41 protein-coding genes, 1 tRNA gene and 1 other RNA gene are annotated in these 47,352 nt (G+C 58.6%); 15 read left to right on the top strand and 28 right to left on the bottom strand.

Annotation, left to right across the window (positions count from 1 at the left end; translation table 11 throughout):
- Window positions 1–108: 108 nt before the first annotated feature.
- The 3 genes from yidD to rpmH all read right to left on the bottom strand — a co-directional run bounded on the left by yidD (window position 109) and on the right by rpmH (window position 886).
- Window positions 109–333 carry a membrane protein insertion efficiency factor YidD gene (gene yidD / locus RCH93_RS06505; protein ID WP_306547517.1) on the bottom strand — a complete coding sequence of 75 codons (225 nt, stop codon included), beginning with the start codon at window positions 331–333 and terminating at the stop codon, window positions 109–111.
- Window positions 334–406: 73 nt separating this feature from the next.
- The gene (gene rnpA / locus RCH93_RS06500; RefSeq protein ID WP_306547516.1) at window positions 407–682 is read right to left on the bottom strand and encodes a ribonuclease P protein component; all 276 of its coding nucleotides are present in this window, start codon (window positions 680–682) and stop codon (window positions 407–409) included.
- Window positions 683–748: 66 nt separating this feature from the next.
- A complete protein-coding gene (gene rpmH / locus RCH93_RS06495) occupies window positions 749–886 on the bottom strand; it encodes a 50S ribosomal protein L34 (RefSeq protein WP_306547515.1) in 138 nt (45 codons plus the stop codon).
- A 474-nt stretch (window positions 887–1,360) separates the two neighbouring features.
- Between rpmH and mnmG the strand changes: the two genes are divergently transcribed.
- Both mnmG and lgt read left to right on the top strand, forming a co-directional pair.
- Entirely contained in the window at window positions 1,361–3,244 is a 1,884-nt protein-coding gene (gene mnmG, locus RCH93_RS06490; protein ID WP_373693265.1) for a tRNA uridine-5-carboxymethylaminomethyl(34) synthesis enzyme MnmG, read from the top strand.
- Window positions 3,245–3,257: 13 nt separating this feature from the next.
- The gene (lgt, locus tag RCH93_RS06485; RefSeq protein ID WP_306547513.1) at window positions 3,258–4,085 is read left to right on the top strand and encodes a prolipoprotein diacylglyceryl transferase; all 828 of its coding nucleotides are present in this window, start codon (window positions 3,258–3,260) and stop codon (window positions 4,083–4,085) included.
- A 45-nt stretch (window positions 4,086–4,130) separates the two neighbouring features.
- Here lgt and RCH93_RS06480 read toward each other — a convergent pair whose 3' ends face one another.
- From RCH93_RS06480 to RCH93_RS06450, 7 genes are all read right to left on the bottom strand, one after another.
- Complete coding sequence (locus RCH93_RS06480; RefSeq protein ID WP_306547512.1) at window positions 4,131–4,403, bottom strand: HU family DNA-binding protein; 273 nt, start codon at window positions 4,401–4,403, stop codon at window positions 4,131–4,133.
- Between the two features lie 228 nt (window positions 4,404–4,631).
- The gene (locus RCH93_RS06475) at window positions 4,632–5,288 is read right to left on the bottom strand and encodes a response regulator transcription factor (protein WP_306547511.1); all 657 of its coding nucleotides are present in this window, start codon (window positions 5,286–5,288) and stop codon (window positions 4,632–4,634) included.
- 26 nt (window positions 5,289–5,314) lie between these two features.
- The gene (locus tag RCH93_RS06470; protein ID WP_306547510.1) at window positions 5,315–6,766 is read right to left on the bottom strand and encodes an exodeoxyribonuclease III; all 1,452 of its coding nucleotides are present in this window, start codon (window positions 6,764–6,766) and stop codon (window positions 5,315–5,317) included.
- Window positions 6,767–6,993: 227 nt separating this feature from the next.
- Window positions 6,994–7,602, bottom strand: a complete 609-nt coding sequence (locus tag RCH93_RS06465) for a carbonic anhydrase (RefSeq protein WP_306547509.1) — start codon at window positions 7,600–7,602, stop codon at window positions 6,994–6,996.
- Between the two features lie 221 nt (window positions 7,603–7,823).
- Window positions 7,824–8,693, bottom strand: coding sequence for a polysaccharide biosynthesis tyrosine autokinase (locus RCH93_RS06460; RefSeq protein ID WP_306547508.1), 870 nt, complete (start codon window positions 8,691–8,693; stop codon window positions 7,824–7,826).
- A 71-nt stretch (window positions 8,694–8,764) separates the two neighbouring features.
- The gene (locus RCH93_RS06455; protein ID WP_306547507.1) at window positions 8,765–9,751 is read right to left on the bottom strand and encodes an ExeA family protein; all 987 of its coding nucleotides are present in this window, start codon (window positions 9,749–9,751) and stop codon (window positions 8,765–8,767) included.
- Window positions 9,724–11,298, bottom strand: coding sequence for a Wzz/FepE/Etk N-terminal domain-containing protein (locus RCH93_RS06450; protein WP_306547506.1), 1,575 nt, complete (start codon window positions 11,296–11,298; stop codon window positions 9,724–9,726). Before RCH93_RS06450 ends, RCH93_RS06455 begins: the two co-directional genes overlap by 28 nt.
- Window positions 11,299–11,367: 69 nt before the next feature.
- On the opposite strand from RCH93_RS06450, the gene RCH93_RS06445 reads away from it, so the two are divergent.
- Entirely contained in the window at window positions 11,368–12,012 is a 645-nt protein-coding gene (locus tag RCH93_RS06445; RefSeq protein ID WP_306547505.1) for a metallophosphoesterase family protein, read from the top strand.
- Between the two features lie 46 nt (window positions 12,013–12,058).
- Here RCH93_RS06445 and epmA read toward each other — a convergent pair whose 3' ends face one another.
- Together epmA and efp are read right to left on the bottom strand one after the other, a co-directional pair.
- Window positions 12,059–12,970 carry an EF-P lysine aminoacylase EpmA gene (gene epmA / locus RCH93_RS06440; protein ID WP_306547504.1) on the bottom strand — a complete coding sequence of 304 codons (912 nt, stop codon included), beginning with the start codon at window positions 12,968–12,970 and terminating at the stop codon, window positions 12,059–12,061.
- Window positions 12,971–12,976: 6 nt separating this feature from the next.
- A complete protein-coding gene (gene efp / locus RCH93_RS06435) occupies window positions 12,977–13,540 on the bottom strand; it encodes an elongation factor P (RefSeq protein WP_306547503.1) in 564 nt (187 codons plus the stop codon).
- Window positions 13,541–13,730: 190 nt separating this feature from the next.
- On the opposite strand from efp, the gene RCH93_RS06430 reads away from it, so the two are divergent.
- The 5 genes from RCH93_RS06430 to RCH93_RS06410 all read left to right on the top strand — a co-directional run bounded on the left by RCH93_RS06430 (window position 13,731) and on the right by RCH93_RS06410 (window position 20,300).
- A complete protein-coding gene (locus RCH93_RS06430) occupies window positions 13,731–14,228 on the top strand; it encodes a YfcE family phosphodiesterase (RefSeq protein ID WP_306547502.1) in 498 nt (165 codons plus the stop codon).
- Window positions 14,225–14,728 carry an HIT domain-containing protein gene (locus tag RCH93_RS06425; protein WP_306547501.1) on the top strand — a complete coding sequence of 168 codons (504 nt, stop codon included), beginning with the start codon at window positions 14,225–14,227 and terminating at the stop codon, window positions 14,726–14,728. Before RCH93_RS06430 ends, RCH93_RS06425 begins: the two co-directional genes overlap by 4 nt.
- Window positions 14,725–17,397: a DNA mismatch repair protein MutS gene (gene mutS, locus RCH93_RS06420; RefSeq protein ID WP_306547500.1), complete on the top strand. Its 2,673-nt coding sequence runs from the start codon at window positions 14,725–14,727 to the stop codon at window positions 17,395–17,397. Before RCH93_RS06425 ends, mutS begins: the two co-directional genes overlap by 4 nt.
- 373 nt (window positions 17,398–17,770) lie before the next feature.
- Window positions 17,771–19,618, top strand: coding sequence for an N-acetylmuramoyl-L-alanine amidase (locus RCH93_RS06415; RefSeq protein ID WP_306547499.1), 1,848 nt, complete (start codon window positions 17,771–17,773; stop codon window positions 19,616–19,618).
- A 34-nt stretch (window positions 19,619–19,652) separates the two neighbouring features.
- Window positions 19,653–20,300, top strand: a complete 648-nt coding sequence (locus RCH93_RS06410; protein WP_306547498.1) for a hypothetical protein — start codon at window positions 19,653–19,655, stop codon at window positions 20,298–20,300.
- Between the two features lie 6 nt (window positions 20,301–20,306).
- Here the strand turns inward: RCH93_RS06410 and RCH93_RS06405 are convergent, their stop codons facing one another.
- From RCH93_RS06405 to purF, 5 genes are all read right to left on the bottom strand, one after another.
- Window positions 20,307–20,903, bottom strand: a complete 597-nt coding sequence (locus RCH93_RS06405) for an isoprenylcysteine carboxylmethyltransferase family protein (RefSeq protein ID WP_306547497.1) — start codon at window positions 20,901–20,903, stop codon at window positions 20,307–20,309.
- A 64-nt stretch (window positions 20,904–20,967) separates the two neighbouring features.
- Window positions 20,968–23,520 (bottom strand): cytochrome ubiquinol oxidase subunit I, encoded by a 2,553-nt coding sequence (locus RCH93_RS06400; RefSeq protein ID WP_306547496.1) that lies wholly within the window; start codon window positions 23,518–23,520, stop codon window positions 20,968–20,970.
- Window positions 23,517–24,593, bottom strand: coding sequence for a hypothetical protein (locus RCH93_RS06395; RefSeq protein WP_306547495.1), 1,077 nt, complete (start codon window positions 24,591–24,593; stop codon window positions 23,517–23,519). The genes RCH93_RS06400 and RCH93_RS06395 overlap by 4 nt, the downstream gene beginning before the upstream one ends.
- Window positions 24,594–24,759: 166 nt before the next feature.
- Complete coding sequence (locus tag RCH93_RS06390; protein ID WP_306547494.1) at window positions 24,760–24,990, bottom strand: ferredoxin; 231 nt, start codon at window positions 24,988–24,990, stop codon at window positions 24,760–24,762.
- A 4-nt stretch (window positions 24,991–24,994) separates the two neighbouring features.
- Window positions 24,995–26,425, bottom strand: coding sequence for an amidophosphoribosyltransferase (purF, locus tag RCH93_RS06385; protein ID WP_306547493.1), 1,431 nt, complete (start codon window positions 26,423–26,425; stop codon window positions 24,995–24,997).
- A 203-nt stretch (window positions 26,426–26,628) separates the two neighbouring features.
- Here purF and selD point away from each other — a divergent pair, with 203 nt between their 5' ends.
- On the top strand, window positions 26,629–27,693 hold the full coding sequence (gene selD / locus RCH93_RS06380) for a selenide, water dikinase SelD (protein ID WP_306547492.1): 1,065 nt from the start codon (window positions 26,629–26,631) through the stop codon (window positions 27,691–27,693).
- Window positions 27,694–27,715: 22 nt separating this feature from the next.
- Here the strand turns inward: selD and RCH93_RS06375 are convergent, their stop codons facing one another.
- The 7 genes from RCH93_RS06375 to RCH93_RS06345 form a co-directional block, all read right to left on the bottom strand.
- Window positions 27,716–28,861, bottom strand: a complete 1,146-nt coding sequence (locus RCH93_RS06375; RefSeq protein ID WP_306547491.1) for a M20/M25/M40 family metallo-hydrolase — start codon at window positions 28,859–28,861, stop codon at window positions 27,716–27,718.
- A complete protein-coding gene (gene ispD, locus RCH93_RS06370) occupies window positions 28,848–30,053 on the bottom strand; it encodes a 2-C-methyl-D-erythritol 4-phosphate cytidylyltransferase (RefSeq protein WP_306547490.1) in 1,206 nt (401 codons plus the stop codon). The genes RCH93_RS06375 and ispD overlap by 14 nt, the downstream gene beginning before the upstream one ends.
- Window positions 30,054–30,067: 14 nt before the next feature.
- An RNA gene (gene rnpB, locus RCH93_RS06365) (RNase P RNA component class A) lies at window positions 30,068–30,437 on the bottom strand.
- A gap of 36 nt (window positions 30,438–30,473) precedes the next feature.
- Complete coding sequence (locus RCH93_RS06360) at window positions 30,474–31,085, bottom strand: ribonuclease HI family protein (RefSeq protein WP_306547489.1); 612 nt, start codon at window positions 31,083–31,085, stop codon at window positions 30,474–30,476.
- The gene (locus RCH93_RS06355) at window positions 31,075–31,803 is read right to left on the bottom strand and encodes a zinc ribbon domain-containing protein (protein ID WP_306547488.1); all 729 of its coding nucleotides are present in this window, start codon (window positions 31,801–31,803) and stop codon (window positions 31,075–31,077) included. The genes RCH93_RS06360 and RCH93_RS06355 overlap by 11 nt, the downstream gene beginning before the upstream one ends.
- A gap of 130 nt (window positions 31,804–31,933) precedes the next feature.
- Complete coding sequence (locus RCH93_RS06350; protein WP_306547487.1) at window positions 31,934–32,737, bottom strand: Nif3-like dinuclear metal center hexameric protein; 804 nt, start codon at window positions 32,735–32,737, stop codon at window positions 31,934–31,936.
- Window positions 32,738–32,923: 186 nt separating this feature from the next.
- Window positions 32,924–33,000, bottom strand: a tRNA-Ile gene (locus RCH93_RS06345).
- Window positions 33,001–33,223: 223 nt separating this feature from the next.
- On the opposite strand from RCH93_RS06345, the gene RCH93_RS06340 reads away from it, so the two are divergent.
- Complete coding sequence (locus RCH93_RS06340) at window positions 33,224–35,032, top strand: M48 family metallopeptidase (protein ID WP_306547486.1); 1,809 nt, start codon at window positions 33,224–33,226, stop codon at window positions 35,030–35,032.
- A 36-nt stretch (window positions 35,033–35,068) separates the two neighbouring features.
- On the opposite strand, the gene RCH93_RS06335 is transcribed toward RCH93_RS06340, so the two are convergent.
- Window positions 35,069–36,346, bottom strand: coding sequence for an HD-GYP domain-containing protein (locus RCH93_RS06335; protein WP_306547485.1), 1,278 nt, complete (start codon window positions 36,344–36,346; stop codon window positions 35,069–35,071).
- Window positions 36,347–36,476: 130 nt separating this feature from the next.
- Here RCH93_RS06335 and RCH93_RS06330 point away from each other — a divergent pair, with 130 nt between their 5' ends.
- From RCH93_RS06330 to aqpZ, 4 genes are all read left to right on the top strand, one after another.
- A complete protein-coding gene (locus RCH93_RS06330; RefSeq protein WP_306547484.1) occupies window positions 36,477–37,208 on the top strand; it encodes a DUF1499 domain-containing protein in 732 nt (243 codons plus the stop codon).
- 2 nt (window positions 37,209–37,210) lie between these two features.
- Window positions 37,211–37,963, top strand: coding sequence for a 5'/3'-nucleotidase SurE (gene surE, locus RCH93_RS06325; RefSeq protein ID WP_306547483.1), 753 nt, complete (start codon window positions 37,211–37,213; stop codon window positions 37,961–37,963).
- Between the two features lie 31 nt (window positions 37,964–37,994).
- Complete coding sequence (locus RCH93_RS06320) at window positions 37,995–38,849, top strand: deoxyribonuclease IV (protein WP_306547482.1); 855 nt, start codon at window positions 37,995–37,997, stop codon at window positions 38,847–38,849.
- 143 nt (window positions 38,850–38,992) lie between these two features.
- The gene (gene aqpZ / locus RCH93_RS06315) at window positions 38,993–39,682 is read left to right on the top strand and encodes an aquaporin Z (RefSeq protein ID WP_306547481.1); all 690 of its coding nucleotides are present in this window, start codon (window positions 38,993–38,995) and stop codon (window positions 39,680–39,682) included.
- 283 nt (window positions 39,683–39,965) lie between these two features.
- On the opposite strand, the gene RCH93_RS06310 is transcribed toward aqpZ, so the two are convergent.
- Entirely contained in the window at window positions 39,966–42,137 is a 2,172-nt protein-coding gene (locus RCH93_RS06310) for a methyl-accepting chemotaxis protein (protein WP_306547480.1), read from the bottom strand.
- Between the two features lie 727 nt (window positions 42,138–42,864).
- Between RCH93_RS06310 and RCH93_RS06305 the strand changes: the two genes are divergently transcribed.
- On the top strand, window positions 42,865–44,088 hold the full coding sequence (locus RCH93_RS06305) for a hypothetical protein (protein ID WP_306547479.1): 1,224 nt from the start codon (window positions 42,865–42,867) through the stop codon (window positions 44,086–44,088).
- A gap of 185 nt (window positions 44,089–44,273) precedes the next feature.
- Here RCH93_RS06305 and RCH93_RS06300 read toward each other — a convergent pair whose 3' ends face one another.
- Window positions 44,274–45,503, bottom strand: a complete 1,230-nt coding sequence (locus RCH93_RS06300; RefSeq protein WP_306547478.1) for a tetratricopeptide repeat protein — start codon at window positions 45,501–45,503, stop codon at window positions 44,274–44,276.
- A 521-nt stretch (window positions 45,504–46,024) separates the two neighbouring features.
- Window positions 46,025–47,352, bottom strand: a 1,328-nt coding sequence (locus tag RCH93_RS06295; protein ID WP_306547477.1) for an ABC-F family ATP-binding cassette domain-containing protein, incomplete at its 5' end; no start/stop codon positions are given.

The raw sequence follows: 47,352 nt of genomic DNA, 5'->3' as shown, positions 1-47,352 counted from the left end.
CGAGAGAACAATGGCCAGAAAGGCTCTATAGAGATCCATGATGCATACCTTTAGAAACCCCTGCGTTGCAGAGGTGTTGACAGGAGAAAGACGGCCTGCGAGTGGGGATCATTTTACCGGATCATAGCCGCCGCGGGAAAAAGGGTGGCAACGCAATATTCGCCAGAGCGCCATCGCGGCGCCGCGAAGAGCGCCGTATTTGCGGACAGCGTCGATGGCGTATTGGGAGCACGAAGGCACAAAACGGCAGGCGGGAGGGAAGAGGGGCGAGATGTAGCACTGGTAGCCCTTGAACAGCGCGACTAAAATCACCGCCGGCCATTGTCGCCACATCCCCCGACTGGACGCTTCTTCCGCCGGGGGATCGGTTGGATGACGCTCTTCTGCGTGCATGCCGGCGCCCTTGCTATCCGCCAATAATCCGGGCAATTCCGGCCCGCATCTCGGCAAGGCTGTCGCCGGAAAACTCAGGCCGGATGGTGACTACAACATCAGCGGACGCCGGGAACAGTTCACGATGACGTCGAAAGACCTCGCGCACCAGCCGTTTGACCCGGTTTCGCCGCACCGCGTTCCCGGTCTTTCTATGCACGCTGATTCCCAAGCGGTTCCACGGCAGCGCGTTTGGCGAGACGACAACAGCAAACCCGTCGCCCCGAAACCGCTGCCCAGACCGATACACGCGCTGAAATTCAGCGGTTGTTTTGAGCAGGTGGGCCTTGGGGAGCGTACAACGATGATCCAATCGTTAGGCCGCCAACTGCTTGCGCCCTTTTGCGCGCCGTCTTTTAATAACCGCCTGACCGTTGCGGGTCTTCATGCGGACAAGAAATCCATGGGTGCGGGCGCGTTTGATGGTGCTGGGTTGGTAGGTTCTTTTGCTCATAATGCAATTCCTTTCTTGGAGATAATCTGTTTATTGGCGACAGGGGAGGAAGCGGACTTCTCTGCTCAACGGCTCCTTTTCCCCTTCTTCGGCCCGCCCGCGCCCGTGCAAATGAAGCACCGAGCCGCCGACGGAACAAGAACGACGACCCAAGGCCGTCAATTCACTTTTCAAAAGAGGTCTATTTTAATCATAGAGGACCGTTTCTGTCAAATTATTTCCCTGTGAAAAGGCAAGCAACCGCACTCTCGACAAAAGCCGCCATCTCGCCCATTGCGCAATTTCCCGGTCATCGCCGCGCAGCAGGGTCGGCCGGGCCGTCGCCAGGGCAAAGGGCTCCATCTTGGTTGCAAATATAAGCTGATACCGTATAATGGCTCTTTTTTGACCGCACCCATGCAGCGCTGTTTACAGACGCTGGATGAAACCGATGATCAATCCGCCCGCATGGATTTTTGCCCTCACGCCACAACAATGAATGATTTCGACATCGCCGTCATAGGAGCAGGCCACGCCGGCTGCGAAGCCGCTCTGGCCGCCGCCCGCATGGGTTGCCGCACCCTGGTGTGCGTCATTAACGCCGACACCATCGGCACCATGTCCTGCAACCCCGCCATCGGCGGCTTGGCCAAGGGCCACCTGGTCAAGGAGATCGACGCCCTTGGCGGCGAAATGGCAAAAAACATCGACGCCACCGGCATTCAATTCCGCAGGCTCAACACCAGCAAGGGACCGGCGGTGCGCTCTTCCCGCGCGCAGGCTGATCGGCTCCTGTACCGCCTGCGGATGAAACATGTCCTGGAAAATCAGCCCAATCTGGCCATCCGGCAGGCGGTGGTCGACGAAATCCTGGTGGAAGACGGCCGAGTGGTCGGTCTGCGCACCTCGCTGGACGAACACATCCGGGTGCAGGCCGTTGTCGTCGCCACCGGCACCTTTCTCAACGGCCTTGTCCATGTGGGACTCAAACATTTCCCGTCAGGCCGCATGGGCGACGCCCCCTCGACCAAGCTCGCGCAATGGTTCGCAGCCGCCGGATTCGAGGTGGGCCGGATGAAAACCGGCACCGTGCCTCGCCTCGACGGCAACACCATCGATTATTCCCAACTCGAAGCGCAATACACCGACGAAAGCCCGTCGCTGTTCTCCTTTTCCTCGGAAGGCGCCCCGCCGCTGCCCCAAAGACCCTGTTACATCACCTACACCAACGAGCGCACCCACGACGTCATCCGCAGGTCCATCCACCAGTCGCCAATGTACGCCGGTATTATTGAAGGAGTAGGCGCCCGGTATTGTCCGTCGATTGAGGACAAGGTGATGCGGTTTCCCGACAAAATCCGTCACCAGATTTTCCTCGAACCCGAGGGGCTTGAAACCATTGAAGTGTACCCCAACGGCATCCCCACCAGCCTGCCGCTGGCCACCCAGATCGAAATGGTCCACACCATCCCCGGACTGGAGCAGGCTCGCATTATTCGCCCCGGATACGCCATCGAGTACGATTACGTTAACCCTCTGGAGCTTAAGCCGTCGCTGGAGACCAAAAAAATCGCTGGCCTTTTTCTGGCCGGCCAGATCAACGGCACCTCAGGATACGAAGAGGCCGCCGGTCAGGGCTTGATGGCGGCGATCAACAGCGTGCAGTATGTGCGCCGCGCTGAGCCGGTTATCCTGGACCGCTCCCAGGCCTATCTCGGCGTCCTGATTGACGACCTCGTCACCCTTGGCGCCAAGGAGCCGTATCGCCTCTTCACCTCCCGGGCCGAATATCGCCTGCTTCTGCGCGAAGACAACGCCGACCTGCGGCTGCGCGAGATCGGCCGCCGCATTGGCCTAGTGGATGAAGCCGCTTGGCGCGGTTTTCAGCGCAAGCAACGCTGCATTAAAGAGATTATCCAACATTTACACGAAACCAGGATCAAACCGACGCTCGTTGTGAACGCATTCCTGGCCCGACACGCCTCCACCCCCTTGACCCAGGCCGTCACCCTGGCCGAGCTGCTCCGTCGGCCCGAGCTGCAACTGCGCCTGCTCCAGGAACTCTCCTGCGAAGTTGACGAGATCCCGCTTTTTCCCGAGGGCGCACTGACCTTCCACGACGAGATCGAACTGCAGATCAAATACGAGGGCTACATCAGGCGGCAGGAAGAGCAAATTGTCCGGTTCAAAAAGCTGGAAAGCGTCGAATTGCCGCGCGACATGGTGTACAAGGGGCTGCCGGGCCTTTCCAACGAGGTGGTGGAAAAAATGACCAAAATCCAACCCCGCTCCCTGGGGCAGGCCTCACGCATATCGGGGGTGACGCCGGCTGCGCTCTCGGTGCTTCAGGTGCACCTGAAACGTCTCGGCATTCTCTGATCACCACGCGAACATGCTAGAATTTCCCGCCATCAATCCGGTACTCCTTTCCCTTGGCCCCTTGCAGATCCGCTGGTACGGTCTGATGTACGTCATCGGCTTCAGCGCCGCCTACATCCTGGTCAGCCATCAGGCCAAGAAATTCGGGTGGAAGCAACTGCTGCTCCACCTCGACAACCTCAACCTGGCTCTGATCGTGGGGGTGGTCGTTGGCGGCCGGCTGGGCTACGTGCTGCTGTACAATCCGGCGCATTACCTGAGCCATCCCCTTGAAATACCAGCCACCTGGTCGGGCGGAATGTCCTTTCACGGCGGCTTGCTGGGCGCACTGACAGGAGGCTTCCTGTATTGTCGCCGCCATGGACTGGCGCCCTGGAAGGTTGCGGATATGTTTATTGTCACCGTGCCCGTCGGTCTTTTTTTCGGACGCTTGGGCAATTTCATCAACGGCGAACTGTACGGCAGAACCACCTCCGTGCCTTGGGCCATGCGGTTTCCCGACGGCGGCCCTCTACCCCGGCATCCGTCGCAACTCTACGAGGCGGGCCTTGAAGGATTGCTGCTCTTTTTGATTTTGTGGAGCTTGAAAGCAAAACCTTGGCAACCGGCAACGCCGCCCGCAAAGCCATGGCCGCACGGATCCATGCTGGCCCTGTTTCTTGCGCTCTATGGCGGTTGCAGATTTTTGGTGGAGTTCGTCCGTGAACCGGACGCGCAGATCGGCTTTATTGTGATGCGTTTCTCAATGGGACAACTCCTGTGCGCTCTGATGATCGCAGCGGGAGCCATACTGTGGATCGGGCGGAAAAAGGCGCAGGCGAGGGAGCCCTCTGCCGGCTAACACTGTTTCCACCCGATGCGCTGAGGGGCAAAAAATCATTGCCTTTCAATGAATTTTGCCGGAAAGCTCTTTGCCCGGCCGAAACTTCACGACCCGCCGCTGGGGAATGGGCACGGATTCGCCGGTCTTGGGATTCCTGCCAATCCGCGGGGCACGATCCACCACCGAAAAACTGCCAAACCCGATCAAGGTGACGCGCTTGCCGTCTTTCATGGCCGCCGACAGGGTGGACAACAACCCATTCAGTCCCCGTTCTGCCGCGATTTTACTGATTTGCGCCGAAAGCGCTATGGATTCAATAAGATCGTTTTTATTCATAGCTTCCCCTCTCTTCTGTTAATAATCACAAGCAGGTCCGCGCAGTGTGTAGGCCTGCCGATCAAAGAAGCTGCAGTTAAGCGTAGGAAAGAGGAAAATACAATTGTGGGAATTACTCATCCCCGGCTAGGCAATCTTACCCAGAAATGAAAAATAGCTGAGTGAAATAAGATTATTGAAACAGTGGGCTGCGCTGAGAGCGCGATAGATTTTTTCGCAAAAAAAAATCTATTCGTCGGAGAGAAGCACCGCATTGCGCACCACATGATTAACGAGGTCCACGGTGTTTTTCATTTTGAATTTCTTGAGCAAACTTGCCCGGTGGTGATCAATGGTCCGGGGACTGAGGTCCAGTGCTGTGCCGATTTTTTTACTGGAACAGCCTTGCACCACCAGCTTGAGCACCTGTTTTTCTCGTTTGCTGAGCACCACAAACGGAATCTTGCCCTGATCTCGAAAGGCTGTCATCATCTCATCGGTCACGCCTGAAGACAACTGCGGCGATATATACGATCTGCCTTCTCGAATTGTATTCACCGCCATCAACAGTTCGGCGTCGGAATCGTCTTTCATCAAGTACCCATGGGCGCCGGCGGCAATGGCCTGATAAAAATACTGACTGTTGGTGTGCATGGTCAGAATCAGAATATCGATTTCCGGATGCCGTTTTCGCACCTCCGCCACCGCCTCGATGCCGTTCAATTGCGGCATGGTGATGTCCAAGATGACCATGTCCGCATGGCGCAGCCCTAATTGCTCAAGCAATTCAAGACCGTTGCCGGCTTCCGCCACAATCTGCAACGACGGATCCTGGCGAATGATGCTCTTGAGCCCCTGCCGGATCAAGCTGTGGTCGTCGGCAATGATAATGCGGTACGGTTGCATACGTTCCTGATCCTCGACTATTGTACTCAGCGGAAGACGACGCTTACCGGACAGTGATCGGATCCGGTGATGTCGGTATGGATGGCGGCCTCGAGCACCCGTTCGCCGCTGGCTCCGTCCACGATAAAGTAATCGATTCTCCACCCGATGTTCTTCGCGCGGGCGCTGAAACGGTAACTCCACCAGGTGTACTGGTTCGGCTCCTGATTGAATTTGCGGAAGGCGTCAATGTAGCCGGCGTCGACAAGGGCGTCCATCCAGGCGCGCTCCTGTGGGGAAAACCCTGGATTTTTGACGTTTGCCTTGGGGTTGGCAAGATCGATTTCCTTATGGGCGACGTTCAAATCGCCGCACAGCACCACGGATTTATCGGCGCGCAGGCGGTTCATATGGGCGAGCAGGGCGTGATTGAACTCCAGCTTGAAGTCCAAACGTTTCAGTTCCGGCTGGGCGTTGGGGGCATACACGTTGATGAAATAGAAATCCGGGTATTCAAGGGTCAACACCCGCCCTTCATCGTCAAATTGTTGGCAATCCAGCCCGTACACCACCTGAAGAGGGGCGGTTTTACTAAACACCGCCGTCCCGGAATAGCCTTTTTTTTGGGCCGGATGCCAGAACACCTGATACCCGGCTATATTGCGCAATTCGTCAGGCAGTTGATCCGGCTGCGCCTTTATTTCCTGCACCGCAAGGACATCCGCATCAAGACCTTGCAACACGTCAAGAAAACCATTTTTAAGCGCGGCCCTCAGGCCGTTGACGTTCCATGAAGCCAGTTTTTTGACGGACGCATCGCCACGATCCACAGCAGCCTCCTTCTTTGCTTTCCGGGGGGTTACGCCAATCTTCGGGCACAAAGCGGCTATTACGCAACGATCACAGTGGGGCCAAAGCGGCTTGCAGGTTCCCTGGCCAAAGGCCACCAGAAGCGCATTGATCCGGGTCCAGTAACGCTGCGGCAGTTGTTGCCGCAGGGCCGTCTCGGTCTGCAGGGGGGTCGTGGTCTGCACATATCCCCAGATGTTCATGATTCGATGAACATGGGTGTCCACACAGATCGCCGGTTCGTTGAAGGCCACCGCGACCACGAGATTGGCGGTTTTCCGCCCCACTCCTGGCAGGTGCAGCAACGAATCGATGTCGCGGGGCACGACGCCGCCGAACCGCTGCTTGAGAACGACCGGCAATTGCCTGAGGAATTTTGCCTTATTGCGAAAAAATCCAACGGGAAAGATAATCTTTTCCAACTCAGCCACCGTCAATTGCGCAAGTTCTGCCGGGGTTCCCGCACGTTCAAACAACCGACGGGAAGCCGCCGCCGTCACTTCATCCTTGGTGCGGGCCGACAGTATGGTGGCGACCAGCACCTTAAACGGATCTTTGGTCTGGGCGGCTATGAGGTCGACGATCGGAACCTGGTACCCGCTGACTTCGGGCTCCAGGATGGAAATAATTTCGTCGATGGGGAAGGTCATTTCACGTGACGGGGAATCAAAACCACAGTTGACGGGACAGCAAAGAACTACAACCAATCAGTTTTGCAGAATGAGCACAAGACAACAACAAAAGGCAACCGCCACCGAAGCGGGGAAAAATACTCGCTTAGATCCGGAAAACTCACGCAAGAGAGAGGGCGCACGAACCACAAAAAAACCGTTCCTCCCAGTTTCAAGGAACGGGCGGAACTTTGCCGTAGCGCAGCCTACAGGGCGTCGCCGTTGAGCATGGACACCTCGCCGGTTTCGAGATCATAGTAGGTCGCCACAACCAGCACGCGCCCCTCTTTGACGAGATCAGCCACGATGGGCTCTGATTCTTCAATCTTTTTGGCGGTGGTAATGGCCAGTTCTTTGGCCGCGTTATTGGTCCAGTGTCCCTCCATCCCCTTGGTTTTCTTCAAGGCTGCGTCGATCGAAGGCGTCAGGCTGGCAATGTGGCCATGCAGTTTCACGCCTTGGGCAACGGCGCTCACCGCGCCGCAGGACGAATGCCCCATAACCATAACCAGCGGGGTGTGCAGGTGGGAAACCGCATACTCTATACTGCCGAGGATGTGGTCGTTGATGATGTTGCCGGCCACCCGGACAACAAAAATGTCGCCAAGCCCCTGGTCAAAAACATCAACCGGCGGCACGCGCGAATCAGCGCAGGTCAACACGGCGGCAAGGGGTTCCTGTCCTAAGATCAGTCCTTTTCTTGATTCTTCGCAATGATTGGGATGTTCAAGTTTTCCGGAAAGGAACCGCTTGTTTCCGGCGAGCAACCGTTGCAAGGCTTCCGGCCCTGTTATCCGATTATTTACTGACAGCATTGTTCAAGTCCTCTTCGTGGTCAGGGGATTTGTTGCGTGAAGCACAAAACATAGGCCATTGGGGCTTTTCACACTTGATTCGGATCGAAAAAAGTGCGGAAACATATCAGTAAAAATGAATTTTAGCCACAGGGAAAATGAAAGGAAGAGAAAATTGTGCTCGGCAATATTGCTCCCTTCAAAAAGGGACTTACGGTTGCGCGAGAGCGACCTGGGCCGTGCTATTTTTCACCGTAATAATAGTTTTGCTGATACTCGTAATAGCCAAACACCTTATAATCGAGCATGGTGGCCCTGTAGGCGTTGAACACCACACCTAAAATTTTTTCCCGCCCAATGGCGTCAGCCAGGGCTTTGACATACTCCCGTCGCGAAGCGCCATAGCGCACCACCAGCACCACGCCATCCACATGCTGGGCAAGAACGGCCGTTTCGCTGGCCGCGTGGAGAGGCGGGCTGTCGAGCACGACAAGACGGTCATCGTAGCGTTTGACCAGTTCATCAACCAAACTGATCATCGACGCGGAACCGAGCAGCTCGGCGGGATTGATGGAGCGGGGACCTGCCGGGAGAATGGACAGCTTGTCAACTCCAGAGGAAACGAGCAATTCCGAAAGTTTCTTCTTGTGCTGCAGAAAGTCGGCAAGGCCGGCTTTGTTGTGCAAGCCAAAAAGGCTGTGCTGGGTCGGTCGGCGCAGATCGCAATCCACCAGCAAACAGTAATTGTCAACCCCTTGAGCCAGAGAAATGGCGAGATTCGCACAGATAAAACTTTTGCCTTCACCCGGAGCCGCGCTGGTAACCAATATACTGCGTGGAACTTTCCCCGAATTAGGGTAGAGGATGCGTGTGCGCAGGGCGCGAATGCTTTCCGCCACCGGCCCGGTGGTCGCTGTTGCCAAAACAAGACGGTCATCCCATTGCCCGGGTCGGGTCAAGGTGTCGCCGACAATCTCATCGCGAGAAGGCATGGGGGCCACTGGCGCAGACTCCTGAGCGTGGTGATGTTCCACCTCCACAGGCCCCGCCTCGGCTCTCTCCACGTCCTTTGCTTCATCTGCCCGTTTCAAGGCGTTAAAAACTTTTCCCACACTCACCCTCCACCAACCATTTAAAGACGCTGAACAACTCAAAAAACGACATCAACAAACAGGACGCAAAATTACCTGAAATATTTCCACGCAACAAAGGCCACGAGCAGGCCGATCAAAGCAGCCCCACCCCACAGAGCCAAGCGTAGGCCGCCGGATTTGGCTGACGCTGCAACGGGGAGCGGATTTTCCTCGCCGGGAAAATGGAGGTCATCCACACTCTCTTCAATCAATTCGGCGCCGATAACAGGCTTGCTTTCTGCAAACCCCGTTAACAAGGCGTGATCACAGATAATATTGATCAAACGAGGAGTGCCCTGGCTCATTTTATGAATCATAGCCATAGCCTCTTCGGAAAAGATGTTGAGGTGTCGGGCGCCGGCGCTGCGCAGACGAAAAAGGATGTATTGCCGGGTCTCATCCTGTGTAAATCGATGGAGATGAAACCGGATGCCGATTCGCTGGCGCAGGGGCAACAGGCGGTCGTCGCTCATCCGTTCATTGAGTTCGGGCTGCCCAACAAGAAAGATCGACAGCACATCCTGCCCCTTCTCCTCAAGATTGGACAGCAGACGAATCTCTTCCAATAAATCAACGGGGAGCACATGGGCTTCATCGAAAATCAACAACACTCGCTCGTCGTTTTCATAGCACTTTTTAAGCAAATTGCCGAATTCGATCAAGAACATCGCCTTGTTGCCATCCCACTGAAGCCCAAGTTTTTTGGCAATGTAGGAGAAAAATTCGTCGCGATGCAGGATTGGATTATTGAGCAAACAGAGGTGAACGTCCTGCTCCAATGCATTAACCAAGGCTTGCAGGAGGGTCGTCTTGCCTGAACCCACGTCGGCGGTGAGTACTAGAAAGCATTTTTTACTGAGAATCCCATATTTAAGGATAGCCAGCCCCTCCTGGTGCGTTTCGCTCAAAAACACCACGGAGGGATCAGGCGTGAGGGCAAATGGTTTTCTGGCGAGCCCGTAATACTTTGTATACATTCTTTTTCTCGAACGACAGGAAGGAGGAAATCTCAGACGATAATCAAACCCTTGCTCCACAAATAGCCGATGGCCGCCAACAAGCCGACCCCATAGAGTGATATGACAGCCACGCTTACGCGGAAAACGAGCGCATCTCTTCTTGTCTCCTTCGCTTTCTCGATAAAAGGAATGGCACAGATGACCGGCACGCCGATAAATTCTTCCAGTTCTCCAACATCCTTAAACGAGGTGTCGATTAAATCACCGGCCAGAACCGACCCAACGCTCAAAGCCAGACTCGCAGCAACCGCAACAAGCAAGATTTTCAGGAAATTGGGTTTGAACGGCTTTTCAGGGAGCCGGGCGGAGTCGACAATTTTAAATTTACTCCCCTTTTGGTTGCGCTCCAGATTCTCAGCAGACTGGGCCTGCAGATTCTGGGCGACCAGTTGATCATAATGACGCCGCAATTCACTGTAATCTCGAGTCAACCCATTCCACTCCGCTTCGCGGACTGGAGCCGCCTCAATCCAACGCTGGTATTTGGCGATTTGAGCGGGAATGGCAGCCTGCGCTTCCCGCAGTTGACTAATATTAACGTCGATCTGTTTAAGTTGCGCCTGGAGGCGTTGATTTTCAAGACTTGCGGCAAGCGCGGCCCTGTTGGTGGGCGCTGCTGCTCCCTGCGGCGCCTTCGCCTGCCCCTTGCCAACCTTTCCTTCCAACTGGGCAATCACCTGTTTGGTGCGGCGAATTTCCGGATGTTTGTCCGTGTATTTGCTTTGCAGTTCTTCAAGGTAGGCCTGCATTCGCGCCAACCGATCAGTATAGGATTCGGGCTGACGCCCCGCCATATTTTGCGAGGGTTCGCCGACACGCAACGACGCCAAACGCTGCTGCATGCCCATCTGCTCCTGCGCCATAACCTTGGTGCGTTCAAGCTCCTGAATGGAGTTCTGCACCCCCTGATTTTGTTGAATAAGCGCCTGAAGCTGGGCAAGATTACTTTGCCGCTGCTCTGGCATCTCATTAAAATTCTTTAATTTATAATCTCGCATCTGCTGTTCTTTCTCGTCAAGCACCTTTTTGGACGTGGCCAGTTCACTCTCCGTATACTTAGAGGTTTCTGTCGCCCGCTCTTCCCGGTACTTGAGATTTTCCTCGATAAACAACGAGGACAAACCATTGGCGACCTTCATGACTTTTTGCGGATCAGTGCCCTGATAGGAAACGCTGAATATGTCGCCTTTGGGAGCTGGAACAATCGATATATCTTTACGCATGGACTCAATAACGTCCTCTATTGGCAGGCGACTCCTCGCTTCCTGATACAGAGAAAATTGAGTAATGACCTTTTCAAGATTATCGCGGCTCGTTACCAATTGTTTTAATGTTGCCAAGGTTTCATCCAACTTCACTTTTCCTTCCTCAGGATCCATTTTGGCTGGATTAATCTGTCGCGATTCATAGCTTAACAAAGTCGAGCTCTGGTAAATTTTTGGAACATGGAAATAGTAACCCAGCCCAAGGGTGACCCCCAGCAGCAAACTGACGCTGATAAGACGCCATCGGTTGATAACAAGATCGACATATTTTTTAATTAACTGCCGCTGCTTAATGTCCATAATTCTTTGGATTCAAATTAAATTAAACAACCAACAAACACCATGCAAACCACAGACGCGACCACCTGTGTGATCGGCGACATCCACGGCTGTCACGCCGCCCTCACCTTATTATTGCCCCAGGTCCTGCATCGGGCGGACACCCTTGTATTCCTCGGCGATTACGTTGACCGTGGACCACAATCGAAAGAAGTTGTAACCACCATCCTCGATCTGCAAAAAAAACACCCCCGTGTGATTCCGCTTATGGGCAATCACGACTTCCTGTTTCTCCACTATTTGACAGGCAGGGACAGTACCGTCTTTGCACAGGTTGGCGGACGACAAACACTCGCCAGCTACGGTATTGATCCGGCGGCAGGGCACGAAGAGGCCATCCGCCGCGTCCCCCCTGAGCATCTCGCCTTTTTTAGAAGCCTGCCCCTGCTGTGGCACGACCAGCACGCCATTTACGTCCATGCCGGTTTGCAGCCGGGACGGCATCTCAGCCAGCAGTCGTCGCAATGGTGTCTATGGGCGCGAGAGCAATTTTTGCAAAGCACCTATGATTTTGGCAAGCCGGTTGTCTTTGGCCACACCATTTTTGACGAGCCGTATTTGACGGCAGACAAAATCGGCATTGACACCGGCGCCGTGTACGGCGGCCAGCTCACGGCCTTATTGCTGCCAACGCGGGAAACGATCAGCGTGCCCGGGCGCCCCGATACGCCGTGACGTTTCACCATGGTATAGGAAAGAAACAAAAAAACAAAGAAGTTAGCTACAATTCTTCAAAAATAATTGCCGGCGTTAGGGTGTCGCGTCTCAACAGCAACATACACAACCTGTCCACGCCAAGGGCAATGCCTGCGGTTTCTCCCAACAGCGGTAGATCCGCCAAAAATTTTTCCGGCATTGCGGCGTCCCTGCCTTGGGCGCGAATAACGTCGACCTCCTGGTTGAACCGCTGACGTTGCTCCTCGGGGTCGACCAGTTCGGAAAAACCATTGGCCAGCTCCACCCCGGCCACATACAACTCAAAGCGTTCCGCCACCCCAGGGTTGGTGGGGCTGCGCCGGGCCAGCGAGCCCAGAACAACAGGGTAGTCGTGGAGGAAAACAGGCCGGTCCTTTCCTAAATGAGGTTCAACCGCCGTCACCAACACCTCGTCAAAAGTCCCTTGCTCAAGGGTCTCATGCACGTCGACGCCGGCATAGCGTTCAAATGCCGCCGCCACCGTCAAACGATCCCAGGGCAAAGCCATCGAGACCCGGCTCTCCCGCCAGCAGAGGTGTTCACCCTCCATAGCTGTGGCCACATCGGCGGCGCGGCTGGTCAGAAAGGCAACCAATTGCTCGCACTCTTCCATTAAATCGAAATAATTCCAGCCCTTGTGGTACCATTCGAGCATGGTGAATTCCGACTGATGCAGCCGTCCGTGCTCCTCTTTGCGGAAGCAATGGCAGATTTGAAAAATTTGCGTGCAGCCCCTCGCAAGCAGCCGCTTCATGCACAACTCAGGCGAGGTCTGCAGAAAACACTCTTCGCTGGCAAAGGGGATCAGATTGGCTTCGGGGATGAGAACGGGAAGCCGCAACGGGGTGTCGACTTCGATATAGGCGCGCTGCAGGAAAAACGAACGAATGGCCTGCAGCAGGTTGGAACGCTGCTGCAGGCCTTGAGGCGTCAGCATGCCTTTTTATTCTTTGACCCGCGTGATGTAGGCGCCCGTCCGGGTGTCGATCTGAATTCTGTCGCCCTGCTCGACAAACGGCGGCACCTGCAGTTGAAATCCGGTCTGCACGGTCACCGGTTTGGTGTCGGACCCCGAGGTGTCGCCCTTGGCCCAAGGGTCGGCAACCGTGACTTCGAGGTTGACAAAGGTCGGCAGGGTGATGTCAATGGGCCGGTCGCCAAAAAACAGCACCTGCACTTCCATGTTGTCGATCAGGAAGCTGAGGTTGTCGCCTAATTGCTCCTTGGTCAAAAAAATCTGCTCAAACGAGACCGTATCCATGAAATGATACTCCTCGTCCTGGGCGTAGAGAAACTGCATGTTCCGCTCTTCCAGATTCGGTCGATCAAATTTGTCGTTGGAGCGATAGGTCTGGGTAAACTGGACCCCGGTGATCATATTGCGCATCTTGGTCCGGTAGAGCGCCTGGCCTTTGCCCGGTTTCGAGAAATCGAACTCGGTGACGATGTAGGGTTCGCCATCAATTTGAATTTTCAGGCCTTTGCGCAAATCAGAAGCTGTAAACATAGGTTTATCCTTAACTCTTTATTTATTGGTAAATTTAAGGGCGAATATGTTACGTTAAGTCCTTGATTTTTGCAACAGCTTCCTGCATTCCCCGTGAAATTATAGCCCAAACTCGCTCTCTGCTCTTGTTTTCGCCCAACATTTTCTATATTGTGGGCGCAGTTTTCAACATCAACCCTGCGTGTGCGCCATGACAATCAGAGCGGGGGTGCTCTCCGACACGCACCTGAGCCGGCCGGACAAACATTTCCAGCAACAAATCAAGGCATGTTTCCAGGCCTGCGACGTCATTGTCCACGCCGGCGACCTCACCGACCCCTCGGTGCTCGAGCCGTTTCACGACAAGACCGTCTATGCGGTGCACGGCAACATGTGCAACCTGGCGGCGCAAACCCGCCATCCCGCACGCCTCCTGTTCACCCTCGGCCGCTTCACCATCGCCCTTGCCCACGGCGCTGGCCTAGGGCCTGACATCGAAACCGCGCTCTGGGGTCTCTTCCCCGAGGCGGACTGCCTGATTTACGGCCACACCCACCGCCCTGTTTGCCGCCGTTACGGCCCCGCGCTGATGCTCAATCCGGGCAGCTTTCAATCCACCGGCCCCTACGGCGCACCCGGTTCCTACGCGATTCTGGAAGCCGGCGACGAACTCCGCGGCCAACTCTTTTCCGTGCCCGATCTGCCATGAAAACACTCTGGACGCCCTGGCGCATGGAGCATGTTCTGGGCAAGGCGCCCAAAATTTCCGGCTGTCTGTTTGAGCCGCCCGGCGACGAGACGCAGGACAAGGCCCATCTGCTTCTTTTTCGCGACGAATTGACCGTTGTCCTGCTCAACCGCTTCCCCTACGCCAACGGCCATCTGCTGGTGGCGCCCCGACGGCATCTCGCCGAGCTGACCGACCTGAGCCGCGATGAAAACACTCGCCTGATGGAGACGCTCGCCGCCAGCTGCGCCATTGTGCGTAGCCGCCTGCGCCCCGACGGCATCAACATCGGCCTTAACCTGGGCAAAGCAGCCGGGGCCGGCATTGCCGACCATCTCCACTTCCACCTCGTGCCCCGGTGGGAAGGCGACCACAATTTCATGACCGTGTGCGCCGAAATCCGAACCATTCCCCAGCATATTGACCAGACCTTTGACCTGCTCCTTCCCGATTTCCAAAACCTGCTCCCGCCCGCCCCATGAGCACGCCGCCTAAAATCACCCCCATGCTCCAGCAATATCTGGAGATCAAGGAACAGCACCCCGGCGCCATTCTCTTTTACCGCATGGGCGATTTTTACGAGATGTTCTTTGACGACGCCGTGGTCGCCGCCAAGGTGCTGGGCATCACCCTCACCTCGCGCAGCCACAAGGACGAGGCCAACAAGATCCCGATGTGCGGCGTGCCCTTCCACGCCGTCACCGGGTATCTCGGCAAGATGGTCAAGGCCGGCTACCGCGTCGCCATCTGCGAGCAGACCGAAGATCCCAAGGAGGCCAAGGGGATTGTCAAACGCGAGGTGATCCGGGTGGTGTCTCCTGGAGTCACCACCGACGACCAATTGCTCGACGAAAAAGCCGACTGTTACGTCTGCGCCCTCCTGATCCAGCGCAAATCGGCCAAGGAGCACCTTGCCGGCCTAGCGGTGATCGACGTTTCCACCGGCCATTTCCAGATCAGCGAGGTCAGCTTTGCGCCCAACGATCCCTCGCCCCTGACGGACGCCTTCACCCGCCTGCGCCCCGCCGAACTCCTGCTGCCGCAGGGGGAAGCCGAGGCCCTTGAGCCGTTGACCGAACTGCTCACCGCCCAGCTGGGGCAACTCTGCCTGACCACCCGTCCCGACTTCCATTTTGAGTCCGCGGCGGCAAAGGCCGCGTTGACCGAACATTTCCGCACCACCAGCCTGGCCGGATTCGGCTGCGACGCCTACACCGCGGCAATCAACGCCGCCGGCGCGCTGATGCTCTATCTGCGCGAAACCCAAAAATCCGACCTGTCACACATCAAACGGATCAGCCCGCTGCACCAAACCGGTTTTTTGATCATCGACGACGCCTCCCGCCGCAACCTGGAACTCACCGAAACCCTGGTGGGCGGCCAACGCCAAGGCTCTCTCCTGGACGCCCTGGATCACACCGCCACCCCCATGGGCGCCCGGCTGCTGCGGCGATGGCTGCTTTTCCCCCTGCAGGCGCGGGAGGAAATTCTTGCCCGGCTGGCCAGCGTCGAGGAGTTGATCACCCTGGCGGAAGTCCGCGCCGCCATGCGCACCCTGCTCGACTCGATTTACGATCTTGAACGGTTGTGCAGCCGCCTTGCGCTTGGCCACGGCAACGCCCGCGACATGAGCGCCGTCAAAATTTCGCTGGCGCAACTGCCGGCGCTGCACCAGATGCTGGGCGGCTGCGCCTCGTCGCTGCTGCAGACCATGGCCGACAATTTTGACGTGCTGGCCGATCTGCATACGCTCATCGACAACGCCATCCGCGAGGACGCGCCGATCAGCCTGCGCGAGGGCGGTTTGATCAAGGAGGGATTCAACTCCGAACTCGACCACCTGCTGCTGCTGCTCCGCGACGGCAAAAAAATGATGCTGGACCTGGAGACCGCAGAGCGCGAACGCTCCGGCATCGGCAAACTCAAAGTGGGCTACAACCGGGTCTTCGGCTACTATTTCGAGATCAGCCGCAGCCAGTCCTCCCTTGAATTGCCCGACTATTTCATTCGCAAACAGACCCTGGTCAACGCCGAACGGTTCATCACCCCGGAACTCAAAGAACTGGAGAATTCGATTGTCACCGCCCAGGACCGGCGGCTGGAGTTGGAATACGCCCTGTTTGCCGACATCCGGGAACAGCTGGTGGCCCAGGATCAACGGCTGCTGCACGCAGCCCACCTGCTCGCGCAAATTGACGTGCTCGCCTGTTTTGCCGAGATCGCCAGCCGCCGCCGCTACTGCCGGCCGCAGATCAACACCGACCGGACCATCACCATTGGGGAAGGGCGGCATCCGGTCATCGAACAGGCCCTGGAGCCCGGCAGATTCGTGCCCAACGACGTCCACCTGGACCAGGAAACCAACGAACTGCTGATCATCACCGGTCCCAACATGGCGGGCAAATCCACGGTGTTGCGTCAGACCGCGCTCATTGTCCTCATGGCGCACATCGGCAGCTTCGTGCCCGCCGAAAGCGCCGACCTGTGCATTGTCGACCGCATCTTCACCCGGGTCGGGGCCATGGACGACCTGCGGCGCGGCCAATCCACCTTTATGGTGGAAATGAATGAAACCGCCAACATCCTTAACAACGCCACTGAAAACAGCCTGGTCATCCTTGACGAAATAGGCCGCGGCACCTCCACCTACGACGGTTTGGCCATTGCCTGGGCCGTGGCCGAGGAACTGGCGCAAAAAAACGGGCTCGGCATCAAGACCCTGTTTGCCACCCACTATCACGAACTCACCGACCTGGCCGCCACCAGCAAAAAAATCCAGAACTATTCCATTGCCGTCAAGGAGTGGAACGATTCCATCATTTTCCTCCACAAACTGGTCAAAGGCGCCACCAACCGCAGCTACGGCATTCAGGTCGCCTCCCTGGCCGGCGTTCCCGACCACGTCATTGCCCGCGCCTACGAAATCCTGAAAAATATTGAACAAGGCGAATTCAACCTCCAGGGGCAGCCAACCATTGCCGCCGGTAAAAAAGGCAAAAAAGCGTCGCCCCGCCAACTCGCCCTGTTTTCACCGCCCACCTCGCCGCTGATCGACCTGCTGACGCAGGTCAGCCCCGACGACCTCACACCCAAACAAGCCCTGGAAATTTTGTACAAAGCCATTGCCCTGATCACGCCTCCGGAACGGTAACCCTGCAACTCCCCCTGCTTTTATTCGCCTGGACACGCACCGGCATGTTGCCCTGCATGCGGTCTAAGGTCTCGCCCCAGTAAAATTTTTTGAATCGGCAAACCCCTTTTGTCCACAGGATTTTTAATCTCCAAACCTGATTACGCCCACAAAAGTACAATTTCTTTTACCTCTGTCGCCAAATACGGTATAGTGCCTATCATGCTCCCGGCTTCGCGTCACCGTTCTCCGGACACGAGGCACCTCGACAATTGATCCTATTGGCCCAGCCCCTGTGTTCATGCGTGCATTCCACCCCTTGGCGTCAACAATCGCGCAACGGTTTCTGCCTGGAAATCTGACCTTGTTGCTCGCTTTTTTGTGCAGCCTCCTTGTGGCGGCCGCGCCCTCATGGGCCGCGACACCCCCGGCCGGCACTTCAGCCCAAAAAGCCGTCGCCGCCCCGCAGGAAAATGCGGAGCGGCAATATCAGGCCGCCAAAAACTTTCTTTCCCGGCTGGAACAGGAAAAGGATCTGGCCAAGGAACGAAACAACTGGCTGAAAGCCGCGCACAGTTTTCGCCAACTGCATCTCGCCCAGAAAAAAGAGGCGCTCGGCCCACCCAGCCTGTACATGACGGCCAAGGTCTATCGCCTCATGCAGGCGCGTTTCAATCTGGCCGAAGATTTCAACAAGGCCAGGTTGTATTATTTTGAAATGGCGGATCTGTATCCCGGACACGCCCTGGCGGACGACGCCCTGTACGAGGCGGCGGAGATGCTCCGCGCCAAGCCGGAGAACGCGCAGGAAGCCGAGTCGCTCTATCAAAAGATCGTCGCGCTCCACCCGCAAAGCGATCACGCTGAACAAGCCCGCCAACGGCTGCAATTAGCACCACAAGAAAAGCCGCCGAAACCAGCTGAACCGGCGGTTGCGCAACCCGCAACAGCGCCGTCTGCGCCGCCAACCGCCCCCCCGCCGACTCCTGCTCCTACGCCCAAAACGCTGGCAACGGTGTCTCCCGCCAAATTCTGGTCGTCCGAAGAGTACAGCCGCATCGTCATCCAGACGACCGCTCCCGTTGCCTTCAGCTCAGGGGTGGACGACGCCTCCGCCCCCCCGGCAAAACGCCTTCACGTTGACTTCAAACAGAGCGCCATGGCGGCCCAACACCGGACGCCGGCGCGCGTCGAGGCCGGCCTGCTGCAACAGGTTCGCGCAAGTCAAACCAGCGACGACACGGTGCGGATGGAGTTTGATCTTGCCTCCTTTTCCGAATACAAAATTTTCAGCCTCAACGATCCCTTTCGGGTCATTGTCGACATCCACGGCAGCCCGACAACCGGAGCCGTTCCGCCTGACAACGACACAGCGCCGAGCCAACCCGCAGCCCCCCTGCCGCCGGTTGCGACCAAACCAGCCTCCCCTGCCGCCGACGAGGCCGCAGTCGTCGTCCTCGCCGAGCAAAAAAAATACAAACCGACGCCCTCGCAACCCGCCGCAACCGGTAAAACAAGCAAGCGCGAGCAGCTTTCCCTGGCGCAGCAACTGGGGTTGGGCGTGCGTAAAATTGTCGTCGACCCCGGCCATGGCGGCAAAGACCCAGGGGCCATGGCCTTTGGTCTCAAAGAGAAAGACATTGTGTTGGCGGTGTCCAAAAAATTGGCCAAGGAACTCAAGACCGCCTACCGCTACGAGGTGGTTTTAACTCGCACCAAGGACGTCTACCTGCCCCTGGAAGAACGGACCGCCGTGGCCAACACCCAAAAAAGCGACCTGTTCCTTTCCATCCACGTCAATGCCAGCGCCGACAAGGCCAGCAACGGCATTGAAACCTATTTTCTCAACCTGGCCACCGACGCCAACGCCATGCGCGTGGCCGCGCTGGAGAACGCCACCTCAACGCACAGCATTGGCGAGATGCAGGACATCCTGGCCAGCCTGATGAAAAATTCCAAAATCGACGAGTCGTCCCGGCTCGCCCGATTTGTGCAAACCAATCTCATCTCCGGCCTAAATAAAACGTTCAAACCCCGCGATCTAGGCGTCAAGCAGGCCCCGTTCTACGTTTTGATCGGCGCTGAAATGCCGGCGATCCTTGCCGAGATATCGTTCATCACCAACCCCGAAGAAGCCAAACTCCTGCAAACCGACGAATATCTCGACAAGATCGCGAAACAGATCGCGGCCGGGGTTGTCGCCTACATTGAACACCAACGCTCCGCCGCCCTCCGTCTGTAACAACAACCCGTTTACTGAAACACGGAACATCCGCATGCAACGCCTTCCCGATGAAGAGATAGAAGCCCTCGCGGCCGAACACCGGCGGCTGTGGCCGCTGATGCCGATCCTCCACGCCCGCATCGCCAAACTCGCCGGCAAGGAGGCCGTCAGGGCCTGCGCCAAGCGGTTGCACATGTTCAGCAAGCAGGGCAACAAGCTCGGCATCCATTTCGAGCACGAACTGGAGATGGACGTTTTTCAGGATTACCTGCTTTACATGTACCGTCCGCGCGGGTTCAGCCTGGTGCGGCAGATGTTCAACCGCAACCGCTATCCGCAGGGCAGCGACGAACAGATGCTGCTTGCGGGCATGGCCCAGGCTCGTTTTTCGGTGTTCTGGATCAGGGAAACGCATCCTGCCGGAGGGTTGGTCGCACTTGACGTCATCACCGGCGAGGATTTTTTCATTCTCAATCAGTTGCTGCCGCAGCAGCAGGACGTGACCGGCGTGCTTACGACATTCCGCATTTTTCCGTTTCGCGGAGTCTGGATGCACACCGGCGCCAACATGGCCTTTGGCCAGATAGAGGATGCCGGCGATCTGCGGCCGATGGGCAGGCGTCTGAATGAGAAGGAAGAGCGGGATCTGAACGAGAGCAACATCCGCCGTTGGCGGGCGCTCCTCAAGGAAACGGCGTAATCGCCGTCAGCGGGGGAACTTCCAGGCGACGAGCATGGGCGTTTCCCGGCAGTAGCTGTTGTACGGCTCGCCAAGGATTTCCCGTAGCTTGTGCTCTTCAAGCACGGCGCCGAGGACCAGATAAACGGAAAGAAGCGTCCGGACCACCAGAGTGACGTCGGTGAGACCGGGCAGCGCCCAGAGCAAGGCAATGCCGCCGCTGTACCAGGGGTGGCGCACCAAACGAAGAACGCCTGTTTTCCTGAAGGCCGGCGGACTGATTGACCGTCCGGCCCGGTAGTCGCGCCATTGGCGAAGGCCGAGAAACGCCTGCAGATCATAAACCCGCAGGCCGCCAATAAACATCGCCAGGGCGTAGAGCAAGAGTGCTCCTTGCACAACCCGCAGCCAACCGGGAGGCGCGCCGCCCAAAGGGTGTTGCGGCGCGGCGCTGGTGCACCAGAGCAGAGGCGCCAGGGAGCAGAGGGCAAAACAGACATACCCGATCCGGTATAGCCCAAGCCACGCGCCGCCCCGGCGTTCAAACCACCGCCTGACCCCACCGGCGATCAGCAGGCTGTGCAGCGCGCACCAGGCCACCCACAAGACAATCAACAACCGCATCGTTTTCCTCCGTCAGAACTGATCACAACTCGCCGCAAGTTCCCGCATCTTTTCCCCCTCCCCCTCACTCGTTGCGAAACGCCCGCAGGCTGTTGGCGTGGTGCATCTCGTCGGCCATGGCCACGGTGTGGCAGACCGCGCAGTTGCGGTTGGCCCCCAAAGGCAGCCGGTTGCCCTGGTATTGCAAGGGCTGCAACACATCCAGCTGTGCGCCGGACGGGTTGTCCGCCGGATAGACCGCATGCGCCCCCGAATGGCAGGCGGCGCAGAACAGCCGGCCGGAGTCGTCGGTGCGGTTGCGGTACAACCCCTGTTCGTCGTTGGTCCGGGCGTTGACGACCGTATCGGTCTCCGGGGCCTGAAAATCGACATGACAGTGGAGGCAGTCCGGCTGATTGATCCAGGGCTGGCGCGGCGCAACCTCTTCCAGACCGCCAGCCGATCTGGGCCGCAGATGGGCCATGAGCGCTGCGGCCTGGCCTTTGCCCGCCCGGCGCTCCTGTTGCAACAACCCCAGAGCGTGATCCTCGACCGCGCCGTGACAGTTGACGCAGTCCATGCCGACGGCGGCGTGGATGTCGCGCAGGCAGCGGGCAACGACGGTGTTGGACGAGGGATGACAGAACCCGCAGGCCTCGGCGCCCTTGCCTCTGAGGTAGTTGGCGTGGAATCCGTGGATGGCGGCGGAAAGATTGAGCCGGGCCGGATCGCCCTGGGCCTTGACCAGCGCGTCGGCGTGGCAGGATTGGCAGCGAACCGTTGCGCCGCCCTGGGCTTCGGCCAGCAGGGATGTGCCGCTGAGCCGGTCGTGAACCCGGAGGATGTGGAGCGCCGTCTCGCGGTACAAACCGGGCCGGTCGCCCTGCCCCGCGCCGCCGTGGCAAGCACTGCAGCCGATCTCGGCCGAGACCGGCGCAACCACGGTGGTTTCCGCCAGCAGCGCGTCGCTCTCGTCCCGGGCCTCAATGATCGCGGTCGGGTAGGGATCTGCGGACGGGCCGACTCCTGGCCGCAAGGGAATATTGTCGACAACAAACACATCTTCTTCCGCCGTCAGCTCGCCGGAAATCGCAGGTTTTCCGGCGCCGCCATCCCCCGCAAACCGATAGCTGAGCGCAACCCCCTGGTTAACAAGCTCCGGAGTCTCGCCGCGCTTGATCAATTGGGCCCGCAGGCTGTTGCCCGGCGGCAGGAGCGACAACACCCCCTTGACCTCGGCGACGCTGCGCATGGACTGGGGGCTCCAGGCCAGCAATACAAAAGGGGACGCCGCCGGGTCAAAGGCAGGAATCTCAACCTTTTTCTCAACCAACGCCACAGGGGCGGGGTCGCTGCGGCCATTCAACCCCTGGGCCACATACAGGGCCAAGGCCGCCCGCTCCTCAGGCGTGCCGGCAAAGGGCGGCATCGCAGGATAGAACACCTCCATGCCGCTAATCATGGCGTCCAGGCCGCTGGGCGTGAAGGGCGCGGTCAGTTGTTTGATGTCGCGCATCGGCCCGCCGACGGCGTGACAGGCGAGGCAGAGCAGATTGTACAGCTCACGGCCGGCGGCAAGCCTGTTGGCGTCGGTGATCTCCCGATGGCGAACCCATTTGGCCGAGGAGAGAACGCCCTCCTGGCGGACGCGGTCCGCGTCCTTTTTCAGAATCGAGGTGGAATACATCACCTCGCGGATGATGTAGGGCCTTCGCCCGCCCTCGCGAATAAACTCAAAGCAGCCGATGTAGAGCTGGCCAATCAGCAGCAGCGCGAGCGCCAGGGCCCTGGCCAGACCGACCGGCAGACGAAAGATCAGCAGCAATCCGGCCACAACCAGGACCGGCGAACAGAGGAAAAAACCGTTGACATAGGGCCGCATCGACGGCATGCGGGCAAAAATCATCTCCTGCAGCTCCGCCGGCAGGGCGGCCCGGTACCAGGCGGCCGAGGCCACGAAAAAGACAAAGGGCAGCAGCAGCCAGCGGGCGCAAAACCGGGTCATGACGGTGCGCAGGCGGGCGTCTTTGAGCCAAGCGGCGGTGGTCAGGCCAAACAGGCCGGCAATGATCAGCGCCAGGAAGGTGCGAAAGAAGAGCGAAGGCCAGAAGCTGGGATTGAAAAATCCGGACCAAAAATTGGCGTCCTTGGGCCATGCGCCGGGGGTGAGCATGAAACCGATGACGCCGTTGATGAGCACAAGCGACATCCAGGCCGCGCCGAAATAGATCCAGCCGAGCGCCTGATGACGACCGGACTCCATCCGGCCGAAGGTGGCGTAATAGAGAAAAAGGGCCACAATCTCAATCAGAAAAAAGACCCACTCCGAGGCCCAGGCAAAAACAAAGGTGTGAACAAGAATCGAGGTGGCCGCCGGGTTGAGCAGGGACATGATGAACCAGATGCCCACCCCGGTGATTGACCCGGCCACCATGGTGAGCAGGAGGAAAAAACGGGCGTGCGCGCGGACATAGTCGAGCATGGCCGGATCGTTCTCCCGCTGGGCCTTGCGCTCGGCCAGCACCAGGAACAGCCCGCCGCCCACGGCGAAATGGGAGATGTAGACGTGGAAGACCGCGATCAGGACGATCCACAGTCCGCCGCCAAAGGCATCAAGCTGCCAGACCGGATAATTCATGGCCGGGCCTCCCGTGCCGCGCAGGAACGCAGGGTGAACCGCACCATCCAGACGATCAGCGCCAAGCCCGCCACGAGAAAGAACAGAAAAAAGGTGAAGGACGAATACGAGGCGCGAACCGGCAATTGCGACAGGGAAAACCAAGGCGCCAGCAGGGCCGCGCGCAGTAGACCGCGGGCCAGGATCATCAGGGCTATCGCCCCCAGTCCGCACCAGGTTGCGGGCATAACCCGGCCGGCCAGCGCGAAGGCAACGGCCGGCGCCGCCAGCAGGACGCCGCAGGCCAGGCTTGCGGTCAGCAGCAGACCGGCGGTGGTCGAAACCGTGAGCACGCCCTTGGGCAACGCGACCAGAAACCACAAGCCGACGGCAACATTGAGTAGGGTGGCGTGCGCAAACCAGCGGCAGCCCTGCTTCACCCATGGGGAGGCGGACGGGTCGCCCTTGCGATGTTTCCGGTCAAAAAAGAGGGCCATGGTCAGACCGCCGACGGCGACCGAGGAGACCATGAAGTGGAGATAGCGCGGCAGGAGCATGGGGTCGGCAAGGTTGAGCAGCATCCCCTGGGGCCGGTCGAAATAGCGGCTCCAACGCGCCGGATCCTGCATCAGACTGAGGTTGCTTGCAAACAAAAAGGCAACAATCAGCAACAGCAGGGTGATCAGTCCGGCAACCGGCAACCGGCCGTTTCCCAGCCGCGCATACTGATATTTATAAACATAGGCCAGTGCATAGGCGCTGATCAGCAGGGCAATGATCGACAGCCAGAACACGGCCATGAGGATGGAGCTGACATAGATAAAGTGTCCGTACAGCACCTGGGCAAAGAGCAGCGGCGCCACCCCGAAATTGACCGTAAAGGCGACTGCAAACGGCAGGTTGCCGGCGACCGCCGCAGTATAGGGCGACGCATGCCCGCCGCGCAGGTGGGTGACCAAAGCGATAAAGGCCGCGCCGAGCATCGCGTTCATCAGCACGATGTGGAGGAAGAAGGTCAGCAGCAGGAAAAACTGCAGCCATCCCCAGGCAACGGGAATGGCGTCCGGGATGGGAATAAGCGCGGCCGGATCCATCAAGGCCTCCTTGGTTGGGTTGAGACCGATGCAGGGATCGGGCAGAGGCGTTGTCCCTGCCCTGGCGGGAGACTGTCGAATGACGACGGCACGTTGCCTGCAAACCGGGAACGTACCGTCCTGCCCCTGAGGGCATAAGGCAATTGCCTACGAGGAAAGCCTGCCCTTACGGATCGGCGGGCGATTCATCCGCAAGGACAATGCATTTTTCCGGGCAAAAGGCTGCGGCCTGACGCACAGCCTCGGTGACTGCCTGATCAGGGTTGATCAGTTCGGCCTTGCCGGTCAGCGGATTGAGGAGAAAGACGTCGGGGCAGAGCTCGCAACAAGTCGCACAGCCGTTGCAGCGGTAACTGTCAATTGAGACTCCGCTCGTCAGCGGGTCGGCGCCGGGCAAACGATCAGCACCCGCAGCCGGAAAAGGCGTCCTTGGTGAAACTCTTGTCCGGCGCGATCGGATACTCGCCGTTAAAACAGGCCAGGCAGAAATTGTCCCGACTCAGGCCCGTGGCCTCCACCAACCCCTCGACGCTGAGATAATGGAGCGAATCCAAGCCAAGATAATCGCGAACGCCTTCAACGGTGTTGTCGGCGGCGATCAGTTGGGCGCTGGAGGGAAAGTCGATGCCGTAGTAGCAGGCGTTGCGGGTGGGCGGACAGCTGACCACCATGTGGACCTCGGCGGCTCCGACGTGGCGCAGCGACTGCACCCGGCTGCGGCCGGTGGTGCCGCGAATGATCGAATCCTCGACAATAATCACCCGCTTGCCCTTGAGCAGCGCCCGCACCGGATTGAGTTTGACCCGCACCGAGAAATCGCGCATCGACTGGGTCGGCTGAATGAAGGTGCGGCCGACGTAGTGGTTGCGGATCATGCCCATCTCCAGCGGGATGCCCGAGGCGGTGGAATAGCCGATGGCCGCGTAGTTGCCCGAATCGGGAAAGGGCATGACGAAATCGGCCTCGATTTTGGCTTCTCTCGCCAGAATTTCGCCCATCCGTTTGCGGGCGGCGTAGACGTTGAAGCCAAAGACGTCGCTGTCGGGCCGGGCAAAATAGACGTGCTCGAAGATGCAGTAGCTTTTCTGCACCGGGGCCCAGGGGAAGAGCGAGGTCAGTCCCTGCTCGTTGATGATCAGCACCTCGCCCGGGTCAATGTCGCGGATGTATTCGGCCTCGATCAGGTCCAGGGCGCAGGTCTCGGAGGCGACCACATAGCCGCCGTTGTCGAGCACGCCCAGACAGAGCGGCCGAAAACCGTTGGGATCGCGGACCGCAATCATGGTGTCCGGGGTCATCAGCAACAGCGAATAGGCCCCCTGGATGCAGGAAAAGGTGGTTTTGATCGCCTCCTGCAGCCCCCGATCCATGTTGCGGGCCATCAAATGGATGACAATCTCGCTGTCCATGGTGGTCTGGAAGATCGACCCCTGCTGCTCCAAATGGCGGCGCAGGGCGATGGAATTGACCAGGTTGCCGTTGTGGGCGACGCTCAGCGGCAATCCCTTGTGGGTGGCCATGAACGGCTGGGTGTTGATGATGTTTGATTCGCCGGTGGTGGAATAGCGCACGTGACCGGTGGCCAGATGCCCGGAGAGCCGCTGCAGGGTGCGTTCGCTGAAGACCTCGGCGACCAGCCCCATATCCTTGTGGATCAGGACTTTAATGCCGTCGCCGGCGACAATGCCCGCGCTCTCCTGTCCCCGGTGCTGCAGGGCGTAAAGGCCGAAATAGACGAGCTTGGCTGCATCCTGATGGCCGAAAACCCCGCAGATGCCGCACTCATGCTTGGGTTTTGCCGACAGTTCCTGTTCTGATCCATACGTGTTCATATCTACTGCCTACAATATTGTCAGGAGGCGCCAAAAATCGAAAGGCACAAAGAACATTTCCTTGTGCCCGTACTTTTGTCGATCCAGCTCTCTTAAGAAGCTTATCTACAACCAGATTACACGTTTTTTTTCAACAAAATATCGGGTATCCTCGCAGAATATTGCACGAGGAACAATCCCCAACCCTTTCAACGGCGAGTGCCATGACCACCACACCTCTCAAACTGACCGCGACCGTCAAGGCCGCAGGCTGAGCAGCCAAGCTGGGCCCAGGGGACCTGGGCCGGATATTGTGCGGGCTTGATCTGCCGCGTGACCCCAATCTGCTGGTCGGAACCGAGACCAGCGACGACGCCGGGGTCTACCGTCTCAACGAGACCACCGCCCTGATCCAGACCGTGGATTTCTTCACCCCCATTGTCGACGATCCCTTTGATTTCGGGCGGATCGCCGCAGCCAACGCGCTCTCTGACGTCTACGCCATGGGCGGCCGGCCGCTGCTCTGCATGAACATTCTCGCCTGTCCGACCAAAACCATGGATCAGGGGGTGTTTCGGCAGGTGGTGGAAGGAGGCCTGGAAAAGATTCGGGAAGCCGGGGCGCTGCTGGTGGGCGGTCATTCCATTGAGGACGCTGAGTTGAAGTACGGCCTGTCGGTGACCGGCCTGGTGCATCCGGAGCGGGTGTTGCGCAACAGCGGGGCCAGGGCCGGCGACGTGCTGCTGCTCACCAAACCGCTGGGCACGGGCATTCTGTCTACGGCGATCAAGGGCGGACTGGCCGGAGCGGCAACGGAGCGGCAATTGGTCGACCTGCTGGCCACCCTCAACCGGTTGCCGATGGAGCTTTTGAACGGCGACGAGGCCTTGCGGGCCGGGGTGCACGGCTGCACCGACATCACCGGGTTCGGCCTCTTCGGCCATCTGCGTGAAATGGCCGAGGGGTCGGGTCTTTCCATCCACCTTGCCAAGGAACAGTTGCCGATTCTGGCCGAGGCGCGGGAGTTTGCCGACATGGGCATCATCCCCGAAGGCGCCTACCGAAACCGCAACTTTTACAGCCCGTGGGTGCGCTCCGCCCTGGCGGAGATGGATAGCCTGGAGATGATCGGCTACGACCCGCAGACCTCGGGCGGCCTGTTGCTGGCCATGGACCGGGCGAGCGCGGAACAGTTGCTGGCGCTGCTGGGACAACACGGCTACCAACCGGAGTGCCGCATCATCGGCGAGGTGCGGGCAGCCGACCCGGGCCTGGTCTTTCTCGAGTAGCGCCTCTCAGTCGCCCCCGCGGTCAGCAGGACTCTTCGATCAACAGGGCGATCAGCAACCGGGTGAGGTCGACCATGTCCTGCAACTCCACCTGCTCGTTGGTCGAGTGGACGTTGGTCATGCCGGTGGCGACAATCGCCGTGGCCAACCCTTGGCCATTGAAGATGTTGGCGTCGCTGCCGCCGCCCGCCTTCTCATAGCTCAGCTCCAAACCGATGGATCGGGCCGCGGCGTCCACCCGGCGCATCACCCGATCCTCCCGGTTCAGCTGCATCACCGGGAAATCCTGCCGCACCTCAACGCTCACCGAAGGCGCGCCCTTGGCGGAACCGGTCGGATCGGTCCAGGCGGCGACGGTGGTTGCGAACACCTCGCGAATCTCGCCGGTCACCCGCTCCAGTTTGGCCATCGAATGGCTGCGCACCTCGGCCTCGATCACCACCTTTTCCGGCACAATGTTGGAGGCGGCTCCGCCATGAATGGTGCCGAAGTTGGCGGTGGTTTCCTCGTCAATGCGGCCATTGGGCGCCTGCGCCAGGGCCTGGGCGGCCAACACCATGGCGTTGACGCCCCACTCCGGATGCAGGCCGGCGTGGGCCGCCACGCCGTTGACGGTGATGGTCAGCCGGTTGGCGGCCGGGGCGTGGGTGACGATCTTGGCAAAGCCGGTCGAATCCAGGGCGTATCCCTCCCGGGCGCGAACCCGTTGCGGGTCCAGGGCCTTGGCCCCGATCAGACCGATTTCCTCGCAGGTGGTGACCACAAATTCCACCGGACGATGCGGTTGTTGCGCTTCCCGCAGCAGCCGCACGGCTTCAATGCAGGCGGCAATCCCGGATTTGTCGTCGCTGCCCAGGATGGTGTCGCCGGCGCTGGTGAACAGGTCGCCGATCCGCTTGACCCGCACCCCGTCGGCCGGCTGCACCGTGTCCATGTGGCAGCTGAAGAAAATCGGCGTCAGGTCCAGGTCGCCGTCAAATCGGATGATCAGGTTGCCGCACTCGGAACCGGTGTGAACGCTGGAATCGTCTTCAACAATCTCCGCCGCGCCGAGTTCGCAAAAGATTTCCTGCAGTCGCCTGCAGATGCGGCCTTCGCGACGCGACGGACTGTCGATTTCGCACAACTCAGTGAAACACGCCGCCAATCGCTCTCTATTTACGTCCATGTTCTGACCTCAAAAGAACGACGGCATGGGCGGCAATGCCCTCGCCCCGTCCGGTGTATCCCATGTTTTCAGTGGTGGTTGCCTTGATGTTGACGGCTGCCGGAGCAACCTTGCAGCACCGGGCCAGATTGATTTGCATCCCGGCAAGATGCGGCGCCAGTTTGGGCCGCTGACAGACAATGGTCAGGTCGGCGTTGCCCAGGACGTACCCCTGCGCCTCAACCAGTTGTTGCGCGTGCGCCAGCAGCAGCAGGCTGTCGATCCCCTTGTATTGGGGATCGGAGTCGGGGAAATGGCGGCCGATGTCGCCCGCGCCCAGGCCGCCGAGCAGGGCGTCGATGAGCGCATGGGCCACGACGTCGGCGTCGGAATGCCCGTCCAGGCCCAGTTCAAAATCGACCTCAACCCCGCCGAGAATCAGCTTGCGGCCGCTCACCAGGCGATGGGCGTCGAAACCATGACCGATTTTCATTTCCTGTTCCTCCGTCAGCAAAGCGGCGGCCACCTGCAAATCCTCCGGCCGGGTGATCTTGAAATTGCGTTCGCCGCCCTCGACCACCTGCACCGGAATCCCCGCCGCCTCAAGCAGCGAGGCCTCGTCGGTGCCGACGAACTGATTGCGGTCAGCCTCGGCAAAGGCCCGATCCAGGAGCCCCCGTTGCGCCGCCTGGGGCGTCTGCGCCTGCCAGAGCGAGGTGCGGTTCACGGTCTCCCGGATCAATCCGGAATCCGCGACCTTTTTCAGGGTGTCCTTGACCGGCGTCGCCGCGATCACCGCGCCAAAGCGCACCGCCCCGTGGAGACAGCGCAGAATGATCGCCTGATCCACCAGCGGCCGGGCCGCGTCATGCACCAGAACCAGCTCAATTGCAGCGGGCAGCGCGTTCAGCCCCGCCCGGACAGAATCCTGACGGGTAACGCCGCCGACCGTAAAGAGCATCCGGGCCATGTGGTCCGGAGCGAGATGGAGGCGGAGCAGATCGTTGGTGTGCTGCAGATAATCGGTCGGAGCGGCCACCGCCACCCAGCGGATCGACTCCAGATCGAGAAAGGCCCGGCAGGTGCGAACCAGCATGGGCAGGCCGGCCAATTCCAGAAACTGCTTGGGGCAGGATGCCCCGAAACGCAAACCGAAACCTCCGGCCGGAATAACAACTCCGGCCGGAGGGAGTGGGGGGGTGTTGTCAAGCACGCGCGTGTGTGAAAAAAAAGGGGTGAATTATAAGCCGAATTCTGTTCCCGCCCGAAGGCGGACCATGATCATTTAACTGGGACGCCGGTCGCCCGGCACCTCTTGCAACCTACCCGGAGGCTTCAGGCGGGCCGCCCTCAAACGCCTCCCTATTTGGTCTTGCACCCGGTGGGGTTTACCCTGCCCCCCATGTCGCCATGGGGGCGGTGAGCTCTTACCTCGCCATTTCAACCTTGCCTGTGAACGCTTGCGCGTCCCATCGGCGGTGTGTTTTCTGCGGCACTTTCCCTCGGTTGCCCAAGGTTCGCGTTACGAACCACCGCGCCCTGTGGTGTTCGGACTTTCCTCCCCGGCCAAGGCCGGAGCGATCATGCATTCACCCCTTAACTCATCGACGTGTTGCAGGGGGCGCGCAACCCCTCAACCGTCTTTCTGATCGATCCCCTGATTGGCCAGCTGATCGGCGCGCGCATTCTGCGCCCTGGGGACATGGGCAATCGACCACGTCTTCATCCGGGCGAGCCGCGCCTGAACCTGTTGGAACAGGGGCAGCAGCACCTCGTTTTTTACCTTGTAGCGCCCCTGAATCTGGCGCACGATCAGTTCCGAATCCAGCGAAACCGCCACTTCGCAGCAACCCTGCCGTAAAACCTCGTCCAAACCGATGAGCAAGGCCTTGTATTCGGCGACATTGTTGGTGCAGGTTCCGAGATAGACCGAGCAGGTCGCCAACTCCCGGCCGTCGTCGGCCAGCAGCACCGCGCCGGCGCCGGCCTGGCCGGGATTGCCGCGGGAAGCGCCGTCGGTGAAGAGACGACAACGACTGACTGCTCCGCCTTGGCTTGGCGCGGCAACCGCGTCCGCCGGACCCTGCCCGACCGCCGGCCGGCCTGCATCCGGTTTGTCGCCGGCAATGATCCGCCGGATGTCGTTGGGCCGCTGGCCGGGAAAAATCCGTTCCAGAACCGCATCGTCGAGCTGTTGCGCCAGTTGCTTGAGAATACCGGCCCTGGCGGGCGGTTTATTTGTCAACAGCGACAGCCTCGGGCTCTTTGTAGTACAGGATGCGCTGGCAAGTCGGACAGATGTTCAACTTGTCGGCCCTGCGCACTTCAATGACCTGCTGGGGGGGCAGCGCCATATAGCAGCCCTGGCAGACGCTGTCGATGATGGGCACCACCGCCAACCCGTCGCGCTTGTTGATCAACAGGGTGTAGCGCTTGAGGTCGGCTGCCCGCAATTCGGAAGCTGCGATATCCCGCTGGCTGACCACTGATTTTTTCGAGACCTCGACGCGCTTAATTTCCTTGTCGACGTTCTCAATCTCTTGGGCCAGCAATTGCTGTTCGCCCGCGCAGAGGTTTTCCAGGGTGGTCGCCTCTTCCTCCAACTGCTCAATCTGTTCAATGAATTGGAGAATTCGGTCTTCGGTCTCCTTGACCAGCCGTTTGTTTTCCTCAATTTCCTTGAGCAGCGCCTGGTGTTCGCGGCTGGTCTGCACCTGCATCATCTTGTTCTGCCGATCTTTGACCCGCGCGCCGGCGTCGTCGTGCTCGATCTTGGTTTCCCGCTGCTTCTGATTGAGCAAATCAACCTTGCCCCGGAACGCGGCGATGGTCTCCAGCTTCTCCGCGATAGCCTGTTCCCGGCCGGCAATGACCGCTTGATGCTTGGCGATGGCGTTGTCGAACCCGGCAATTTGGCTGTCGATTGCCTGCAGCTTGATGAATTGGAATATTTCCTCTTTCAATGATGAACTCCTCAATCGGTCTGTCTAGTGTTAAAAAAGGTGCGAAGGTGCAAGATAGAAGGGGTGACAAGCAACGGGGGCGCGCAGGCGATTGTGGCGTACGACTGCGAGCGCCGCCGGATGGGCTGATTCATACCAGGCGCAGGGGCGGCGCCTGCTGCGCCGCGTCAATGACCAGATCCCATCCGCGAAGGGCGGCCTCTTGCCGCAATCTGTCGCCGAAAAAGGACATGGCCGGATTTTCGGTGGCGAAGTGACCGGCGTCGAGCAACCAAAGCCCCGCCTCCTCGGCCCAGCGCGCCACGGAATGTTTGATTTCGGCGGTGACAAAGACGTCAGCCCCCTGGCGCAGCGCGGTTTCCGCCAAGTCGGAACAGGAACCGCCGCAGACGGCCACGGTCGCCACCTGCTCGGGCCGGGGGCCTGCTTCCAGCATCCAGGGCGGAGCGCAGACCTGGCGAAGGCGGCCAAGGAAGGCTTCGACGGACAGCGGCGTTGCATAGACGCCGAGACGACCAATGCCGCAATTCAGGTCGCAGCCCATGGAGGAAATGACCAGCGGTTTGCAATCCTCCAGGCCGAGCGCCTGGGCCAAATGATCGCTGACGCCGCCTGGGATGGAATCAAGATTGGTGTGACAGGCAACGATGCTGATCTGATCGCGAATGGCGGTTGCGAGAAATTTGCCGATGGGAGCGTCGGTGCGGAGCGCTTTCAAGGGCCGAAAAATGACGGGGTGGTGGGTGAGAACAAGATCGTAGCCGCCGGCGCGGGCCTGATCGAGCAGGGAGCAGGTCGGGTCAAGCGCCAGCAGGATGCGGTGGACCGCGCGTTGCGGTTCGCCGACCAGGAGACCGACGTTGTCCCAGTCCTCAGCCAGGTTTTCCGGGGTTATGCGTTGCAGAATATCGAGAAAATCTTGAACGGTAGGCACTCTGTATTACTCAGTAAAGAAAAAGAGGCACATCCTCTGGGAGATGCACCTCTTTTCAGACATCTGTTTCAATGCCCCGCTGTTGTTTCAGCCATGATTGTCGGTCACTGCTCAACGTATTCAAATCAGGTAGCTGTGAAGGGGGGAGGAGTTCAAGGGAAAATCCGATCCGCACTTCCAAAAATTTGGTGGGCCCACCTGGACTCGAACCAGGGACCGACCGGTTATGAGCCGGTGGCTCTAGCCAACTGAGCTATAGGCCCAAACATTACGGTAAACGCAATATAATAACAGGGAATGGAGAAAGGTCAATATTTTTTCATATTTTCCCGAAAAATCAGGGCACTGATCAGGAAAATAGCTCAAAACAACAAACGATTCTGGCACATTGCCCCGAGTGTGCATACGTTTAGCCCACCTTTCCTTCCCACTGGTCCGCAGAGCGCACGGCGCGCGGCGCGGACAAAACACCGACAGGCGGCCTCCATGCTCTACAACAATCTGCTCTACTTTTTAGTGGCCATCTTTGTTTTTTCCACCAACACCCCAGCGGCCAAACCAGCGCTTCCTCTCCTCTGGGCGCTCGCTGCTTTCGCGGCAACCACCTGGGGGTTTGCCCGCATCGCCGATCATTTGTTTTCGCGTTCCGCCGCCGGCCCCACCGCCTACTTTGCGGTCGAAAAAAAGCTGTCAATTCTGGCGGTGCTGGTGTTTATGGGCTTCATCTACCTGCTTGACCTGAAATACTACCTCAACCCCCTCGCGGTTGGCGGCCGGTTTCCGGTGCTGGCGGACATTGCCGGCCTGGGCTGTTTTTTCCTGCTCCTGATGTTGATGTGGCGGGCTGCCCGGCTGCGTTACCAGGGAATTTTCCAGCGCGCCTACACGCCCCTTGCCTTTGTTCGCTCCAATTTCAAGGCCAACCTGCCCATTGTCCTGCCCTGGCTGACCCTGTCCCTGGTTTTTGACGGTCTGCAAGCCCTGCCATTTCCGCAGTTGAACAAACTGCTGCGTTCCCCCTGGGGCGACCTGGTGCTCTTTGCCTGCTTTCTGGTGTTTCTGACCCTGGCCTTTCCGCCGCTGGTTCGCTTTCTCTGGGGATGCACGCCCCTGCCGCCGGGCCCGACCCGGGAACGACTGCTGGCCTTCTGCCGGGCCCAGGGTTTCCATTCCGAGATCTACACCTGGCCGCTTTTTGAAGGCCAGGTGCTGACCGCAGGCATCATGGGCATCGTGCCTAAGCTGCGCTACCTGCTGATCACCCCCGCCCTGCTCGAATCGCTCAGCGAGGAAGAAATCGACAGCGTGCTCGCCCACGAAATTGGCCACGTCCGCCACCTGCACCTCATCCTCTACATCATCCTTTTCCTCGGCTTCAGCCTGCTCGCCGGGGCGGTCGCCACTCCCCTGCCCCATCTCGTCCTCACCAGCGATCTCTTTTACCAGGCGCTGCCCCACCTGCCGTTCACCCCGGAAAACGTGCTGGGCGTGCTCGCCACCGCACCGCTCTTGCTGTTGATGCTCGTCTATTTTCGTTTTGTGTTTGGCTACTTTATCCGCAATTTCGAGCGCCAGGCCGACGCCTATGTTTTTCGCGCTGTTGGCACCAGCAGACCGCTGATCAGCGCCTTTGAAAAAATCGCCCTGCTCAGCGGCGGCAACCGGGACGAGAAAAACTGGCACCACTTCGGCATCGGCGAGCGGGTCGATTTTCTCAAGCAATGCGAGGGAGACAGGGGACTTATCCGCCGGCACGAACGCAAACTCCGCCTCAGCCTTCTGGTCTATTTTGCCTGTATCGGCCTGCTGGTGCTGTCCCTGCACCAAATGGACGTCGGCAAACTGTCCGAAGGATACGAGACCAAATACGCCGAAGCCGTGTTGTTGCAGAAAGTGCGCCAGGAGCCGGAGAACAGCCTCTGGCTGATCTATCTCGCTGATTTTCTGCAAAGCCGCAAACTGGAGAAGAAAGCGGTGGACGCCTATGAAAAGGCCCTGCTGTTGGCGCCGATGAACGCCGAGGTCAACAACAACCTCGCTTGGCTGCTGCTGACCGCCCAGGAGAAAACGCTCCGCAACCCAGAACGCGCCCTGACCCTGGCGCGAACCGCCACGCTCATCAAGGAGCGCGGCTACATTCTCGACACCCTGGCCACGGCCTATTGGGCCAACGGACTTATTGAGGAGGCCGTGGCAACCGAAATCCGCGCATTCCGCCTGGATCCGCAAAATCGCGTCTTCTATCAGGCGCAGATGGAAAAATTCAGAACCAAGCGATGGAGCGAGAAGGAATGAGTGATCAATGCGGCAGGCAAAGCGGGTCGGAAGAAACTACAGGATAATGCTGGGCAGTTCCATTTCCATCCGGTCGAAGGCGGCGACAAAGGCCGCAACCACTTCAGGATCAAACGGCCGCTCGGTTTCAGCGAGAATTTTTTCCTTCGCCGCCTCGAGCGACAAGGCTTTTTGATCAGGGCCGCCGACCGTCAGCGCGTCATAGACGTCGGCCACCGCCAGGATGCGCGCTCCCAGGGGAATGGATTCCTTGCCTTGCTCTGCCCCCTGCTCCGTCTGTTCAAATTGCTCGTGATGCCCGAGCAGCAAGGGCAGTATCCTGCCCATGGAGCCGCTGAGCAGATGCTCATTGGAGGTGGTTTCGCAGGCCGCCTGGCGTTCGTTTTGCCTCAAGCCGGCCGCCTTGAGGAGAATGCTCCGGCTGATCTTCAACCGCCCCAGGTCGTGCAACAGCGCCGCCGAACGGATGTCTTCAACGGCGTCCTTTTCAAGCCTCATGGCGGCGGCAATGCGGGTTGCATAGATGGAGACGCGAAAACAATGATTTTCCATTTCTTCATCCTGGCCGATGAAGTGACGAAGAATCAGCAACAGTCCCTGATAGGTCTGCCGCAGCTCCTCCATCTTCGTTTTATCACGTTCATACAAGGTTCCCATGGCGTAGGCGGTCACCAGCAGGATGCACCCCCAGGAAACGATGTGATACCACTGGTTGTCGCCGCCCACCCCGGCCAGATTGAACTGGGCAAACCGACCCGGATTGAAATGACTGACCAGACCCACCAGGAGGATGCTGGCAAAGGCGGTCAGCACCGCTTGGCGACGCCCGAACAGGTAGGCGGAAAGCACCGCCGGCAAGGTGTAGAAGCCAAGCAGCAGATACTGGGAGGCAATGGTGTAATTGAGCATCCAGGCGATTCCCAGCATGGAGAGCACAATCCAGAGCTCTTTGTTGATTTGCTTGAGCGCATGCGTCAACCGACTGTCTTTGGCCCGCCCGGCCCGTCCGGCTTGGATGAGCGCGGCGGCGTCGACCGGATCGCTGGGCGAATCGCCAGACGCCTCGCCTGCCTCGGCGGTCCGACTGGGAACGAACAAGGCCTCGGCTCCCAACTCTTCAAGACGACGGATGACTGCCCGCCCGGTTTCTTCGGCAACATTGCGGCTGAGGACCACCGGCAGGTTATTGAGCAAGGAAGGGATCTTGTCGCGGGGAATGCTTTTGGCCCGTTTTTCCAGGTAGGCGGCAATCTGCGCCGCATCGGCGGCAGGGGAAAGTGCTTTCAGGATGAGCGAGCCTTTGCTATGATCCATAGTCGCGACCTATTGCGTCAATGCTTGGGCAACGCCCGATTGCGAAGCAACATCATACATAGCACGAGTATACGGAAAGAACGCCCTCTGTTCAAGACATGGTCGCCTTTTTCTTCAAGGAGAATGACGCGTGAACACCCCCCACACCCATTGGCTGGTAAAACTCCAGGCGTTCTGGCTGTTGTTGGCCCTGGCGGCAGTGATTGGCTTCAGGGCGTCGTTGCTGCCTTGGCGGCCGGCCCTGCTGGCGACGGCGGCGGCAGCCGGCGGCTTGGCGCTGACCGGTTTTTGCAGCCTGGCGCTGCTGTTTGTCCTGTTGCGCGCAGGTCGTCGCGGCGGCAAACAGTGTCTGATTTCGGTCGCCCTTTCCCTGCCGGCCCTGATCGGCGTTCTCTTGTTGGGCATGCAGGGCGCCAAGGCGCCGCCGATCCACGATATCAGCACCGACACCGTCAACCCGCCCGCCTTTTCGGCGGCAAAGGCCTTGCGCAAGGCGGGCGAAAACAGCCTTGAGTACGCGGGGACGGCAATTGCCGAGCGACAGCAACGTGCCTACCCCGACATCAAGCCGATTGAGACGCCGATGCCGCCGACAGAGGCGTTCCAGGCCTGCCGCGCCGCAGCAATGGGGCTCGGTTGGCGCGTCCTTGCCGAGAACAGCGACCAGGGGGTGATTGAGGCGGTCGACCACACCCTCATTTTTGGTTTTGCCGACGATATTGTCGTCCGGATCACGTCCACGGCCGGTGGCAGCCGGATTGATCTCCGTTCCGCCTCCCGCGCCGGGGTCAGCGATCTGGGCGTCAACGCCAAACGCATCCGCGCCTTTATCCAAGCCTTCAACCACCCTTCCGCACAATAGCCATGCCCAAACCACTGATTCTGGTCACCAACGACGACGGCGTGTACGCGCCGGGCATCCGCGCCCTGCTTGAGGCGGTCGGCTCCTTGGGCGAGGCGGTGATTGTCGCCCCGGAACGCGACAATTCGGCGGTCAGCCATTCCCTGACCATGAACCGGCCGCTGCGGGTTGTTCAGCTCGACGAGCGCATCCACACCATCGACGGCACGCCCACCGACTGCGTCACCATTGCCATCAATAAAATTCTCCGCCGCAAGCCGGACCTGCTGGTGTCCGGGATCAACCCCGGCGCCAACCTGGGCGACGACATCAGCTATTCGGGCACGGTGTCGGCGGCCATTGAAGGGACGATGTACGGCATCCCCTCGCTGGCCTTTTCCCTTGGCGGCTCGCCGCCCTATGATTTCGAGGTGGCGGCGGCGGTGGCCTGGAAACTGGCCTCCATGGCCCTGGCCATGCATCTGCCGCCCAAGGCGCTGCTCAACATCAACATTCCGCCGCTGGCCGCCGGCGAGATCGGCGGCATCCGTTTCACCCGCCAGGGACGCAGACTCTACCGGGACGCCATCCAGGAAACCTTTGACCCTTGGGGCCGCAAGCATTACTGGATCGGCGGCGGCACCGTGCATTGGTCCGGCGGCGACGACACCGACGAGCAGGCGGTGCGCAACGGTTTCATCTCGGTCACGCCGATCCAGCTCGACCTGACCAACCACGACGGACTTGCCTACCTGGAGCGACAATGGCAGATGTGAACCGCAACCGTCGCCCGCGCGGAGGCCGGTGATGCCGCTGCTCGGCGCGCACCAGTCGATTGCCGGGGGCGTACATCTGGCCTTTGACCGCATCCTTCAGGTCGGCGGCGAATCCCTGCAGATTTTCACCGCCAACCAGCGGCAGTGGCGCGCAAATCCGCTGCACGCCGACGACGTCCGGCTGTTCCAAGAAAAACGGCAGGCGGCCGGCAACATGCCGGTGGCCTCCCATGCTTCCTACCTGATCAATCTGGCGGCCACAGAGCCGGACAAGGCGGAAAAATCCGTCGCCGCCTTTGCCGAGGAGCTCAGGCGCTGCGGCCAACTGGGCATCGAGCTGGTGGTGATTCATCCCGGCAGCCACGGCGGCGCCGGCGTTGAGGCCGGGCTGCACGCAGTGGCGCGCAACCTGGAGTTGACCCTGGAGCGTTCGGGCGCGCGCGATGCCAATCTCACCATCCTGCTGGAGACCACCGCCGGCCAGGGGACCGCCCTGGGCAGCCAATTCGAGGAGCTGGGCTGGCTGCTGCACCACAGCCGCTACTCGGAGCGGTTGGGCGTTTGCGTCGACACCTGCCATATCTTTGCCGCCGGCTACGACCTGACAACCGCCGCCGGGTATGCCCAGACCATGACCCAACTGGAGCAACACATCGGTTGCGGCCGGGTCCAGTTTTTCCACCTCAACGACTCGAAAAAAGGCTGCGGCAGCCGGGTCGACCGCCATGAGCATATCGGCTTTGGCCAGATCGGACTGGAAGGGTTTCGTTGCCTGCTCAACGATCCCCGTTTCCACCACCATCCCATGACGCTTGAAACCGACAAAGGCCCGGATTTGGCTGAAGACCTTGCAAACATTGGCCGCCTGCGCGCCCTACTCGCCTGAGTGGCTTTCCAGCCGGCCCCCTATCCTCTCTTCTTTAAAAAAATTACCGGAAACTTACTGCACCTCACCGTTATTCCGTGCTATCCTCTTCCATCGTTAACTGTTGCAGTTGAACTTGGACCTTAAACAAGGAGGAAAATCGTATGAGAAGGTATGTTGCGGAAACTTTTGGGACGTTCTGGCTGGTGTTTGGCGGTTGCGGCAGCGCGGTTCTTTCTGCCGCCTTTCCGGAGGTGGGCATCGGCCTGCTCGGCGTTTCCCTGGCCTTTGGCTTGACCGTGCTGACCATGGCCTACGCCATTGGCCACATCTCCGGCTGCCATCTCAACCCGGCGGTTTCGATTGGCCTCTGGGTCGGCGGTCGTTTTCCGGCCAACCAATTGCTGCCCTACATCGCGGCCCAGGTGATTGGCGGCGTCCTTGCCGGCGGCGCGCTCTATCTGATCGCCAGCGGCAAAGCAGGCTTTGAGCTGTCAGCGGGCTTTGCCTCCAACGGCTACGGCGCGCATTCGCCGGGCGGCTACTCCCTGGCCGCAGCCCTGATCGCCGAGGTCCTGCTGACCATGATGTTTCTCCTCGTCATCCTCGGTTCCACCGACGCACGAGCCCCCAAAGGCATGGCGCCGGTCGCCATCGGCCTCTGTCTGACCCTGATCCATCTGATCAGCATCCCGGTCACCAACACCTCGGTCAATCCGGCCCGCAGCCTGGGCGTGGCCCTGTATGTCGGCGACTGGGCCCTGGCGCAGTTGTGGGCGTTCTGGGTGGCCCCAATCGCCGGAGCCGTGCTTGGCGCCCTGGTCTATCGCTATATCGGCGCTGAGGAACAATAAGCGCCCAATCTGCAGCCATTGGCGGCGGGGCTGTCAGTCTCTCCTTTGCCCGCCGTCGATGGCGCTCCCGTTGTGCAACACCTTCCCGTTGTTCAACACCCAACCAAGCAGGGACCTTGCCGCACCGACGCGTCAACCGGCCTTGTTGTTGCCACAACCCTTTCGCTCAACAAAAACGGCCCGGAGGCTTCAAGCGCCTCCGGGCCGACTGTTTTTTATTTGCACTTCAAGACTCTGCCGTGCATGGTCCCGACTGACCACGCACGGCAGAGACGCTTCCGACTCACACCTTGAAACGTCCCACCAGCACCTGCAGCTTGCTTGACAGGCTCGACAATTCCACCGCGCTTTCATTGATCTTGCCGATGGATACGGACGCATCCTGGACCGCCTGATTCACTCCGGAAATTTCGCTGGTGATTGAGCCGATCACCACCGACCCTTGGCTGACGTTGTGATTGACCTCCTGTATTCCCGCCGAGGTCTGGGAAATATTGTCGGCAATCTCCTGGGTCATGGCGGCTTGGCCTTCGACCTCTTCAGCAATGGACGCAACGTTTTCGCTGACGCTCTTGAAAATTTCCAGGATCTGGCCGACCTCCGACACGGTTTCATCGGTGGAAACCTGAATGTTTTCGATCTGCTGCTGCACCACCTGGGTGGCCTCGGCGGTCTGCTTGGCCAGTTCCTTGACCTCAGAGGCGACCACCGCAAAGCCCTTGCCCGCGTCGCCGGCCCGGGCCGCCTCAATGGTGGCGTTCAGAGCCAACAGATTGATCTGATCGGAAATATCGGAAATCACTTCAGTGACTTTGCTGATTTCCAAGGTGCTCTGGCCAAGTTTGCCCAACTTCTCGGACACGTCTCCGGCCTTGGACACCGCAGACTCGGAGATCGTGCGCGATTCCTCTGATTTTTTGGCAATTTCCCGGATGGTCATCGTCATGTTTTCAGTGGACGCCGAGACCATGTTGACGTTGGTGGCCGCCTCTTCACAGGCCGAGGCCACGCCGCTCATGGTGACGTCCATCTCCTCGGCGCCGACGGCGACAGATCGGGACCGTTCCGCCATGGAATCCGCCCCCTCCTTCATTTGCACGGCGATCCGTGAAAGCGACGAGGACGAGGCGTTGAGCGAACCGGCGTCGGCAACAATCTGCTTAATCAGTTCCTGCAGTTTATCCATGAACAGATTAAACCACGTGGCCATTTCGCCGACCTCGTCATTGGCCTTGATTTCCAGCCGCTTGGTGAGATCGCCCTCGCCCTCGGCAATGTCTTTCAGCATGTCAACCGTGCCTCGAATGGGACGAACAACGCCGCCGGCGGCATACCACAACAGCGCAATGGCCAAAACACTGGTTGCCGCTCCGGTTCCGATCAACATGGACATGCTTTTGCGGCCGGCGGCGGTCAAATCTTTATCCAAAGCAATGGCGTCGGCCAGGACCGTCTCCTGCTTGACCCGAATCATAACCGACCACGGCTTGCCGGTGCGGCCGAGGGCGATGGGGGCGAACACTTCAAATTGCTTTTCTTTCTGATTGAGGGCGGCGACGCTGTTGCCCGCCTGGATGTCCCGCAAATTCTGCTCCCAACCTTCGGCGATGACGTTTTTCAAATGGCTGCCGACCAGATCGGGTTTTTCACTGTGGGCAACGATCAGCCCCATATTGCTGACGATAATGATTTCGCCTTTTCCCTCAAAGAGTTCCTTGTCGACGTTCTTTGACAATTCCTGAACAAAATTGAGGTTGTAATCGGTTCCGGCCACGCCGTAAAATTTCTTGTCCACCAGAATCGGCACGGAAAGCGTGGTCAGCCAGACCTGCTTGCCCTGCACGATGTAGGGAAAGGGGTCGAGCACGCTCTCAGTGTGATTTTCACTGGGATTAATATACCAGCCGCCCTTGAGCACTCCGTTGGGGTGGCGGTCTCGGGTGTCGTATTCCACCAGCGGCTGCACCGCGATATTGCCCTTCTCGTCGCGGTTCCAATAGGGGGTGAACCGCCCGGTCTGCTGGTTGTTGCCGTCTTTGCCGGTGGTAAAGTCAGCGTCGCGCCCGTCCAGAGCATTCGGCTCCCAACAGGAATAGGTGCCGTTAAAATTGGGATTGTTCTTTAACACCTTGAGCAAAACGCCGTTGATTTGATTCCTTCCCAACTCAAGCCCGCCGTTTTCCTTTGCTTTTGAAAGCATAAAAACGTCGGCCATGGTTCGAGCCGCATCCAGGGCGACAAGGAATTCAACTTGAATCTTTCCGGCATAATCGCGGGCGAGATTTTTCAATCCGTCAAGGGACCGCGTTTCGATCAACTGGGACACGCGGGTGTTGACGAGCTGCTGATTCGAGCGAGCGGTGTACAGACTGTAACCGACCAGCACCGCGGATGAGACAATCAGACAGCCCCCTGCAATACCAGCAATTTTTGTTCGGACGGATGTAAATTTCATTGCCCCCCCTTGGAACTAAGCCGACCTTTGAGTTTTGCATAAAAGAGCTTGACCGCACTGACCTCAAACAAGCCCCTGCATACGCGTCGCGGACACTTTGTCCGCATACAAGATTATAGAGGATAAATTGTGATCTAAAAGAAATATTAGTCGTTGATTCTGTTTCGGTTATGGATGAAGCCTGCCAGGAGCAGAGCAGGAACAGTGATGGGCAGGCTTCATCCTCACCCCTCTAAGAATCCTAGAGGTTTTCTTGACTGCAACACTCCCCAAGCAAACAATGTGCCCGAAAAAAATATCGCATTTCCAGTATGTTGGACCAGGACAAGAAACAGGGAGCGGGACATTTTGCCCCACATCAACACCCGACAGAATGTCGCCGGCGCACATCAAGAGGGAGACGTCATAAATTTCTTTTTTGAAATTGGGCGACTAGGTCATTTTTTCTCCCAGCGCCCTGCGCTATACGTCATCGGGTCATTATGCCCCGTGCCTCTCAGGGGGCATAGAGCCGCGCTCAAACGCCTTCCGCGAACGTGCGCACCCCTTCGCGGCAACGTCGGCACGGCAGCATTCACGGCCTCGGCGAGATCGGCAAATAATTGTTGCAGATCGGCACCCTTCGGCATATTTTTTCGTTGTTTTCAGACCATCCCCAAGGTTGCGCGCCCGTTGTGCGAAACGGATCCGAACCGCCCCGTTCCCTCCAACGCTCCCAGTGAAACTTATGCAGCATGCCGCCTTCTTCAAAATTCCAGACTGGCTGCGAAAAATCATCCGCGACCCTTTCCGCAGAGGCCTCTTTCTCGCCCTGATCCTGCTGGGCGTCGGCCTCTCCTGCGTTGAATATCAGCGGGCCGGACACATTGACCCGCACCAGCGGCAGATTGCCTTTTTCTTCCACCCCCAATGCCCGCATTGCCGCGCGCAAAAGGCCTTTATCCCCTATCTTCAGGCTAAATATCCGGAACTTTCCTGGGTCCACTACGACACTTCAAGGCAGGAAAACGTCCGACTGCTCGCCGACTTCATCGCCAAGAGCGGCCGCCCGGACCGGAGCGTCGGCGTGCCCATGACCTTTATCGGCCCCTATGTGATCGACGGATTCGACACTCCGGAAACCACCGGCGTGCAACTGGAACAGGCAATCCGCGCTCTGCTGGCCAACGATCCCTCCCTGTTTCCGCAAGCGGACCCAGGCGGCGGTCGCCAAACCCTCGATCTGCCGCTGGTGGGCACGATCCGACTGGCCGAGTATTCCTTGCCGGCGCTGGCAGTGATCATCGGCCTGGTCGACGGCTTCAATCCCTGCGCCATGTGGGTGCTGGTGTACCTGATCTCGCTGATCGTCAGCCTGAACGACCGCCGCAAAATCTGGCTGCTGGTTGGAACCTTTGTCGCCAGTTCGGGCATTCTCTATTTCCTGTTCATGACCGCCTGGCTCAACGTCTTTCTCTTCCTCGGCTACCTGCGCAGCCTGACCCTGATCATCGGCCTTGGCGCCCTGGGCGCGGGCATCCTCAGCATCCGCGAATATGTGCAGACCAAGGGGCAGATCACCTGCGCCATTGGCGACGCCGCCGCCAAGAAACGAACCATGCACCGGATCGACCGCATTGTTGACGCGCCCCTGACCCTGTTCACGGTGTTCAGCATCATCGTCCTGGCCTTTATCGTCAATTCAATCGAGTTCGCCTGTTCAGCCGCCCTGCCGGCCATCTTCACCCACACCCTGGCCCTGCGCGATCTGCCGACCCTCGAATACTACGGCTACATCCTGCTCTACGATTTCTTCTTCATGCTCGACGATCTGGTCATCTTCAGTCTGGCGGTGCTGGCTCTGGACACCAGCATCGGCCAGCGCTACGCCGGTCATTGCCGGCTTGTCGGCGGGGTGGTGCTGGTTGTGCTTGGCGGGGTGATGGTGTTTTGGCCGGGGTTGTTGCGGTGAGGTGAACAATAGAGGAAATTTACCATTCCCTTGCACCCAACTTTGCACGATGCATTCCCCCCAGAGATTGTGTTTTCAAAGAAGGAGTACATTCGGAGATGACGGTGACCATGACGCAAAGATATATATCCTGTCCCCCGCAATCTGTAATCCCGATGATCCGGCGCACACGCAATGTTGCTCAATCAACGCAAATTGGCGTTTTTTGAGACGCTGCCTCCTTTTCGTTGCTGGATCATGATTTCAACTCTTTTGAGGGAATTCTTTATTTCTGTGACATCATAAACAGTTTGCCCCCCCTCGAATTCCTTGAGCGCCTCCCGGTAGGCCAAAACCGCTTCATCTAGCCGAGCCGTCCCGCTCTCCCGCTCGCCCAATGTCGCAAGGGCATTGCCCAGGTTGTTCTGGGTCCCAGCCCAGTTGCGGGGAACCCGCTCCCGGGTCAACTCTTTGAGCGCCTCCCGGTAGACTGAAACCGCTTCATCCAGCCGAGCCGTCCCGATCACCCGCTTGCCCAATGTCACAAGGGCATTGCCCAGGTTGTTCTGGGTCCCAGCCCAGTCGAGGGGAACCCGCTCCCGGGTCCGCTCCTTGAGCGCCTCCCGGTAGGCCGAAACCGCTTCATCCAAGGGTGCGCTTTCACCACTCTGTGTCCCCAGAACAACTAAAGCGTCAGCCAAAATTGTTCGTACCGATGATCTGCTATCATCATTCCAACCTTGATTGTTTGTACTTTTCTTTAAAAGCGTTTGGATCCGAGATATAAAGAGAGGTAATTTATCTGCTACATATCGGCCTTCATTTGCCCGAAATTCCGCATCAAGCTTTGCTATGACCAGTTGTAGAATTTGGGTTAAATCTTCCCAGAAGACATCAGGGAGTCGAACCTCCGTTTCCCCAAGAGGACGATATTGACCAGAGAGCGGCTCCCCATAAGAAGCGGTCAAGTAGAGTTTCGGAATGGTTTTACCGTTATAATTAAGGACCGTTCCCCATATGAGCACAGAAGCATTGTTCTCATTCAAAAAGGCGCGTGCCTTCTCGTGACCCTTCTTTTCCCCTTCTTCCGTGATATCGTCTTTAAGGATAAACTGATCAAGGAGGCGAGTATGAACTCCTTTAAATTCCTTCAGTAATTCGACAATCAGTTGTTCGTGGTCACGGTTAGGGTCATGGTCCAACCGAGCTACAATGACTGAAAACCGTTCAGGATCGGCAGTGGAAATTTTTTTCCTCGAAGAGAATTCAACAACCTGTTCAACACCTGGCCATATTTTAACTTCCTTCCAATGAGTCCAGATGTAAACCAAGCTAAAAAGTAGCACCAATCCACAAAGGCCAGGAATTCCAAATTTTTGGAATATTAATTTCTTGAAGAAATCACTTAGATTTGGGACCGGTTCTTTAGTATCCATAAAATCAATCGCGCTCCTGTTCCTTAGCTCGAGAACCGAAGGTTCGACCGCCAAGGGAAAGACTTGGATCAAGAAAAAAACATTCCTGGCAGCAAAACCAAGACAAAATATGCGTTCCTTGTGTCAAGGAAATGAGGATGAGAGATAACAATTCATTATTAGACAGATAATTCATTTTGTCTAATAATGAAAAAGCGCAGTAGTCAATGGCTTCCTTACAGGCACAGGCAGGATGACAACGGCTACCAAGACAGAATTTTACCCTTTTCAAAAACAGGGCTCAGAGGCCGAATAGTTCATAAAAGGGGTATTTTAGTTTCTTTTATTGACACGGCCATTAATCACCGAACATGTTTTGACCTGGCATCATTGATAACCCGATGAAATCCCAAGGGCATGGTGGTTCGCCTCGAAAAAGGCGTGTTCAATGTCCGGTGATTTACGCACGCCTTAACACTTAGCCAGACCGACAAGGCCGGACGCTTCAACTCGCCCCTTGTCTCCCAAAATCTCCCGCCCTTTCACGCCCCGCCCGGAAGCGCCGCCGGCGCAATCTGTTCCAGATAATAATCGTAGTTGCCCTCAAAAATCCGCATCTGGCCGTGGTCGATCTCAAAAACCCGGTTGACCAGGGAGCGGAGGAAATGGCGGTCGTGGCTGACCATGATCAGGGTGCCGGCGAACTGCTGCAGGGCTTCGAGCAGCACCTCGCGCGACTGGATGTCGAGATGGTTGGTGGGTTCGTCTAAGATGAGGAAATTAAGCGGCCGAGCCAGGAGCATGGCCAGCACCACCCGGCTTTTTTCGCCGCCGGAGAGGAGTTTGATCTTCTTGTCAACGTCGTCGCCCTGAAAGAGGAAGGCGGCGCAGAGGTTGCGGACCACCCCGATGTTGACCTGGGGCATGGCCGCCTGCACGGTTTCAGACACCGTCATCTCGCCGTCGAGCAACTCCATGGAATGCTGGCTGAAATAGCCGACCAGGACGTTGGCCCCAATCGACACCGTGCCGGTGGTTGGCTCCGCCTGCCCGGCCAGCACCTTGAGCAGGGTGGATTTGCCGGCCCCGTTGCGGCCGGTGAGCGCGATCTTCTCTCGTCGCCGGATCATGCCTGCAAGGCCGCTGAACACCTGGCGGGTTGTGCCGTCGGGTTGCAGCCAGACCTTGCTGAGGCCGTCCAGACGGGCGACGTCGTCGCCGCTGCGGGGCGGTTCGGCAAACTCGAACTTCATAATCCGCTGCTCGGGCGGCAGTTCGATCCGCTCGATCTTCTCCAACTTCTTGATCCGGGACTGTACCTGGGCGGCGTGGGAAACCCGCGCCCCGAAGCGGGCAATGAAGTCCTCCTCCTTGGCCAGCATCTCCTGCTGGCGCCGGTAGCTGGCCAGCAACTGTTCCCGCCGGATTTCCCGCTCGCGCAGATAAAAATCATAGTTGCCGCTGTAGGTGGTCACGTTCTGATTGGCCACCTCGACAATCCGCCCAACCACCCGGTTCATGAACTCGCGGTCATGGCAGGTCATCAGCAGCGCGCCTTTGAATTCGCTCACCAGCCATTCCTCCAGCCAGACAATCGATTCGACGTCCAGATGGTTAGTCGGCTCGTCCAACAGCAGGACGTCCGGATTGACGGTGAGGATGCCGGCCAGGGCGATGCGCATTTTCCAACCGCCGCTGAAAGACTCGACCGGGAAGTTGTAGCGGTCGCTGCCGACCCCCAGCCCGGTCAACACTGCCTGGGCCCGGTTTTCCAGGTCATAGCCGCCCCGATGCTCGAATTCCTCGGTGGCGTTGCCGTAGCGTTCCAGCAGGGCGGCCAGTTCGTCGTCTTCCATCGGCGTGGACATGG

Origin of the sequence: Desulfobulbus sp. (genome assembly GCF_030824455.1) — a bacterium.
In the GTDB taxonomy this organism is placed as follows: domain Bacteria; phylum Desulfobacterota; class Desulfobulbia; order Desulfobulbales; family Desulfobulbaceae; genus Desulfobulbus.
The sequence above is the reverse complement of the archived record's forward strand: the minus strand, read 5'-3'. Positions and strand labels throughout refer to the sequence as shown.

What these genes read in the sequence shown, in the direction of transcription:
- purF (WP_306547493.1), bottom strand. Translation starts at nt 26,425, where the DNA reads ATGAACACGTATGGATCAGAACAGGAACTGTCGGCAAAACCCAAGCAT.
- aqpZ (WP_306547481.1), top strand. Translation starts at nt 38,993, where the DNA reads ATGAGAAGGTATGTTGCGGAAACTTTTGGGACGTTCTGGCTGGTGTTT.
- surE (WP_306547483.1), top strand. Translation starts at nt 37,211, where the DNA reads ATGCCCAAACCACTGATTCTGGTCACCAACGACGACGGCGTGTACGCG.
- RCH93_RS06410 (WP_306547498.1), top strand. Translation starts at nt 19,653, where the DNA reads ATGCAACGCCTTCCCGATGAAGAGATAGAAGCCCTCGCGGCCGAACAC.
- efp (WP_306547503.1), bottom strand. Translation starts at nt 13,540, where the DNA reads ATGTTTACAGCTTCTGATTTGCGCAAAGGCCTGAAAATTCAAATTGAT.
- lgt (WP_306547513.1), top strand. Translation starts at nt 3,258, where the DNA reads ATGCTAGAATTTCCCGCCATCAATCCGGTACTCCTTTCCCTTGGCCCC.
- rpmH (WP_306547515.1), bottom strand. Translation starts at nt 886, where the DNA reads ATGAGCAAAAGAACCTACCAACCCAGCACCATCAAACGCGCCCGCACC.
- RCH93_RS06340 (WP_306547486.1), top strand. Translation starts at nt 33,224, where the DNA reads ATGCTCTACAACAATCTGCTCTACTTTTTAGTGGCCATCTTTGTTTTT.
- RCH93_RS06400 (WP_306547496.1), bottom strand. Translation starts at nt 23,520, where the DNA reads ATGAATTATCCGGTCTGGCAGCTTGATGCCTTTGGCGGCGGACTGTGG.
- RCH93_RS06310 (WP_306547480.1), bottom strand. Translation starts at nt 42,137, where the DNA reads ATGAAATTTACATCCGTCCGAACAAAAATTGCTGGTATTGCAGGGGGC.
- RCH93_RS06480 (WP_306547512.1), bottom strand. Translation starts at nt 4,403, where the DNA reads ATGAATAAAAACGATCTTATTGAATCCATAGCGCTTTCGGCGCAAATC.
- RCH93_RS06335 (WP_306547485.1), bottom strand. Translation starts at nt 36,346, where the DNA reads ATGGATCATAGCAAAGGCTCGCTCATCCTGAAAGCACTTTCCCCTGCC.
- RCH93_RS06375 (WP_306547491.1), bottom strand. Translation starts at nt 28,861, where the DNA reads ATGGACGTAAATAGAGAGCGATTGGCGGCGTGTTTCACTGAGTTGTGC.
- RCH93_RS06465 (WP_306547509.1), bottom strand. Translation starts at nt 7,602, where the DNA reads ATGCTGTCAGTAAATAATCGGATAACAGGGCCGGAAGCCTTGCAACGG.
- RCH93_RS06470 (WP_306547510.1), bottom strand. Translation starts at nt 6,766, where the DNA reads ATGACCTTCCCCATCGACGAAATTATTTCCATCCTGGAGCCCGAAGTC.
- yidD (WP_306547517.1), bottom strand. Translation starts at nt 333, where the DNA reads ATGTGGCGACAATGGCCGGCGGTGATTTTAGTCGCGCTGTTCAAGGGC.
- RCH93_RS06300 (WP_306547478.1), bottom strand. Translation starts at nt 45,503, where the DNA reads ATGGATACTAAAGAACCGGTCCCAAATCTAAGTGATTTCTTCAAGAAA.
- epmA (WP_306547504.1), bottom strand. Translation starts at nt 12,970, where the DNA reads ATGCTGACGCCTCAAGGCCTGCAGCAGCGTTCCAACCTGCTGCAGGCC.
- RCH93_RS06305 (WP_306547479.1), top strand. Translation starts at nt 42,865, where the DNA reads ATGCAGCATGCCGCCTTCTTCAAAATTCCAGACTGGCTGCGAAAAATC.
- RCH93_RS06475 (WP_306547511.1), bottom strand. Translation starts at nt 5,288, where the DNA reads ATGCAACCGTACCGCATTATCATTGCCGACGACCACAGCTTGATCCGG.
- RCH93_RS06425 (WP_306547501.1), top strand. Translation starts at nt 14,225, where the DNA reads ATGAAAACACTCTGGACGCCCTGGCGCATGGAGCATGTTCTGGGCAAG.
- mutS (WP_306547500.1), top strand. Translation starts at nt 14,725, where the DNA reads ATGAGCACGCCGCCTAAAATCACCCCCATGCTCCAGCAATATCTGGAG.
- RCH93_RS06395 (WP_306547495.1), bottom strand. Translation starts at nt 24,593, where the DNA reads ATGGATCCGGCCGCGCTTATTCCCATCCCGGACGCCATTCCCGTTGCC.
- RCH93_RS06405 (WP_306547497.1), bottom strand. Translation starts at nt 20,903, where the DNA reads ATGCGGTTGTTGATTGTCTTGTGGGTGGCCTGGTGCGCGCTGCACAGC.
- RCH93_RS06430 (WP_306547502.1), top strand. Translation starts at nt 13,731, where the DNA reads ATGACAATCAGAGCGGGGGTGCTCTCCGACACGCACCTGAGCCGGCCG.
- mnmG (WP_373693265.1), top strand. Translation starts at nt 1,361, where the DNA reads ATGAATGATTTCGACATCGCCGTCATAGGAGCAGGCCACGCCGGCTGC.
- RCH93_RS06450 (WP_306547506.1), bottom strand. Translation starts at nt 11,298, where the DNA reads ATGGACATTAAGCAGCGGCAGTTAATTAAAAAATATGTCGATCTTGTT.
- RCH93_RS06320 (WP_306547482.1), top strand. Translation starts at nt 37,995, where the DNA reads ATGCCGCTGCTCGGCGCGCACCAGTCGATTGCCGGGGGCGTACATCTG.